The organism is Nitrosomonas communis, assembly GCF_900114745.1.
Lineage (GTDB): Bacteria > Pseudomonadota > Gammaproteobacteria > Burkholderiales > Nitrosomonadaceae > Nitrosomonas > Nitrosomonas communis_A.
The window spans coordinates 1-52,240 of the sequence record NZ_FOUB01000026.1; the positions used below are offsets into that span (position 1 = coordinate 1).

At 43.7% G+C, this 52,240-nt stretch carries 49 protein-coding genes, 3 tRNA genes, 2 pseudogenes and 2 riboswitches; of the genes and pseudogenes, 23 read left to right on the forward strand and 31 right to left on the reverse strand.

The genetic code is table 11. The annotated features are described in order from the left end of the window. The 3 genes and pseudogenes from BM122_RS10720 to BM122_RS10730 form a co-directional block, all read right to left on the reverse strand. Positions 1 to 260, reverse strand: a pseudogene (locus BM122_RS10720) (substrate-binding domain-containing protein); the annotation flags it as partial. A gap of 43 nt (positions 261 to 303) precedes the next feature. Then, positions 304 to 1,887, reverse strand: coding sequence for an alginate export family protein (locus BM122_RS10725; protein ID WP_074905557.1), 1,584 nt, complete (start codon positions 1,885 to 1,887; stop codon positions 304 to 306). Between the two features lie 130 nt (positions 1,888 to 2,017). Continuing rightward, the gene (locus BM122_RS10730) at positions 2,018 to 2,269 is read right to left on the reverse strand and encodes a YezD family protein (protein WP_256212002.1); all 252 of its coding nucleotides are present in this window, start codon (positions 2,267 to 2,269) and stop codon (positions 2,018 to 2,020) included. A 406-nt stretch (positions 2,270 to 2,675) separates the two neighbouring features. Between BM122_RS10730 and BM122_RS10735 the strand changes: the two genes are divergently transcribed. Further along, positions 2,676 to 4,046, forward strand: coding sequence for a toll/interleukin-1 receptor domain-containing protein (locus BM122_RS10735; protein WP_074905558.1), 1,371 nt, complete (start codon positions 2,676 to 2,678; stop codon positions 4,044 to 4,046). 3 nt (positions 4,047 to 4,049) lie between these two features. After that, the gene (locus BM122_RS10740; RefSeq protein ID WP_083398449.1) at positions 4,050 to 7,577 is read left to right on the forward strand and encodes an nSTAND1 domain-containing NTPase; all 3,528 of its coding nucleotides are present in this window, start codon (positions 4,050 to 4,052) and stop codon (positions 7,575 to 7,577) included. 379 nt (positions 7,578 to 7,956) lie between these two features. Here BM122_RS10740 and BM122_RS10745 read toward each other — a convergent pair whose 3' ends face one another. The 4 genes from BM122_RS10745 to BM122_RS10760 form a co-directional block, all read right to left on the reverse strand. Continuing rightward, a complete protein-coding gene (locus tag BM122_RS10745) occupies positions 7,957 to 8,469 on the reverse strand; it encodes an aspartate carbamoyltransferase (protein WP_074905560.1) in 513 nt (170 codons plus the stop codon). A 43-nt stretch (positions 8,470 to 8,512) separates the two neighbouring features. Beyond that, positions 8,513 to 8,980: a hypothetical protein gene (locus BM122_RS10750; RefSeq protein WP_256212003.1), complete on the reverse strand. Its 468-nt coding sequence runs from the start codon at positions 8,978 to 8,980 to the stop codon at positions 8,513 to 8,515. A 14-nt stretch (positions 8,981 to 8,994) separates the two neighbouring features. Further along, a complete protein-coding gene (locus tag BM122_RS10755; RefSeq protein ID WP_256212004.1) occupies positions 8,995 to 9,462 on the reverse strand; it encodes a hypothetical protein in 468 nt (155 codons plus the stop codon). A gap of 498 nt (positions 9,463 to 9,960) precedes the next feature. Further along, positions 9,961 to 10,821 (reverse strand): DUF4231 domain-containing protein, encoded by an 861-nt coding sequence (locus BM122_RS10760; protein ID WP_074905561.1) that lies wholly within the window; start codon positions 10,819 to 10,821, stop codon positions 9,961 to 9,963. A 621-nt stretch (positions 10,822 to 11,442) separates the two neighbouring features. Between BM122_RS10760 and BM122_RS10765 the strand changes: the two genes are divergently transcribed. The 4 genes from BM122_RS10765 to BM122_RS10780 all read left to right on the forward strand — a co-directional run bounded on the left by BM122_RS10765 (position 11,443) and on the right by BM122_RS10780 (position 16,064). After that, positions 11,443 to 12,132, forward strand: a complete 690-nt coding sequence (locus tag BM122_RS10765) for a hypothetical protein (protein ID WP_074905562.1) — start codon at positions 11,443 to 11,445, stop codon at positions 12,130 to 12,132. Next, on the forward strand, positions 12,129 to 12,863 hold the full coding sequence (locus BM122_RS10770) for a pYEATS domain-containing protein (RefSeq protein ID WP_074905563.1): 735 nt from the start codon (positions 12,129 to 12,131) through the stop codon (positions 12,861 to 12,863). The genes BM122_RS10765 and BM122_RS10770 overlap by 4 nt, the downstream gene beginning before the upstream one ends. A 304-nt stretch (positions 12,864 to 13,167) precedes the next feature. Then, entirely contained in the window at positions 13,168 to 14,586 is a 1,419-nt protein-coding gene (locus tag BM122_RS10775) for a TRAFs-binding domain-containing protein (RefSeq protein ID WP_074905564.1), read from the forward strand. A 542-nt stretch (positions 14,587 to 15,128) separates the two neighbouring features. Then, positions 15,129 to 16,064, forward strand: coding sequence for a zinc metalloprotease HtpX (locus tag BM122_RS10780; protein ID WP_074905565.1), 936 nt, complete (start codon positions 15,129 to 15,131; stop codon positions 16,062 to 16,064). Between the two features lie 12 nt (positions 16,065 to 16,076). Here BM122_RS10780 and BM122_RS10785 read toward each other — a convergent pair whose 3' ends face one another. Beyond that, entirely contained in the window at positions 16,077 to 17,228 is a 1,152-nt protein-coding gene (locus BM122_RS10785) for a S1C family serine protease (RefSeq protein WP_074905566.1), read from the reverse strand. Positions 17,229 to 17,492: 264 nt separating this feature from the next. On the opposite strand from BM122_RS10785, the gene BM122_RS10790 reads away from it, so the two are divergent. Beyond that, complete coding sequence (locus BM122_RS10790) at positions 17,493 to 17,936, forward strand: DUF2147 domain-containing protein (RefSeq protein ID WP_083398450.1); 444 nt, start codon at positions 17,493 to 17,495, stop codon at positions 17,934 to 17,936. A gap of 195 nt (positions 17,937 to 18,131) precedes the next feature. On the opposite strand, the gene BM122_RS10795 is transcribed toward BM122_RS10790, so the two are convergent. From BM122_RS10795 to BM122_RS10825, 7 genes are all read right to left on the reverse strand, one after another. Further along, positions 18,132 to 18,455 (reverse strand): ATP synthase subunit I, encoded by a 324-nt coding sequence (locus BM122_RS10795; RefSeq protein WP_074905568.1) that lies wholly within the window; start codon positions 18,453 to 18,455, stop codon positions 18,132 to 18,134. Between the two features lie 181 nt (positions 18,456 to 18,636). After that, positions 18,637 to 20,568, reverse strand: a complete 1,932-nt coding sequence (locus BM122_RS10800; RefSeq protein ID WP_256212005.1) for a GGDEF domain-containing response regulator — start codon at positions 20,566 to 20,568, stop codon at positions 18,637 to 18,639. Between the two features lie 566 nt (positions 20,569 to 21,134). Beyond that, positions 21,135 to 21,728 carry a transcription elongation factor GreB gene (greB, locus tag BM122_RS10805; RefSeq protein WP_074905569.1) on the reverse strand — a complete coding sequence of 198 codons (594 nt, stop codon included), beginning with the start codon at positions 21,726 to 21,728 and terminating at the stop codon, positions 21,135 to 21,137. A gap of 25 nt (positions 21,729 to 21,753) precedes the next feature. After that, positions 21,754 to 23,052, reverse strand: coding sequence for a histidinol dehydrogenase (gene hisD / locus BM122_RS10810; RefSeq protein WP_177198103.1), 1,299 nt, complete (start codon positions 23,050 to 23,052; stop codon positions 21,754 to 21,756). A gap of 65 nt (positions 23,053 to 23,117) precedes the next feature. Continuing rightward, positions 23,118 to 23,765, reverse strand: a complete 648-nt coding sequence (hisG, locus tag BM122_RS10815) for an ATP phosphoribosyltransferase (RefSeq protein WP_074905570.1) — start codon at positions 23,763 to 23,765, stop codon at positions 23,118 to 23,120. Between the two features lie 12 nt (positions 23,766 to 23,777). Continuing rightward, positions 23,778 to 24,416, reverse strand: a complete 639-nt coding sequence (locus BM122_RS10820; protein ID WP_074905571.1) for a superoxide dismutase — start codon at positions 24,414 to 24,416, stop codon at positions 23,778 to 23,780. An 88-nt stretch (positions 24,417 to 24,504) separates the two neighbouring features. After that, positions 24,505 to 24,939, reverse strand: coding sequence for an ExbD/TolR family protein (locus BM122_RS10825; RefSeq protein ID WP_074905572.1), 435 nt, complete (start codon positions 24,937 to 24,939; stop codon positions 24,505 to 24,507). A gap of 151 nt (positions 24,940 to 25,090) precedes the next feature. Here BM122_RS10825 and purE point away from each other — a divergent pair, with 151 nt between their 5' ends. From purE to BM122_RS10840, 3 genes are read left to right on the forward strand one after another with little or no spacing between them, the layout of a single operon-like run. Next, positions 25,091 to 25,582, forward strand: a complete 492-nt coding sequence (gene purE / locus BM122_RS10830; RefSeq protein ID WP_074905573.1) for a 5-(carboxyamino)imidazole ribonucleotide mutase — start codon at positions 25,091 to 25,093, stop codon at positions 25,580 to 25,582. Next, positions 25,579 to 26,715 carry a 5-(carboxyamino)imidazole ribonucleotide synthase gene (locus BM122_RS10835; RefSeq protein ID WP_074905574.1) on the forward strand — a complete coding sequence of 379 codons (1,137 nt, stop codon included), beginning with the start codon at positions 25,579 to 25,581 and terminating at the stop codon, positions 26,713 to 26,715. Before purE ends, BM122_RS10835 begins: the two co-directional genes overlap by 4 nt. Positions 26,716 to 26,751: 36 nt before the next feature. After that, entirely contained in the window at positions 26,752 to 27,642 is an 891-nt protein-coding gene (locus BM122_RS10840) for a phosphoribosylaminoimidazolesuccinocarboxamide synthase (RefSeq protein WP_074905575.1), read from the forward strand. Positions 27,643 to 27,645: 3 nt separating this feature from the next. Here the strand turns inward: BM122_RS10840 and BM122_RS10845 are convergent, their stop codons facing one another. Continuing rightward, positions 27,646 to 28,452 carry a sulfite exporter TauE/SafE family protein gene (locus BM122_RS10845; protein ID WP_074905576.1) on the reverse strand — a complete coding sequence of 269 codons (807 nt, stop codon included), beginning with the start codon at positions 28,450 to 28,452 and terminating at the stop codon, positions 27,646 to 27,648. A 76-nt stretch (positions 28,453 to 28,528) separates the two neighbouring features. Next, the gene (locus BM122_RS10850; protein ID WP_074905577.1) at positions 28,529 to 28,984 is read right to left on the reverse strand and encodes an EVE domain-containing protein; all 456 of its coding nucleotides are present in this window, start codon (positions 28,982 to 28,984) and stop codon (positions 28,529 to 28,531) included. A 259-nt stretch (positions 28,985 to 29,243) separates the two neighbouring features. On the opposite strand from BM122_RS10850, the gene BM122_RS23290 reads away from it, so the two are divergent. Both BM122_RS23290 and BM122_RS26045 read left to right on the forward strand, forming a co-directional pair. Continuing rightward, positions 29,244 to 29,405, forward strand: coding sequence for a hypothetical protein (locus BM122_RS23290; RefSeq protein WP_177198104.1), 162 nt, complete (start codon positions 29,244 to 29,246; stop codon positions 29,403 to 29,405). Beyond that, positions 29,402 to 29,521 (forward strand): LuxR C-terminal-related transcriptional regulator, encoded by a 120-nt coding sequence (locus BM122_RS26045; protein ID WP_177198105.1) that lies wholly within the window; start codon positions 29,402 to 29,404, stop codon positions 29,519 to 29,521. Before BM122_RS23290 ends, BM122_RS26045 begins: the two co-directional genes overlap by 4 nt. A 190-nt stretch (positions 29,522 to 29,711) precedes the next feature. Here the strand turns inward: BM122_RS26045 and BM122_RS10860 are convergent, their stop codons facing one another. From BM122_RS10860 to BM122_RS10870, 3 genes and pseudogenes are all read right to left on the reverse strand, one after another. After that, entirely contained in the window at positions 29,712 to 30,032 is a 321-nt protein-coding gene (locus tag BM122_RS10860) for a hypothetical protein (protein ID WP_177198106.1), read from the reverse strand. A gap of 24 nt (positions 30,033 to 30,056) precedes the next feature. Further along, entirely contained in the window at positions 30,057 to 30,719 is a 663-nt protein-coding gene (locus BM122_RS10865) for a hypothetical protein (RefSeq protein ID WP_143083405.1), read from the reverse strand. Positions 30,720 to 31,244: 525 nt separating this feature from the next. Further along, positions 31,245 to 31,868: pseudogene (locus BM122_RS10870) on the reverse strand (thiopurine S-methyltransferase); the annotation flags it as partial. A gap of 583 nt (positions 31,869 to 32,451) precedes the next feature. Between BM122_RS10870 and cls the strand changes: the two are divergent. Together cls and BM122_RS10880 are read left to right on the forward strand one after the other, a co-directional pair. Further along, positions 32,452 to 33,846: a cardiolipin synthase gene (gene cls / locus BM122_RS10875; RefSeq protein WP_074905580.1), complete on the forward strand. Its 1,395-nt coding sequence runs from the start codon at positions 32,452 to 32,454 to the stop codon at positions 33,844 to 33,846. A gap of 444 nt (positions 33,847 to 34,290) precedes the next feature. After that, entirely contained in the window at positions 34,291 to 34,740 is a 450-nt protein-coding gene (locus BM122_RS10880; RefSeq protein WP_074905581.1) for a DUF4124 domain-containing protein, read from the forward strand. Positions 34,741 to 35,197: 457 nt separating this feature from the next. On the opposite strand, the gene BM122_RS10885 is transcribed toward BM122_RS10880, so the two are convergent. After that, a complete protein-coding gene (locus BM122_RS10885; RefSeq protein WP_074905582.1) occupies positions 35,198 to 35,593 on the reverse strand; it encodes a hypothetical protein in 396 nt (131 codons plus the stop codon). A 484-nt stretch (positions 35,594 to 36,077) separates the two neighbouring features. On the opposite strand from BM122_RS10885, the gene BM122_RS10890 reads away from it, so the two are divergent. Both BM122_RS10890 and lpdA read left to right on the forward strand, forming a co-directional pair. Continuing rightward, positions 36,078 to 37,343: a glutamate-5-semialdehyde dehydrogenase gene (locus tag BM122_RS10890; RefSeq protein WP_074905583.1), complete on the forward strand. Its 1,266-nt coding sequence runs from the start codon at positions 36,078 to 36,080 to the stop codon at positions 37,341 to 37,343. 48 nt (positions 37,344 to 37,391) lie between these two features. Further along, positions 37,392 to 39,113 carry a dihydrolipoyl dehydrogenase gene (gene lpdA, locus BM122_RS10895; RefSeq protein WP_074905584.1) on the forward strand — a complete coding sequence of 574 codons (1,722 nt, stop codon included), beginning with the start codon at positions 37,392 to 37,394 and terminating at the stop codon, positions 39,111 to 39,113. Between the two features lie 5 nt (positions 39,114 to 39,118). Here the strand turns inward: lpdA and BM122_RS10900 are convergent, their stop codons facing one another. Then, complete coding sequence (locus BM122_RS10900; RefSeq protein ID WP_074905585.1) at positions 39,119 to 40,075, reverse strand: LysR family transcriptional regulator; 957 nt, start codon at positions 40,073 to 40,075, stop codon at positions 39,119 to 39,121. A 345-nt stretch (positions 40,076 to 40,420) separates the two neighbouring features. Between BM122_RS10900 and BM122_RS10905 the strand changes: the two genes are divergently transcribed. Beyond that, the gene (locus BM122_RS10905; RefSeq protein ID WP_074905586.1) at positions 40,421 to 40,840 is read left to right on the forward strand and encodes a hypothetical protein; all 420 of its coding nucleotides are present in this window, start codon (positions 40,421 to 40,423) and stop codon (positions 40,838 to 40,840) included. 79 nt (positions 40,841 to 40,919) lie between these two features. Here BM122_RS10905 and BM122_RS10910 read toward each other — a convergent pair whose 3' ends face one another. After that, on the reverse strand, positions 40,920 to 41,435 hold the full coding sequence (locus BM122_RS10910) for a hypothetical protein (RefSeq protein WP_256212006.1): 516 nt from the start codon (positions 41,433 to 41,435) through the stop codon (positions 40,920 to 40,922). Between the two features lie 32 nt (positions 41,436 to 41,467). Continuing rightward, positions 41,468 to 41,911, reverse strand: coding sequence for a ferric iron uptake transcriptional regulator (fur, locus tag BM122_RS10915; RefSeq protein WP_074905587.1), 444 nt, complete (start codon positions 41,909 to 41,911; stop codon positions 41,468 to 41,470). 79 nt (positions 41,912 to 41,990) lie between these two features. On the opposite strand from fur, the gene BM122_RS10920 reads away from it, so the two are divergent. The 3 genes from BM122_RS10920 to BM122_RS10930 all read left to right on the forward strand — a co-directional run bounded on the left by BM122_RS10920 (position 41,991) and on the right by BM122_RS10930 (position 44,212). Next, a complete protein-coding gene (locus tag BM122_RS10920; RefSeq protein WP_074905588.1) occupies positions 41,991 to 42,413 on the forward strand; it encodes an outer membrane protein assembly factor BamE in 423 nt (140 codons plus the stop codon). Positions 42,414 to 42,545: 132 nt separating this feature from the next. Next, positions 42,546 to 43,352: a 4-hydroxy-tetrahydrodipicolinate reductase gene (dapB, locus tag BM122_RS10925; RefSeq protein ID WP_074905589.1), complete on the forward strand. Its 807-nt coding sequence runs from the start codon at positions 42,546 to 42,548 to the stop codon at positions 43,350 to 43,352. Positions 43,353 to 43,384: 32 nt separating this feature from the next. Next, on the forward strand, positions 43,385 to 44,212 hold the full coding sequence (locus tag BM122_RS10930; protein WP_074905590.1) for a symmetrical bis(5'-nucleosyl)-tetraphosphatase: 828 nt from the start codon (positions 43,385 to 43,387) through the stop codon (positions 44,210 to 44,212). Here the strand turns inward: BM122_RS10930 and BM122_RS10935 are convergent. The 6 genes from BM122_RS10935 to gcvT form a co-directional block, all read right to left on the reverse strand. Further along, positions 44,139 to 44,936 (reverse strand): lysophospholipid acyltransferase family protein, encoded by a 798-nt coding sequence (locus tag BM122_RS10935; RefSeq protein WP_074905591.1) that lies wholly within the window; start codon positions 44,934 to 44,936, stop codon positions 44,139 to 44,141. The genes BM122_RS10930 and BM122_RS10935 overlap by 74 nt on opposite strands. A gap of 243 nt (positions 44,937 to 45,179) precedes the next feature. Next, positions 45,180 to 46,115: a carbohydrate kinase family protein gene (locus BM122_RS10940; protein ID WP_074905592.1), complete on the reverse strand. Its 936-nt coding sequence runs from the start codon at positions 46,113 to 46,115 to the stop codon at positions 45,180 to 45,182. Positions 46,116 to 46,239: 124 nt separating this feature from the next. Next, on the reverse strand, positions 46,240 to 47,685 hold the full coding sequence (gcvPB, locus tag BM122_RS10945) for an aminomethyl-transferring glycine dehydrogenase subunit GcvPB (RefSeq protein ID WP_074905593.1): 1,446 nt from the start codon (positions 47,683 to 47,685) through the stop codon (positions 46,240 to 46,242). 64 nt (positions 47,686 to 47,749) lie between these two features. After that, the gene (gcvPA, locus tag BM122_RS10950) at positions 47,750 to 49,111 is read right to left on the reverse strand and encodes an aminomethyl-transferring glycine dehydrogenase subunit GcvPA (RefSeq protein WP_074905594.1); all 1,362 of its coding nucleotides are present in this window, start codon (positions 49,109 to 49,111) and stop codon (positions 47,750 to 47,752) included. Between the two features lie 58 nt (positions 49,112 to 49,169). Beyond that, a complete protein-coding gene (gene gcvH, locus BM122_RS10955) occupies positions 49,170 to 49,559 on the reverse strand; it encodes a glycine cleavage system protein GcvH (RefSeq protein WP_074905595.1) in 390 nt (129 codons plus the stop codon). Between the two features lie 40 nt (positions 49,560 to 49,599). Further along, complete coding sequence (gcvT, locus tag BM122_RS10960) at positions 49,600 to 50,691, reverse strand: glycine cleavage system aminomethyltransferase GcvT (RefSeq protein WP_074905596.1); 1,092 nt, start codon at positions 50,689 to 50,691, stop codon at positions 49,600 to 49,602. A 41-nt stretch (positions 50,692 to 50,732) separates the two neighbouring features. Next, a riboswitch (glycine riboswitch) is annotated at positions 50,733 to 50,836 on the reverse strand. A gap of 12 nt (positions 50,837 to 50,848) precedes the next feature. Then, positions 50,849 to 50,946: riboswitch (glycine riboswitch) on the reverse strand. Between the two features lie 472 nt (positions 50,947 to 51,418). Between gcvT and BM122_RS10970 the strand changes: the two genes are divergently transcribed. The 3 genes from BM122_RS10970 to BM122_RS10980 all read left to right on the forward strand — a co-directional run bounded on the left by BM122_RS10970 (position 51,419) and on the right by BM122_RS10980 (position 51,751). Further along, positions 51,419 to 51,495, forward strand: a tRNA-Pro gene (locus BM122_RS10970). Positions 51,496 to 51,533: 38 nt separating this feature from the next. Continuing rightward, a tRNA-Arg gene (locus BM122_RS10975) sits at positions 51,534 to 51,610 on the forward strand. 66 nt (positions 51,611 to 51,676) lie between these two features. Next, positions 51,677 to 51,751: transfer RNA gene (locus tag BM122_RS10980), tRNA-His, on the forward strand. Between the two features lie 261 nt (positions 51,752 to 52,012). Here BM122_RS10980 and BM122_RS10985 read toward each other — a convergent pair. After that, positions 52,013 to 52,240 (reverse strand): transposase (locus BM122_RS10985; protein ID WP_143083406.1); only part of this gene is annotated, 228 nt, incomplete at its 5' end.

The following is a 52,240-nucleotide window of genomic DNA, read 5'->3' on the forward strand; positions in this document are numbered from 1 at the left end:
GCGAGCGTGACCACATCAGCATCCAACCCATCAATGACAGAGCGTGCTTGTTTGCCGGATCCTCCATGTGATTGCTTGATAGTCACCTTCTCGCCGCTCTGTGCCTGCCAGTATTTACTGAAGGCGGGATTGAATTCCTGATACAGCTCGCGTGTCGGATCGTAGGAAACATTCAGTAGCGCTTTGTCTGCAAATGCGCTACTGCCAATTAGTAAGCTTGCTGCAAACAGGGTGATCTTTAACCATTTAGTTGCTTTCATGTTTTTTCCTTTAATGTATAAAGTTTGAGTTATTTGAACATGTTTATTTAAATGCTCGGATGGAGACTTCCACGTAGAAAAAATTTGAGCTGTTTCTGGATTCTCCTAAAGCTGCCATTTGCCGGTTTTTGGTAAATTCCCCATTCATAAAATGCGAATATCCGATAGTAGTATCGACCAGCGGTGTTAATTTGTAATTGACGCGTGCATTGATCGATTGTCCAATAAAGTCTCCGCTTTGGCCGGTTGCATCGCGATTGAATGGGTTAGGGGTTGAAATGTTTAACAGATTATTAAATCGATCAGTGTCACTGGCTAGCCAGAACCAGCTATAACCGCCGTCGATGGACACATCCTTATGGGGTGAAAACTCAAATACCACTTTGGGCGCTTTAATGTTTTCCATGACGATGTAGTCATCAGGTGACCAGGGACGGGCAAATCCAAAGAAGCGTTCAAAACGATTGTCGACATTGTCATTAGGATCACGGTCACCGCTGACAAAACCATAAAAGGCGCTGAGCCTGGGTTTCCAGTCATGCTTGAAGGTGTAGCCAAACTCAAGCAGATAAGACCAGGCTGATTTTTTCAAGCCATTATCGCGGCCAAACTGATAGATGGTATGCAGATCAAAATCGATGTTGGTCTTTGGCAGCACTCCATAAGCACGGATGGCGGGTGAATAGATATCGCGCTCTGGTTGACGTCCCTCTCTGTGATCCTGCTTGAGGCCCATGAAATAAGGTTGGATTGTGATGACTTCAGACCACTTGCGCCAATGTCCAATTGCACCGTAAAACCATTGGCTTTTATTGCGTCCATCAAAATCATCAATGTCACGAATGACTGGCTGCACGCCCCAGGCATCGAATTCCCAATCATTGGCTTCTTGCCCGAAGGTCACGCGAAAACCTTCAAAATTATTGGTGGTATTGCGCCATTGGTTGTTACCGAGCAAACGCCGGTCTACGGCCTCCCAAGCCATGCGGCCGCCACGAATTCGGATTGGGCGGTTATTTCCCAGATCATCTTTTCCCAGCGCATCCTTAAAATACAGTTCACCATAGGTTTGAATCAACTCATATGGATTCCAGTCACGGTTATCTCGGGGAAACTCGCTGTTATAACCTCGCGAATCTTGAAATTCGACTGCCATACGAAACGGATCGAGAATATTTTTAATTCCCACGTACGCGCGGGTACGCAGCAGGAAGGGATAATCGGTTAAAAGATTGTTGCGCCGGATATCGCCATCACGCAACTCAAACCGTGTACGATGATCTACCCCAAAATCCAGCCAGTGGAGATCCTTGAATAGGGGATATTCAGTCTTGGCCATATTACGCACATAGCGAGGGGGATCAGATTCAGGTGTCGTAGCATAGCTGCGCGCACGCTGAAAATAGGTGGTCTTTTGGGATGTTTCTGGTTTTGCGGTTGCAGGTTGTTCCTTAGGTTTGATCGCCCACTTATAGGTATCACCTCCAGTTGCTTGTGCTACTTGCAACATGGGTTGCTGTACTACTTGAGAATTTTCAAGCAATACAGCGCTTCCATTTGCTTGAATCGAGGCAAGAGGCAAAGTGTTTGCTGTAAAAAGCAAAATGATTCGCCAGGAATATTTCATTCATCTCTCCCCAATGTCTTTCCGGTCATCCGGTCAAGCCATTGCTGTTTATTTTTTTCTTTCTCCAGTCTTCTGGTCGAGGCGATGTTAAGTTTCTGAGCAAACATAATTAAATAAAATGGGTAATGCGTTATTTGATTTTTTGAATAGCGTCAGCGTGACGGACGCGAATTTTCTCACGACACTCGATTTGCATGACCTGACCATCGTGAATGATGATCTCAACTGAGCCAAATTGAATACGGGCAATAGCTCGCAGGATCTCCTGCTTGATATCTTGGGGGATCGATTGGCTGCTTTGTGGTGCCGTGTTATGTATCATTGCGTTGAGAGAGTGTATTGGTTCTATGGCTACGCACTTTACCAGCCATTCTTTATGCATAGAAATAATATTATTTCATTTGTTTATCATTTTTTTGTATATGTCGACCGCAAAAACTGATGGGCTGCTAAGCATGCAGAAAAAGGAGGCATAAAATCATTACAAGTGAGTTGTAAAATTCTTGCTTGGGAAGATCAATGAACCATTGAGAAATACCGCGTTTTTGCCGGTTTGGTCGGGTGGCAGCTATGAGATTGTTAATGAGTTGCTCGCTTTCGTTTTTATAAATTCAAGACCATGCCGAGTGGTACGGCACATTAGCGCTACTGATTAAATAAACGGAAGAAGTGAGGTGTTTATACTCGTGGTATTGAAAGGTTGATTGGGCAGTATGGTAGACTTTAGCCTAATTGCTGATCTCATAACATCCACTCCAATTGTCATATAGAAAAACGGTAAACACGCAATGAACGAAAGAAGCTGGGACCGTTTGCTTAAATCGATCGAAGACGGATTAGTGGTACCCGTGCTCGGTGCTCAAACCCTGGTTGCGCAAGGCAGCAACGATTCCTTTCAGGCGCAGGTGGCGCATCAACTTTTGGAATTTTATAACAGCGATCCGGGGAGTAATTCGTTGCCGTCATTTCGCGAATTGAATGAGGTGGTCACGCGTCTTAAGCGCGATCATCCCATTCAGGACCTGTATGGCGATATTCACGATGCCATCGAGAAACTGGCACCAAAAAGTGAAGCAGCCATTCCGGAGCCGGTCAGACAGATTGCCGCGATTACCCATTTCCGGCTGTTTGTGACCCTTACTCCGGACGATCTGCTCGCCCGTAGCCTGAGGACACGATGTGCAGTCAATGAGATCGTTCATTCTCCCTATTTGCCCACGAGCGAAGGTACAGACTTGCCCACTGACTGGCTATCTCGCCAGGGAGAGGTGTATTTGCTCTATTTGTTCGGAAAATCAAGACCTGCGCCCATGTTCGCCATTCACGATGAAGACATTCTGGAATATGTGCATAACATCATTGCACGCGGCAGTCATGTCCCGATCAAGTTTTTTGCCGAATTGCAGCAACGTAATTTGCTGCTGATTGGTTGCAATTTTCCTGGCTGGCTGAACCGATTCTTTCTGCGTCTTACTAACCTGCGACGATTGTCGGATACGCAAAGAAAACGCGAATGGATGATTGAAGCATTAAAGCCGGAAGAGGAGCTAATTTATTTTCTAAAAAGCTATAGTGAGGGGACAGAAGTTCTGTCTGATATTTCACCGACAGCATTTATCGCCGAATTGCATCAGCGCTGGCTGGCGCGTTATGGCGAGACAGCGGCGTTAGCGCCTACGCAAGCCGAGGTTGTTCCTCACAATACGCTGTTTTTCATCAGCTATTGCCGTGCGCCAGATTATCCTGCAGCCGTTAAGCTGGTTGAATCGTTGAAGTCGCTGGGTGTGGCAGATAATGAAATCTGGTTCGATAAATCCGTGATCGAACCAGGGCAAGAGTTTCGGGAATGTATTCTGAACGGCATTCGCACGTGCCGCTATTTCGTGCCAGTAATCTCCAGTTCGGCTGATCAACTGGACGAAAAATTCTTTCGGCGTGAATGGAATGAAGCGCTAGACCGGAGCAAATCGATTCAAGGAAGAACTTTTGTCGTTCCTATCATTGTCGATCAAACCTACGATCCGGAACAATATCAGCGTGTGCCGCGCCAATGGAAGGATTCCTTGCATTTTGGTTATGCGCCAGCCGGTCTTCCAGATGAACAGACGAATGCGTTATTGAAGAAACTCATCCGGGCTGAGCGACAGCGTAGCGTTTAAGCGATGAATACGCCACACACACCTTCGCCATCTAACGTTCCTAAATCTGCTTCTAACAGCGGTGATTCAAAGACAGGTATTATGCTTACCACGCAATCGCCGTGGCCAGGGTTGGCAGCTTACAGTGAAAACGCGAGCAGTTTCTTTTTTGGCCGTAAAGAGGAGGCAGCCGAATTATTGCGCATGATTCGATTGGCACCGTTAACCGTTCTTTATGGCAAATCCGGCCTGGGTAAGACATCCTTATTACAGGCAGGGTTATATCCATTATTGCGGGCTGATCATTACTTTCCTGTTCATCTGCGGCTCGATTTTGCGCCATCGGCGTTATTATCTCCACTCGAACAAACGATGCACAAATTGCAGGACGCGCTGACCGAAGTAGGCGCAGAATATCCAGCGCCGGCAAAGGATGAAAGCTTATGGCAGTATCTGCATCGTCGTGATCTCGAAATCTGGAGCCGAGACAATTATCTACTGATCCCGGTACTGGTGTTTGATCAGTTCGAAGAAATTTTTTCTCAAGGAGAGAAAACGCCTGATCAGATTGAGCATACTCTGAATGCATTGGCCGATTTGATTGAAAACCGGATTCCGAGTGAGCTCACCATTGGGGATGCCGGTCGACGTGCTTTGTCTGAGTTGACATTGCAGGCACAACGCTATCGTATCGTATTGTCCTTTCGTGAAGATTTTCTTCCGGAAATTGAAGGATGGCAGGGGCGAGTCCCCTCTTTATTGCGCAACCGCTTGCGGTTACTGCCCATGTTCCGTGAGCGGGCCATCGATGCGGTCATGGCTGCGGGCGCGGCTGTGCTGGCACCGGGTGTGGCTGAACCGCTGGTTGATTTTGTTGGAAATCTTGATTCCACCACAAGCGGCTTGCTGCCAGTGATCGAGCCGGTATTGTTGAGTTTGTGCTGTTATCAACTTAATCAGCGTCGCTCACCAGAGGGGAAGATTGATATCGCACTATTGCGCGAGGCTGGCCAGGATATTCTTCAGGATTTTTACAACCAGGCACTGGCGGGTATGCCAGCCGCTGTTTCAGAATTCATCGAAACCCATTTGATTCAAGGTAATCGCTATCGCAGCAGCTATCCCGTTGAGCAAGCGTTGCAGGATGGATTTCTGACAAGGGAGCAACTTTCGCTGCTGGCAAATAAACACCGGCTGCTACGTATTGATCAACAATCTGGCATCAATCGAGTCGAGTTGATTCACGACCGGCTGGTCAGTGTGGTGAGTCAAGCTCGTGACGAACGCCTACGACAGGCGGAACTCCAGCGGCTTCGGGCTGAGGAGGATGCGCAGCGGCGTCGGATGGCGCTCGAAACTGCACTGGAAAAACAGGCTGCAGCAGAAGCGCTGGCAGCAGAACGGCTCAGGGCCACAGAAAGGGCGCTAGCAGACGCTGCACGATTACGCAAGCAGGCGCGACAACTGCAAGGCGCTCTATTTACGGTCATTATTTTGGCCGGAGTGGCAGGCTACGGGCTGTATCATGCCAATTTTGAAAAAAAAGAGAGAAAGCTGGCACAACGCGAAGCAGTCAGCTTGCGTTTGGTGTCTGAAAGCCTGGATATCTCCAACGGCACTCGCCCAGGCGGGGATGAGCGTGCCCTGCTGCAGTTGCTTGCGGCAAAACAAATCGCCTCGGGCAACAAAAAAGTGGATGCGGCACTCATCACGACATTGAACAGAAAATCCAATACCCGGAAGATCTGGAATACAGGCACTTCGGTTAGTGCGATTGCATTCAGTCCAGATGGAATGCGTTTGCTTTCTGCTGGCGATAATGGGGTATTAAGAGGGTGGGATGTTCAGACGGGTCAATTACTTGATGAACCGATGGCTATCAGTGAGAAAGGTGTGATCAGTATCGCCTTTTCCCCTGATGGCAAACGGCTGGCAACAGGTAATACTGATGGAACGCTGCGTTTATGGGATATTGAAACCGGGCAACCCATCGGTAATAAGTTGGATGGGTTGCCAAGCAATGAACCCATCTACAGTATCGCTTTTTCCCTTGATGGTAACCAGTTGATCACGTTAAGTAAGAGCATGTTCCGGCTGTGGAATCTTCAGACTGGCGAATCAATGAGTGAATCGTTGCTTGGGCATGATGATGCCATGCGCAGCGCTGCCTTTTTTCCTGACGGTAGTCTGGTGGTGTGGGGTGGCGACGATAAAACGCTGCGGCTATGGGATGTTCAGACGAAAAAGCTGATACAGGTATTAAGTGGGCATATTGGCGCCATTACCAGTGTTGCTTTTTCACCTGATGGCGCACGATTGGTTTCGGGCAGCGAAGATAAGACCTTGCGACTGTGGAATACCCGTACCGGCCAACTTATTGGTGAGCCCATGCGTGGACACGAAAGTACGGTAGTCAGCGTTGCGTTCTCCCCCGACGGAAAACGAATTGCATCGGTCAGTCGCGATGCAACGCTGCGGCTATGGGACGCAAGCAATATTCAATTGATCGATGTGCCGTTGCAGGGGCACGAAGATATGGTAACGAGTGTGGCTTTTAGCCCGGATGGCAACCGTATTCTCTCGGCGAGTGACGATAAAACATTGCGTTTGTGGGATGCCAGCACGGGCCAGCCGATTGGCGAACCGATGAAAGGACATGAAGGAACGCTTAATGGCGCCGTGTTCACGCCCGATGGCGCACGCATTGTTTCGGCTGCCAGCGATAAAACGCTGCGGCTGTGGGATGCAGTTAACGGAAAGCAAATGGGTCATCCATGGTATGGTCATGAAGACGGCGTTGAAACTGTCGCAATCAGTCCTGATGGCATGCGAGTTGCGTCAGGAGGGAAAGACAATACGGTGCGCGTCTGGAATGCGCAGACTGGCCAACAAATCGGGCAACCGATGCGAGGACATGAGGAAATGGTCAGAAGTGTCGCTTTCAGCCCCGATGGTACATTCATAGTTTCTGCCAGCTATGATCATACTTTGCAGCGATGGGACGTGAACAGCCATCAACCCGTCGGTGATCCTATGCGCGAACACAAAGGACCCGTGGTTAATGCCGCCTATAGTCCGGATGGGCAGTATATTGTCTCTGGCAGTAAAGACAAAACAGTGCGACTATGGGATGCCTATACCGGTCAGCCTGTCGGCGAGCCGTTACTAGGGCATGAAGCACGTGTTAATAGCGTCGCCTTCAGCCCTGATAGCCGCCGTATTATTTCAGGCGGCCACGATATGATGCTCCGCTTATGGGATGTCAACAATGGCCTGCCCATGGGCGATCCGATGCCCGGACACTTGGGGTGGGTATCAAGCGCCGTGTTCAGCCCTGACGGGATGCGCATCGCCTCAGGCAGCGCTGATAAGACGGTACGTCTGTGGCCAGCCACGGTAACCTGGAGCGAAATACTCTGCAATAAACTGACACGCAATATGAGCCAAACGGAATGGCATGAGTGGATATCGCCCGAGATCAAATATCGGAAGCAATGCCCTGACTTACCAGTTCCTGAAGATAAAATTTCATCAGATGGAACATCTCAATAGAGAAGATCATATTTAACGTGAGTTCGGGATAAGAAAAGCAGCAAAAGGAATTTGAATTCCTTATGATAAAGAGGAGTTTTGGAAAAGAGTTTCATCACTATTCGTGAGAAGAAATCCTCGCTTAATATCAGACATCCTCAAACTTTTCCAGTTATGGTGGCATTATTCTTATATCGAACTCACGTGAACGTTAAAGAACTGGATTTATGCTGATCGACGAGGCGAACTCACAACTGTCGATAAAAAGTAAAAGCCAGTAACTGAACTTGAACTTGATTTTGATCTGTATCGTCGAAATGGAGTCGTAACGCTAAGCATTGCGCCAACCCCGCCACCTTCATCTTACTTAACTTGTTTCTTTAATTATCTAAAATAACTTCTAATGATGAGTATATTGATGATTTTCTCCCGAAATTGCATGGCGTGCATGCTCGCTTAGCTGAGCATCAAACCATTGATGAATCGCATCGATCAACTTGGGTGAGTTGGAAGAATAGTCAATTTGTGCGCCATTTGGAAGCTCAGAATACTCAATCTCGATTTCCCCAGGTTTAGCTTTTTTTAATTCAACAAGGCCTGGCATGCTCTCGCCGTGAATCTGCTCCGGATTTGAAAAATCTCTTCGCTTAAATTCAGCAGAAATTTTCGACAAATGGGATTGTATTAACCTTATTTGCTCGGTATCAGATTTGTCTTTAACCACAACTTGTTGCAATCCTCCATTCTCCGTCTTAGTAAAAATATGTAAAGTTTTCTCTAGATCAAATGGCATGACATGCGCACCACGTTCTGCAACTTCATCAAGTCGTTTTTCTTCCGCTGCTTCTGCGGCACAAACAGGTGCTGCAATAAATGATGATAGTAAGAAAGTTGCAATAAACAATTTATTCATTTAATTTTTCCTTTACTGAGTTTTATTATTGGGACAAGACCAATTATCTTTCGTAGGGATTTTCTATATTTCCGCACCCAATTCCAGACACAGGTTTTTGCGTAATAATGTCTATAATCCACAAATCACAATAAGTGATAGTTCCAAACGGTTTCGCATCGGTAGAAAATTTGATTTGGTATTTGCCGCCAGCGACAGCTTCCATTTGCAAATCTACTTGTGTGTGGAATGACCCACTCTGAAAGGCGACTGCAATGGTATGTGGTCCAGGCTCTATTGGTAGAGCTGTATGCCATCCGTGCGGCCCAGACATCACACGTTTGCCGTCAACAGTTAAAACATAAACCGTTGTGGGTTCCTCATATATTCCTTCCTCTCGAGAGCCAACCAGTGTCGCCAGCGAGCCTTCCTGATCAACCGGAGCAACGTATTGAAGCTCGGGTGGAATCGGACGCGGAGGTGTGGCGCAACCACTTAAAAATACTATTGTAATGAGCAAGAGTCTGAGCATAATATTTAATCGAATTAATCTATAGTAGGGAAGTACCGAATGCTATTTACGATATTTCCGCGCTCAATTCCAGTTACAGGTTTTTGTGTAGCAATATCTATGATCCAGAAATCACAATAGGAACCCGTCCGAAAGAAAAATGCATCGGTAGAAAACTGGATTTGATATTGACCGCCAGCGACCACCTTTAATTTTAAATCGGCTTGTGAAGTGAGAGGAGAACGCTGAAAAGCAGCTGTGATGGCACGTAGACCCGGCCGTAATGCAAGAGGTGTGCTCCAGCCATGTCGACCTGATATCACACGCTTGCCACCGACAGCTAAAACAAATGCCGTCAAGTCGTCAATTAGCAAGCGTTTTTCATTGAAACCCACCAGTGTGGCAAGTGAGTTTTCTTGATCAGTCGGAGCAACGTATTGAAGTTCAGGCGGAATGTAATGGTGTGTGGCGCAACCACCAAGAAGTACAATTGTGATCAGCAAAAGCCTGAGTCTCATATTTTAGCTTTCAAGTTAATGCTTGATTAACTCGCCGTAGTGGATCGCGTTTACTTACAACATAGTACATATATAGCGTAACCAGTTAAGAATGATTCAGAATGTATAGGATTTGAAAAGAGCATCTCAACGGTTTGGTTTTGTTGTTTACGCAGTACTTTGGCGTATGCCCTTTTGTGCTAGATGAGACAATGAGAATACTCTTTGAATCATTTCTAGCTGGTTTTGCTATAATTTATGAAGACATACCTCATTCTAGATATTTAGAACTAAGGTTTCGCTCATGGTTCTCATGTTGCATTTGGTTAAGGAACTTAAGGAATTGAGGTTTCTTTTACAGCTTTCTTTATATCGAACCCACGTTATTTACTCCTTGAGTATTACACTCATCTCGTATCTCGTTGAGATAGATTGTCAATTATGAGTGGTCAAATATGGACTCTATATTTGACAACATATCTCACCCATCACTATTTTCAGAACCTAAGGTTCTATCCATAAACCCATCCAGGCACCGTTTTCTGCGGCCAGCACTGTTTCGCATTCTTTTACCCAATCGGTTGGTGTAGCTTTATCAATCTGTATTTTTAGCTTAATGTTTTCAAGCCGATTGGCTGTTGCACGGTAGATCGGGATCAGCTTGTCAAAGCGGGTTGCTTCGAGATGCGATACCACGACGCCACCTAGCGTGGTTAGCACAGCGGTAATGGCTGCCAGATCAATATTGAGAAGAGGGGATGCGGCGAGTGCAGCAATGATGGCAGCGAGAAGCGAAAGCATCCATTCCAGCGTATGTAATCGTTGGGAGTAGGTGTCATATCGCGTCGATCGATCGCGGTAATACTTGATTTGCTTATCTATCCGCAATTCCATATATTCATTTAGGCTCAGGTCTTGCCTGGGGCAATTTCCCAAACCCTTGGCCATTCGCTCAAAAAGAAGCAGATCATTTACCTTATTTTCAATCTCGCCTTTCTGATTCAGCAGAATTTTGTCGCGTGTTTGAGGATCATGGTATGAGCCAGTCTGGGTCGCGTAGAGAAAAGCCTCTCTTTTTAATGCTTCCGACGCGATGCGTGCACGCAAGTGGCGGTCGAGGACATCTTTGTTCAGCCATCTTGCAGTGATAAACGTAACAAACGCAAGACTGACCGCACTGAGTACAGCAAGGTAATTGGCAATGTTGGGGTTAATTTGCTGGACTGCGAATGCGGCAAATAAAGCGCCCAGGAATGAAGCGGTAAAAGTTGAATAACGTGCGCGATCTGTAGCTGATTTTAGGGCATTCGCTGTTTCTGACCAGACCGCCTGGCGGTCAGCAACGGATTCTAGGATGGACATCATGACACCTCTCTTTCTTCCGAATGGTTGCAGATAGGCACTTATCCTTATCGTAGCTAAGTAATTTTTAGCTATTCAATTGTAATACTACAACTCATTGGAAAGCTGTTTTAAAATTGGGTTTCTTACAAGGTGAAAAAATATTTAGCTGTTAAAAGTACTTGCAGGTGGGGAGTATGCTTAGTAGAGTGTACTAGAAAGTTGTGAATAATTCTAATAGACCTTCCCTTTTCATCAATTCTTATCATTAGAGCTAGGCTATGTTTGAGAAAAATATCGAGCGATTGTGAAACCAGTTTCTTACTTTCATCAAAGATGAACATGTCATCCCGATTATTGATCCGGAATTGCTCAAGGTCGATATCGATGGTGAAACGTGTTTTGTTTTTCCATTTCTAAATTAAAAATGACGCGAAGGCGAGCCGCACACAGTATAAATAATACGGCAAGGTGAAGCCGACAAAGTCAGTTTTGATTTAGAAATGGAATTACCCTTATGTTGCGAAATAACTGGTAGAAAGGCTTGAAGTCAGCTTTGAATCCGAGGATAGCTTGAACACAGCCGCTGGTTGGCACCTTTTTCAAATCTGCTATGGCAAATAGGAAAAACGACAAGGAGGCTGAATGAACATATTTCTCGCATTTGCATTCAGGGACGTGGACAAGCCTTTGGTCAGTTATATAGATCGGCTGCTTGCGAGTCAATTCGTGCAAAGCAAAACAGGGGAAAACCTTGGCGGTGAGATGCTGACACCTGTAGTGCAAAAACGCATTGAAGATAGTGATGCACTAATAGCGCTGCTTACAAAACGTGATCAACTTGTTTCGGGTGGCTGGACTACCCATACATGGGTCAAAGACGAGTTAGCATGGGCACGTGGAAAAGGTAAACCGGCTATCGCGCTAATTGAGGAAGGTGTGGCCATAGACGGCATGTTCCAGCCTCATGAATATATTCCCTTGCAGCGGGAAAATCCGCTGGAGGCCATTTTGAGACTCGCAGAGACAGTGGCAGGCTGGCAGCAGGATGCTCGTCGATCGATCAAGGTACAGCTCGCCCCTGAAGATATTGCAGCAAAGCTGGGAGAGGGTGAGATTCCATGCCGGCATCGGCTCTGGCAAAAAGGTAAATTTACTGATTGGAAAGAAGTCATTCCGGTACCCGAAACTGGCGGCACATTTATATATATTGACGGGGTGAGGGAAGATCAGCTTATCCAGATACGTGTGGAAGAACCAGGCAAAATCTGGCAATCACCAGCCACTTCACAGTGGATGATGATTCAACTCAAGGCGGGAGGTACTAATAAATGAGTATTCGTATCGAACAAAGCTCGACTTATGCAGGTGAAAGGCGGTGGAATTGGTCGGTATGGATCACCGGTTCCACGGCAGATCTGGACCAGATAGACCACGTAACGTATACCTTACATCCAACATTTCCTAACCCGGTCAGAGAAATTCATACAAGGAAAGGGGGATTTCGATTAGAGTCCAATGGTTGGGGTGAATTTACCATTTATATTGATATTGCATACAAGGATGGTAAGCATCAACAACTCAGCCATGATCTGCGACTGACGTCAGAGATTGATTCTGAAGATAACACGGAGCAAAAAGGTGCAGAGTTAACTTCCTACATGGGCAAAGTCGATGTAACTGTAAAACATCTTCCTCCAAAAATGATATTCATTTCAGGAGGAGCTGCTGATGCCGAAGTATTAGGACGTCTACGTGAATCCTTGAAGAAGCTGAATCTGTGTATAAAGGATGCGACGGATGTTCCTGCCGGTATCCCATTGCAGACTTACATCGACAGCCTTATTGCCAAAGCAGATGTCGTCATCTTCCTGATATCTGGGCGCCCCAGTCTATGGCTTAGTCAGGAAATTGAATCTGCTAAACACAGTAACAAACCTTTGATACCGATCCTTGTCGGGCAAGATAGCCACCTGCCGGCCAGTTTGAATGAATATCAATATTTCCGCATAGATAACCTAAACAATATCAGTGACTTAGCTCATAAATTATTGAAGTATCTCTAGTTTATGTTGCTAGGTTTTTACTGCAGAAGGGTATGTGCTTTGATGGGGTTGCAACACTAATTTGAGGTATTTGCTAGTTCTAAACTCAATAAGTTCAGTTCTTTGGGGTTCTGGAATAAATAATTCCATTTCTAAATCAAAACTGACATTGTCGGCTTCACCTTGCCGTATGATGGATACTGTCTGCGGCTAGCCTTCGCGTCATTTTTGATTTGGCAATGGAATAGGGTTTCGGATATTTTTTACCTGATGGTATATTCATTAACATTATGCTGAATCAGTTGCTTATCTAAAAGGTGTCGTCATGAATCCTTATTGCTTTGTTATCACTTCGTTCGGTAAGAAAGAAAACCTCAATGACTTGAAGTTGAAACAGTTGGCGGGGCAGAATGATCCTGTGCAAAAGATTGATTTCGATAAAATCTACGATGATCTGATCAAACCTGCCATTATTAAAGCGAACCTGGAGCCCTTAATAGAAAGAGAAGAAAAGGGCTTCGGGTCTATTCACAAGACGATGTACGAAAAAATCATTTTGTGTGAATTCTGCATCGCTGATCTGACTAATTTGAATCCGAATGCCTTTTATGAGCTCGGTATGCGTTATGCGGTTAAACCGTTTACCACGATTCCGATTATCGCTTCTTCTCATTTTCCGCTGCCTTTCGACATTGGCTCTAACCGTACCTTTCCGTACCAGGTGGACAAGGATTTTAATCTGTCTGATAAAGAAAATGACATAAACAAGCTGGCGGATATCCTGCAGCATGCCAAGAAAAGCAGATCAACCGACAGTCCGCTATATGACATGATCAATGGCATTGCTTTCCAAAATGCAGTGGCCCATGAAAAGACGGATATCTTCAGGGATAGAGTCAAATACGATGAAGAGATTAAAAAGGAATTAGCCTATGCCCGTAATTTAAAGAATAGTGATCCGGGCAAGATTAAATCGTTACGAATTGAGGCTATTAATCGGGTGGCTGATAAATATAAGCCGCTTGAAAACATGGAAACAGCCGTATTGATCGATATCATGATTTCCTATCGGAACATCGAGGCATTCAATGAAATGCATGACTTTATTAAGCAATTGCCCCGTTATGTGTTTGAAACCGTGATGGTGCAGGAGCAATATGCTTTTGTTCTCAACCGGAACGGTGGCAAAGCCAAACCGGTTGATGAAGTGATGATACAGGAAGCTGAATCGGTTCTAAGAAAGCTGGAACAGGAAGAGAAGGCGAGCAGTGAATCCTATGGCATTTGGGGAAGAATCCACAAAGATAAATTTGAAAGGGCCTACAAAGCCGGCAATATCAATGAAGCTAAATTCCATTTGAAGAATGCCTTAAAGTATTATGAAAAGGGATTTGAATCTGATCCGCGTGATGCCTATCCAGGAGTCAATTATGTCACTTGCCTGGAACTGCTGGGAGAAAGGGAAAAAGCGCTGCGTTTAGCGCCTGCGGTAGAGTATGCTGTATGTGCCAAGATGAAACGAAAAACACCTGATTACTGGGACTATGCCACCTTGCTCGAATTGGCGGTGATCGAAAATAGATATTCCGAGGCTGAGGAATTTTTTTATGAGGCCAAACCTATGGCAATCGAAAGCTGGATGTTTGGCACAACAAGGGACAATCTGAATAAAATCCTCAATTTCAGAAAAGAGCGGAATGAAGATACGGTCGAGCTAGAAAAAGTGATCAGTTTATTTGGTTAGAGTACACTTGTGGAAATTGACTTTGATTTCTGAAAACATGGCACATTGGCTGCCCATATAGCATCGCTGCTCTTGCAACATCTTATTCCATTGCTAAATCAAAACCGACTTTGTCGGCTTCACCTTGCCGTATTATTTATACTATCTGCAGCTCGCCTTCGCGTCATTTTTGATTTGAAAATGGAATTAGTGAGTTTCCGTATTCCATATTATTTCCTTTAATTAAGCTGAACAAGCCTATTTCAGCTTTTTTCTTTTTGTTGTGGAATACATGAAAAGTACTGCAATTTCATAAATCAGTAATATTGATTACTTTGAGGCATAAAACCAATCTATTTTCAGCCGCCATGAATTGCCCTAAGAAGATATTAGAGAATCTGGGGAAATCTGCTATAACTAACGTTACCAACTGGCAGGATTACGTATTGGTCGATGGTAATATTTTGTTAGTAATGAATAATGAACCTTGCAGACATATCACGACTCGTACTATTCAAGATAATGGAAAAACCCTGAACAGGAAATGTCGATTGAGATAAATCATGTTAAGTATTCGTGCACATTCTTGGATTAACCGCTTACAAACTTTCCTGCTGATTTGTTTGCTGCTAGGTATTTTTATTCTTGCTGGCTGGTTATTATTTGGCGAAGATGGTTTGTGGTTAATTGCTTTGATCAGTGTGGTCATTGTGCTGATAGAACCTACATTAGGTTCGCGATTGACACTGGCGCTCTACCGCGCCCGTCCCATTGCACGCCATGAAGCGCCAGAATTATGGCAAATAATGACGTTTCTCGCAGCACGTGCTGAATTGAACAATGTGCCAACGCTATACTATGTAGCAAGCCCCATGGTCAATGCATTCACTGTCGGTAGCCGGGAGCAGGCTGCTATCGCGCTTACTGATGGTTTGTTGCGTTATTTGTCGACACGTGAGCTTGCTGCTGTGCTGGCTCATGAAACTGCTCACGTCGCAAATGGTGATCTTTTAGTGATGGGGTTAGCAGATTATATTAGTCGTTTGACAAGCATGCTGGCACTGGTTGGCCAGATACTATTATTTTTGGCGCTACCTTCTATTCTGCTTGGTTACGCGACCATCAACTGGGCTGTGCTGCTTCTGCTGCTTTTCTCCCCTCATCTGGTTTTACTGTTGCAACTGGGGCTTTCGCGTGTGCGGGAATTTAACGCTGATCTAAAGGCGAGCGAACTTACCAAAGATCCCGAAGCACTAGCATTGGCGCTTGCCAAGATCGAACGAGTCAGCCAGTCTTGGCGTGCCGTATTGATTCCTGGCTGGGGCAATCCTCAACCTTCCTGGCTCAGAACACATCCTGCGACGGAAGAACGTATTAATCGTTTACTATCACTTCGCGCTACTTCCAATATTCAGTGGCCTGCTCAGCCCATTTCCTATACATCGCATGAGCCGGTGCGTTCTTCGCCGCGCTGGTATTTTGGTGGTTTCTGGCGCTAGCCTGTGCAAAATTTACACGCCTGGCTGGAGAATGACGTCGATCTCTTTTGTCTGCCCATCGTGCATGATGGTCAGCTGCACTATATCGCCCACGTTGAAATCATCTATCATTGCTAGCAGCTTAGAAACAGAATCTACCTGCTTACCTTGAATGGCTACGATCACATCCTTTGGAATGATGCCGCCATCTGGCGTTAAGGTTGCGCCTTTCAAGCCCGCTTTATCAGCCGCTGAATCAGGTTTTACACGGAACACGACTACCCCCTCAATATCCAGCATGGCTGTAATGCGAGCGTTGAGGCGTTCATCGACTTCAATGCCCAGAGTCGGGCGTATATATTTACCCTTGGCAATGATTTGGGGTACCACGCGCATCACAGTGTCGACCGGTACGGCGAAGCCGATACCAACAGATGCTCCACTTGGACTATATATTGCTGTGTTAATGCCAATCAGGCGCCCCGCGGAATCCAGCAGAGGTCCGCCCGAATTACCAGGGTTGATAGCTGCATCGGTCTGAATTAAATGTTGAATGGAAGTAGTACCGCTTTCGCTAGGGAGCGAGCGGTCCAGTGCAGAGATAATACCAGTGGTCAGTGTCCAGTCGAGCCCAAAAGGATTGCCAATGGCAAAGACTTTTTGTCCCACTTTTAAATCATGACTCGTGCCAATTGGAACAGGAGGAGGGCGTTTAAAACCTATACCGATTCTTAAGACAGCTATATCATGTGCTGGACTCACACCTACTAGCGCAGCTTTATAATCACGCCCATCAGCCAGCTTAATCGTTGCTTCACTGGCTCCCTCGATCACATGGAAATTAGTAACGACATGACCAGCATCATCCCACATAAAGCCCGAGCCTGTGCCTCTAGGAATGGCAAAAACATTGCGTGTCCAGATATCTTGAACTAGCCTGGATGTTGAGATAAATACCACCGAGTCACGAGATTTTTCGAAAAGCTCAATAGTCGCACGTTCGTCTGTGGCAAGATCGCCGCGCGCAGTCACCGTGCGGACACTACTATATTCAGGTGTGAAAAGTGACTCGATCATGGGTAACGACCACCATAGCAGCATCAAGGTAATAATAGCCAGCGTCAACGCTGTCAGTCGGCGCACAAAGGGATCATAACCTGGAGGGCGAGGGGGGGTGGGGAGCATAATGATTTCTCTTTGTAATGAAAATTGTTTATGACTGAGATAAGATCTAGGACACTACATTCTAGTAAGAAAGCTTACAGCTGAACAGTGAAAATAGTCCTGCAAAAATTCAAAAAACTATGGTTAAACGATTAACTATAAGTCTATGACATGGCTTTCCATTTTTTGGTATATTGAGCGAATGAAGAACTGGTTCCTATCTGGCGATGTCTGATTTTGCTAGGTAGTTTTACTTTTTAAAATAGACTTTATAGACAGTACGCCATGCCATATTCGATTATAATCTCATTATTTGTCATCTTGACATTCCCAGCAGTACTTTATGCTGACAGCAATAAGGAGGTGACGGGTTTGTGGTTAAGCAAAAAAAAGGACGTTGCCGTGCGATTGGAGTATTGCAATAATGAGAGCTTGTGCGGTCACATTGCCTGGCTTAGCCCTAAAGAAAGCGCAGAAAATCCGGCACTATGTGGCACTAAAGTATTGTGGAATATGCGATCAAAGAAGGGTGATCCTACTGAATGGGTAGGAGGTACCCTTTACAAAGCGGATGAAGATAAATATTACAGTGCTAATTTACGTCTGGCAGATGAAAATACCATAAATCTACGTGCTTATATTGGTATTCCGATGATTGGCAAGACCAAAAGACTGACCCGCACAACAGAAAGTATGCATCCACCTTGTCATTTATCGGCTAAAGATTAAGATTATTATTCAATTCCTATCAGGCAGTAGAGTTGATTAGACGTTGCAAATTTATTTCATTCCCACATCAAACTTGACGCGAAGGTGAGCTGCAGACAGTACAAATAATACAGTAAGGGAAAGCTACAAAGTCAGTTTGATTTAAAAATGGAATGACACGTATCAAGGCGGCTTTCTCAAGGAGTTTTTCGAGTATTAGCTTTTTTCCGCAGTTTCACTTCTTTCCCTATTGAAAATTAGATTGTTCAATTGTGATAAACGCCGAGTTATCAACCACCGTGCTAGGGCAAAGCCGACAACCGAAGCCAACAGATGACGCCACTCGCCAAATTGCATGATGGCAAATAGTATCACCGTTACTAGCACTAGGCGAAGTCCCGTGTTTGCTACTATCCACAGAACAGGATAAGAGTGACGTGATAATGTTTGTAGAGAATGCCTCAGCGCTAGCAAGGATGATAATCCAAGTGTTACGCCTGCAGCAAATGCAATCATTAATGTCAGAATCAGATTTATCATGCCGTATTGGCTTATGAAAATATGCCAATATAATTGAGGGGAACAGGGATACAACGGATGAGCACTCTAATTCAATTTCCAAATAAAAACTGACGCTAAGGCGAACCGCAGACAGTATAAATAATACGGCAAGGTGAAGCCGACAAAATCAGTTTTGATTTGGAAATAAAGTAAAAATCCTTCAGCAAAAATTAGAGCTAATCAGTTTATTTTCAATGGCTAAGTAAACTCTGTCTCTTCCGGCATTTTTAGCAGCATACAGGGCTCTATCTGCTGCTTTTACCAGCTGTTCGTCACTTTTCATCGCTGCATCTTTTAAGGCAATGCCGATACTGATGGAAATCTGAATACGGGTTTCATCAATATTGATCTCTTGCATTTTCACATGCTGACGTAGTCTTTCTGCAAGAGGAAAAGCAGATTTCGCATCGGTGCAGCCATTCGGACAAATCATCAAAAACTCTTCTCCCCCTATACGGCAAAAAATTTCTCCCTTACGGGTAATGTTTCGGATGGAAGTAGCCACTTCTTTGAGTACCTTATCACCGATGGCATGACCATAGGTATCATTGATTTTTTTGAAATGATCAATGTCGATTAGCATGACTGCGATGGATTGACCAGAACGGTTAGCGCTATTCCAGGCTCCAGTTAATGCTTTCATGCCAGCACGACGATTAGGTATGCCTGTAAGCATGTCGGTTAATGCATCATGTTTGAGCTTATGGTTAGTGACAGCTAATTCAGCGGCAAAACGTTTGAGATGAAGCTGGTCACGTTCCCAAGCTTCTTGTAGTCTTCTATAATGCCAGGCAGCATGTAATCTGGCACGAAAGGCTGGCACATTGACCGGTTTTGTCACATAATCATTAACTCCTGCTTCAAAAGCCTCTACAATTTTCTTATCATCTTCGTAGCCCGTAAGCATGATGATGTAGATATTTTGACCCCAAGCTGTTGCGCGTAAGGCTCGAGTTAGTGCCAGACCGTCCATGACTGGCATAGCCCAGTCTGTTACGATAACATGGGGCATTATATCCATAGCAAGAGATAATGCCTGTTTGCCATTAGTGGCTGAGAATACGGTGTAACCGAGCGTGTCGGACAACACCTCTTCAGCACTTTCAAGGCCGAATGGATCATCCTCAACTAAAAGTACCCTCCAAGGAGTGTCGCTCGTTGTCATTTCCAGGCAGGGTAGAGAAGTGCTGACCATATTATGAAAAGATGGAAGATTTACGGTTTTTATCTGAAGTATTCTTCCACAAGCGTGCCATTCCTGAGTAATTTGGTCTATAAGATTGCCAAATGATTCTGTGTCAAGACCAATTTTTCCACCGAGTAACATAAGCTCAGAAATTCGTACAGCACGTTCTGATTCCGAAGCTAGCCCAAAATCAGCGATTTGTTTAGCCAAATGTATCAGGTTCACGAGTTGAAACGGATAAGAACCTTCAGAAAAACCCGACTCTGCGGGTACTTCATGATAATAAATCGCTTCTACTAAAATCTTAGGAAGGCCAAAATCAATCAACATGGTTGCGGTTAACTCGTTGTGATCCGTCTGCAAATACTGCTGCTCAAGTGTAGCGATAGAAATACTCGAGTTTTGTTTTTGCTTGATTAATGCAGCATATTCATTTGGATAAATGGTAGCCAATGCTATACACCCGATACGTGCCATTAAACCACAAGCAAATAGCTCATCTTGTGCGCAAATTAGAGTTGTCTTACCTAACTCCTGCATAGCAAGTGCCATCAGCAACGAATGTGACCAAAATTCTTGATAATCAAACCCATTAGTGGAACCACTTCGAAATTGATCTATCAGTGAAAATCCTATTGTCAATTGCTTGATAACGGGTATACCAACAAGAGAAACAGCCTCTGATAAGGAAGTCACCACATGGGTAGCCTGATTTGATACATTAACTAAATGAATAAGGTAGCTGCAGAGCACTGAATCAGTTTGAATGAGCCTGGCAATTTCATTGTTTGTCGCATCTTTTTGCTGGCAAGCTTCTAATACTGCCTGTGCGGTTCCCTTGGAACTGAGAAGTGATGAGCTAAATTTTAACTGATCGCTATCAGCTATTCTCATAGCGTGATTCATTTAATTCCTTATATAACTGTTACGGTGAAATCAAGATTTTTTGGCCGAGTGGTGATTGCTCGAATAGTAGTAACATGAGCTTAATCATCAAGCAAATTATCTGTAACCTCTTGATGAATCTTGATATTACTAAGGAAGATATTGTAAATATTTCATGGAATTATGATATATATCAAAATAACCTCATGCAATTTGGTTAGTAATATGACTGTAATATATTTAATTATACAAATCATTATCTAATTTAAGTATACAAAGATAAATAATTCTCAAATCGATGATTCGATGGCTAATTAGACTTCATTTAATTATTTTGATGATAAATTTAAATAAGCCAAATTAAGCCAGTCTCAATTTTATAATGAATTTCAATAAATTATGATTCAATTGGCATGTAATTCCATTTCCAAATCAAAAATGACGTGAAGGCGAGCCGCAGACAATATAAATAATACGACAAAGTGAAGCCAAAAAAGTTAGTTTTGATTTAGAAATAGAATAATTTTTGAATTAAAACATAAGTAGCACAAGAAGCCCGGGTAGGGAAAACATAGTTCGAAAGATGGTTATTTTGAGGTAACAGGTTTAAAAGGCGGGATAAATATTGGTTGATACTTGACTGACAGGATATCGAGTTTTTCGGTGCCGGCAGGCGTGAGCAGGGTGACAGTATCACCTTCGCGCGCAGAAATCAGTGCGCGTGCTGCAGGAGAAATCCAGCTGATATAGCCGCTCAAGGGATCGATTTCATCTATCCCGACGATAGAAACAGTTTTTTCATGGCCGTTTTGATCAGCGTAACAAACGGTGGCACCAAAAAAGATGCGTGAGGGATCTTCACGTGGTGCTGTCGGATCGATGATTTCAGCTATATCCAGCCGCTTGGATAGAAAGCGTAGCCGCTTGTCTATTTCACGCAGACGCTTCTTGCCGTAGATATAATCGCCATTTTCGGAGCGATCCCCATTGCCAGCGGCCCATGCAACCATTGCAGTCACATCGGGTCGTTCTTTATTGAGCAGCCATAAATATTCTTCTTTCAGGCGAGCATAACCACCTGGAGTAATATAGTTCTTGCTACCCGGGGGAACTGGCGAAAGAAATGCTTCTTCATCAAGCTCGTCAGCTGTATCTGTTTCTTTTACAAATGCTTTGCTCATGTAAGTACTGCTCTGTTTCAACTAGTTATTTACAGCGAAATTCAGCAGACATGGCATGGGCTTGTAGTCCCTCGCCTCTGGCCAGAGTGGAAGCGATCGTACCCAGTGTACAGGCACTTTGCGGCGATACCTGGATCAGGCTGGTGCGTTTCTGAAAGTCGTAAACGCCCAAGGGTGAAGAAAAACGCGCCGTGCCGGAAGTCGGCAATACGTGATTGGGCCCAGCACAATAATCACCTAGTGCTTCGCAAGTATGATGTCCCATAAAAATTGCACCGGCATGTTTCAATTTGTCAACCCACTGCTCTGGATTGGATACGGATAACTCCAGATGTTCCGGGGCAATCCGATTTGCGATGATGCAGGCTTCCTCTAAATTGCGTACCTTGATCAAGGCTCCCCGTGTTTCCAGCGAGGCGCGAATGACCTCTTTTCGAGGCATGGCTTCAAGCTGCCGGGTGATGCTTGCTGCAACCGCATCAAGAAAATCTTGATCGGGACAAAGTAACATGGCTTGTGCCTGTTCATCGTGCTCGGCTTGTGAAAATAAATCCATGGCGATCCAATCTGGATCAATATTGCCATCACAAATCACCAGTATTTCTGAAGGTCCCGCGACCATATCGATACCCACCAAACCGAAAACAAAGCGTTTGGCTGCTGCTACATAAGCATTACCAGGCCCTACGATTTTATCGACTTTAGGTATGACCGACGTGCCATAGGCCAAAGCACCGATTGCCTGAGCGCCTCCTATGGTAAAAACACGATCGACTGCAGCAATGGCTGCGGCAGCAAGCACCAGGTCATTTTTTTCACCATGGGGTGTGGGAACGACCATAATCAGCTCATTAACACCCGCTACCTTGGCCGGAATGGCATTCATCAGCACAGAGGAGGGATAGGAAGCTTTACCACCCGGTACGTACAGCCCTACGCGATCGAGCGCAGTGATTTTTTGCCCCAGCAATGTCCCGTCTGACTCAGTATATTGCCAGGATTGTGATAATTGTCTTTCATGATAGGTACGTATGCGCCGCGCAGCTTGTTCCAGTGCCTCTCTTTCAGCGGTTTGAAGCCGCTGTAAAGATTGTTGCCACACGCTTTTAGGCAATTCAACTTCGCTAATGGAGGAGAGCTCTAAATGATCAAAGCGACGAGTATAATCAAGTAACGCGTCATCTCCACGCTTTTTGATATCGGTCAGGATGTGGTTGACTGTTTTATTAACGGTTTCATCCTGCGTGCTTTCAAAAGCCAATAAAGTATGCAGTGCTTCATCAAATTTGGCATCGGTGGAAGACAATCGGTTGAGTTTAATCATATAACTATGGGCTTCGAAGAATAATGGTAGGGGCAAGGAGGATACAAAAATACCTGCCCCCTGCTTTAAACGGTTTTAATGGCTGTTTTAAATGCTTCAAGCAGCGGTTGAATCGCTTCACGTTTTAGTTTTAGTGCCGCCTGATTAATGATCAATCGTGCTGAAATGGTCATGATCTCTTCCACTGCTTTTAAATGATTGGCTTTCAAGGTATTACCGCTCGACACGAGATCGACAATGGCATCTGCCAGACCAACCAGCGGCGCAAGCTCCATTGAACCATATAATTTGATGAGGTCAACATGCATTCCTTTATCAGCAAAATGATCACGCGCAGTTTTCAAATATTTAGTGGCGACCCGTAAGCGGGCGCCTTGAAAAACTGCTGATTCATAATCGAAATCCTCAGGTACGGCAACCATCATGCGACAACGGGCAATCTGTAAATCGAGCGGTTGATAAAGACCCGCGCCACCATGCTCCAACATGACATCTTTGCCGGCAACACCCAGATCAGCTGCGCCATATTGCACATAAGTCGGTACATCCGAGGCGCGTACCATGATAAGACGCACCTTCGGATTATTGGTTGCAATGATCAGTTTCCGTGAGGTTTCGGGATCGTCTTGTGCGACGATCCCGGCTGCTTTCAGAAAAGGCGCAGTATCCTCGAAAATACGTCCTTTTGAAAGCGCAATGGTAATATTTGCCATAAATCCGGGAAATTAACGCAGGTTTGAAGCAGCGAATTCCCAATTGATGAGTTTATCGAGAATCGTATTGACATAATCAGGCCGTCGATTTTGATAATCGAGATAATAGGCATGCTCCCAAACATCAATAGTCAGCAAAGGTCTGCTATTTTTGGTAAGCGGCGAATCCGCATTGCTCGTTTTGAGAATAGCCATTTTATCTCCTTCCTGCACCAGCCAAGCCCAGCCACTGCCAAATTGCGTAACGGCGGCATTGGCAAATTCCTTTTTACAAGCGTCCACGCTACCAAATGAGGCTTCAATTTTTTGTTTCAAACTCGCAGGAGGCTCGCCACCACCTTTAGGGCTGAGACTATGCCAATAAAACATATGATTCCAGACTTGAGCAGCATTATTGAAAATACCTGCTTTATCTGCCTGACCTGCAGTGGCAGTGATGATATTTTCCAGTGATTGTCCAGCCAATGCAGAATCTGCTACTAGTTTGTTCAAATTATCGACGTACGTTTTGTGATGTTTGCCATAGTGAAAGCTCATGGTATGGGCAGAAATAACCGGTTCCAGTGCATTATCTGCATAGGGTAGGGGAGCGAGTACATAAGTGCTACCGGATTGTGCGGCTTTAGAAAAATTTTCCAGATTAGTGCTCATTTTTCTTCCTTTAAAAATAAAATTGAATAAAGAAGCCATTGGCATATGAATAATAATGAATCAAGAAAAAATATTATCCGAAGTTAAATTACTCGAGGTTATTTTTTGCTTCTGTAGTAAATGTAACCTGATTGTACCCGGCAAGCCGAGCAGCTTCCATGACCGTTATTACCGATTGATGGGTAGCCTTTGCATCTGCAGTGATAATGATAACTGGATTTTTCTCATCCTTGGCGGCAGATTGCAATTCATTGCGTAATCCTTCAGTGTTAGAAAAAGTTATGGGTACCCGATTGATGGTGTAGTTACCTGTTGCGCTTACGGTAACATCAATGGTATGAGGTCGTTCGCTTTGTTTATCAGCTTCCGTAGTGGTTGCTTCTGGCAGCGTAATCTCGAGATCGGCATATTTCGAGTAGGTCGTAGTAATCACCAAAAAAATCAGGATGACCAGCAGAACATCGATCATCGGAACAAGATTGATCTCCGGCTCTTCTTTTTTTTGACCACGCTGAAAATTCATAGAGTTGCTTGCCAATTAATAGGTGCCAATGGGTGAGATTACCACAAGATGTGGAATAAACTGTTAAACATCCGGTTCGAAAATCAAATTCTAGTTTATTATTACCACTTTCGTCATTATTTAAGATTGTTAAACTAGTATTCCGTTCTGAATGGATAATCCATTAGTCAGTATTGTCATGGGCAGTAGCAGTGATTGGAACGTCATGCAACAGGCTGCCCGGATTCTCAAAGATTTTAATATCCCGCACGAAACCTTGATCGTGTCAGCGCATCGCACACCGGACCGCATGTTTGAATTCGCAGCCACAGCAATAAAACGGGGTATCCGATGCATCATTGCAGGGGCAGGGGGGGCGGCGCATTTACCTGGCATGATCGCGGCCAAAACAACCTTGCCGGTACTCGGTGTGCCAGTGACTTCCAAGCACTTGCAGGGTGTGGATTCACTACTTTCCATTGTGCAGATGCCAAAAGGGGTACCCGTTGCCACTTTTGCCATTGGTGAAGCAGGCGCAGCCAATGCCGGGCTTTTTGCTGTTGCATTATTAGCGATAGGAGACAGCGCACTTGCCGAGCGCCTTGAATCATTTCGAGCAGCACAAGCAGATTCAGTGGCTGCCATGACTTTGCCTGAATCATGAGTAGTATTATACCCGGAGCGATGCTTGGTTTGCTGGGCGGTGGCCAGCTTGGACGCATGTTTACCATGGCCGCACAAAGTATGGGCTATCGCGTGACGGTTTTGGATCCTGCTGAGGAGAGTCCTGCTGGCAGCATCGCTGAACGGCATTTATGCGCGGACTATCATGATGCTTCTGCTTTACATGAACTCAGTACTACCTGTGCAGGAATTACCACGGAATTCGAAAATGTTCCTGCTGAAGTACTGCGGTTTCTGGAACAACATTGTGTCGTGAGTCCCCCAGCGAGAAGTGTTTCCATCGCACAAAACCGCCTGCTGGAAAAACAGTTTTTAGCAGCAAATGGTTTTTCGGTTGCGCCCTTTTTGGCCATTCAAAATAATGATGATTTGTCGGCTGCAATCGATGCGCTATTTTTTCCTGGTATCCTTAAAGTCAGCCAGTTCGGTTATGATGGCAAAGGGCAGGTAAGAATCCATACTCCTCATGAATTATCGGATGCTTTCGCTTACTTGCAACAGCAGTCCTGTGTGCTAGAGCAATTGTTACCACTTGCATGTGAGATTTCCGTGATTGTTGCGCGTGACTTTGACGGTGTGATCACCCTGTTTCCAGTAGCTGAGAATCAGCATATGCACGGCATTCTCGATATGAGTATTGTTCCTGCCAGGATACCGGCAGGAATTGTGCAACAAGCCAGAAAAATGGCTACTGACGTGGCGGTCAAACTGGATTACCGCGGGGTGCTCTGCATCGAGTTCTTTGTGCTTACCGATGGACGATTGTTTATCAATGAAATTGCGCCCCGTCCGCATAATAGTGGCCACTATAGCCTGGATGCCTGTATTACTTCACAATTCGAGCAACAAGCTCGGGTATTGTGCCGCTTGCCGCAAGGAAGTACTGCGCTGCATACGCCTGTCGTGATGGTAAATTTACTGGGTGATCTGTGGCAATTAGGAGAACCGGATTGGAATAAGGTATTAAAAAATCCTAATACCAAACTCCATCTATACGGCAAACGTGAGGCGAGGCCGGGCAGAAAAATGGGGCATTTTACGGTGCTCGCTGGTACGGTTGAACAGGCTTTACAGCAAGCAGAAGCAATCAAGATATCATTACAAAATCGTTAATCTATATTCTGAGAATTTTAATTAAAAAATCGATCCATGGCTCATTCCATCGCCTTGCTTGAAACCCACCTGAAAAGCCTCCCTTTACTGCACCGGGGCAAAGTGCGTGATATTTATGCTATCGATGAGAATAATTTATTGATTATCCAGACAGACCGCCTGTCAGCATTCGATGTGGTGTTGCCAACACCGGTCCCTGGTAAAGGTAAAGTGCTGACGCAATTATCCAATTTCTGGTTCAAAAAACTGAATCACATCCTGCCCAATCATTTAACCAGTATTTCACCTGAATCTGTGGTAGCACCTGAAGAGCGCGAGCAGGTGATCGATCGGGCCTTTGTCGTCAAACGATTAAAGCCGTTGCCGATCGAAGCAATCGTGCGGGGTTATATTGTCGGTTCAGGGTGGAAGGATTATCAGCGAACAGGTGCCATCAGTGGCATTATGTTGCCGCAAAATTTGCAGGAAGCAGAAAAACTGCCGACAGGCGCTATTTTTACGCCTTCTACTAAGGCGGTGGCAGGGGCCCATGATGAAAACATTTCATTTGAGCAATGTGAACAGTTAGTGGGGCAAGCGCTTGCTCAAGAAGTGCGCAGCAAAGCAATCGCACTGTATACTGAAGCCGCCGATTATGCCGCTACCCGCGGCGTGATCATCGCTGATACCAAATTCGAATTTGGCCAGGATGGGGCAGGCAATCTCTACCTGATCGATGAGGTGTTGACGCCGGATTCATCACGTTTCTGGCCAGCCGATCAATACCAGCCGGGTAAAAATCCTCCAAGTTATGATAAACAGTTTGTTCGTGATTGGCTAGAACAGATCAAGTGGAATAAACAACCTCCTGCACCACCTATTCCTGATGATATTCTTACCCAAACGATAGAGCGATATGAGGAAGCGCTCTACCGATTAACTAAGTAAAAGCTATAAAGCATAAAATAGATTAAACAGCATTTTAGTCCCCAGAAAATAAAGTAAAGCTACGAATATTTTTCTGAGTGTTGCTGTTTGCATGCGATGTGTCGCTCTGGCGCCAAGTGGAGCGGTCAGCATGCTGGCTACCGCAATCCAGACGAGCGCGGGCAGATAAACATAACCCAGACTGTAAGCGGGCAGTAGCTGCGTTTGTAGCAGACCATTGATGATATAGCCAATCGTGCCTGCCACCGCAATCGGAAAACCTACTGCAGCTGCGGTTCCAATCGCGTATTGCAATTTGACATTGCACATGGAAAGGAAGGGTACTGTCAAGATACCTCCGCCAATCGCGACCAGACTGGATAGCACACCGATCAGACTGCCTGCTGACACCATTCCAAATTTACCTGGCAGGGCATGCCTGGAAGTGGGCGTAATGTTAAGCCACATCTGCGTTGCGGCATAATAAATGAAGATGACGAAGATGATGCCCAATACTTCGGTGGATAGTTGTCCAGCAAATGTAGATCCTGCCAGCGTTCCCAGGATAATGCCCGGCGCCAGATACCTGACAATCCACCAGTTAACTGCGCCATGCGCATGATGCATGCGCAAACTGGCAAGTGAAGTGAAAATGATCGTCGCCATGGTGGTGCCGAGTGCCAGATGCAAAATACGGTCTGACGGAAAATCCTGGGCAGTAAAGATATAAGCAAGCACAGGCACAATGACTAAGCCGCCGCCAATTCCCAGCAAACCAGCGAGAAAGCCAACCCCAGCGCCGAGCAATAAATAAATTAACCACCATTCCATGCTGTTTAGCTAGGGTATCCAGCTTAGGCTTTCAGCAATAAAAATGGCATCGCTACAAGTGATAAAAGCAACTTGCTCATAATATACCCATAATAAATGCCCATTCCGCTGGGTCGACAGGTGTGATGGATAAACGATTGCCTTTTTGCAGGATTCTCATATTGGCGAGTTCGGGGTGGCTGCGTAATTCCTTGAGAGAAAGCAGGCGGGTTTTTTTGACGAGCGTGACTTCAACATTAAACCATCGTGGGCTTTCTGGCGTAGCTTTAGGATCATAGTATTTAATTTTGGGATCGAACTGTGTGACATCGGGATAAGCGAGCTTAGAGATTCTGGTAATGCCAGCAATGCCAGGTTCGGCACAACTGGAGTGATAGAAGAAAGACTGGTCGCCAATTTGCATTTGATTACGCATAAAATTCCGCGCTTGATAATTTCTTATCCCATCCCATGCAATGGTCTGCCCGGGCCTTGCAGCCAGATCATCGATGCTGATTTCTGTTGGCTCAGATTTCATTAGCCAGTAACGCATATATACTCCATTTTATTGGTAATTAGTTCTAATTACACTGATATATCCGGGTTTTTGTCAATACATTGTCTTGATTGTGCTCCATGCTGTCCATTAAATATCCACCCAAGAGAGTCCATGAGAAAGCTATTTTTCGGCAAAACTTCAAGATCTAGAACCTTATCTAGATCTTTTTTAGTACCAATGGTCCATAGACTAGCAGCCTTGTTCTTCTAAATAATGGCATTCATCCAATCTTACTGCGAAAGGAAGAACAGTGATGATTAGCGTAGTTATTGCCACCACAGCATCAAATGACATTATTTGGGAGGGCCTCGAGCAGCTCCTGAATAATGAACCGGATTTTGATGTACCAAGTGTTGATGGTGGATCGATACTCAATGATATGTTAAGTAGTCACTGTCCCCAAAATTGGTATTGAGCGTTGCAACAGTCAAAAATCACTTACATAATATTTTTACTAAGCTGCATATCCATAGCCGAGCTGAGGTGTTGGTGCACTTAAGAAATGAGTCTTGGTTTGCTCAATCTGCCTAACCTTGGGTTCGTGAGAAAATCTGCTGAATTCTATCCAGAGCTCTATTGATCAATGGGTGGATCAAAATGGAAAAAAATACTCTGATCAGCCACTACTTCTTGCGACCACCAAAAGAAGCTTGGATTTACATCGTTATAGTCCGTATTTTGTTGAGGAGATTAACCTGGAGCAGGAGTTTCCTAACAGCTTCTAGGGTATTAATTCTGCAATTTTCTGAACGGTTCCGACAAATTTAACAAGCGCTTCCAACGTTTGTACAATTTTATCCATGTCTTCAATTGTTAGACGTAGTTCTTCATTAACTTCTTTCAGTGAAGTGGTGAGCTGTTTGAACTCTGTCGTGCTGTCATTAATTACATTGCGAACTAATTTGAGCTGATAGGTATCCAGTTGGTCACGAATATCATCTAGACTTTTCCGATTCTTAGTTTCTCGTTTAAAATTGGAACGTAGCACATCTACTTCCGTAATCACATCTCCTATCACTCGAATCAGTTCAGAGCGTGTCATGAGTTTTATATTATTCATAACTGTTTACTCATTTGTTTCTTTGATGGTTTTGATGGCATCGGCGATTACCTTCGCTCGTGTAACGAAAGCATCCGTCGCTTCTATTAATTCAGCTAAATCTTGAGGGTTTTTTGGACTTTTAGCGTAGTCAACCAATTTTTGGTGTGCTTGAGCCATTGCGTCAAGGCCCGGTCCAGCACCAAGTAGTAACGGCAGATTATCCCAAATATCTTCAACTTTTTTGATTTCCGAAGCTGCCTTCTGTAATTTCTTGGGGTTAGGGTTTGGTTTCTCTAGCTCATCATTGTAATCATCCGCTGCTGAAACACGAGCGGCACTCAGGATGCTACGTTGGCGTTCATGGAGTGCCTTCATGTCATTCCGAAGTAGCCTAATTAAGGCAAGGATATTCTTCTCCGATAAGATAATGGCTTTGTTTAGCGCTTCGTTAATCCTGATTTCTAAAGCAAGTTTAGTCACTTCTGCAGCAATGGTGGCAAAGCCTTCGGCTTCATTCTTGAATTCGTCAGAAGGCACTCTACCAAGTGAAGATGAGAGATCCAGAATAGCCTCGTCAAGTGAATTAGCAGCATCTTTGGCTCTAGCTGGTGCATCACTACTAGCGAGAGTGAGCAGCAATTGACCATGTTTGGCTATAGCATCCAATGCAGTCATGCGGGCTGACAAATCGTCCCCTCCCAATATACGTATTTCTTTATTATTGAGAGTTTGGAGACTGATCCTTTCTCTCTTGGTAACAAGCCGGTCTATTACCGCATCGCGTTCTCTCTTATTAGCAGCCCCATATTCAACCCGGGCGCCTTCAATGACAATAGTAGAGGCTTGCTCTGAAATCTAGAAATCGGCTCACGGTATGCTGCAGGGCTAGCGCAGCCGATAAGTAGGAGTGTTGCGAAGCTCAAACATAATAACTTGTGAATATTCTTATTTTTCAATTTATTTACAATGCTATGCATGGTTTGTCACTTATCGTAATGTTTTTATTTGATAGAATAAGGAACGACAAATAGGCAGGCAATAATGTCAATAGCTACAAATTTTTTTCCTTGATAGCAGGATATCAAAACAGGATTTTGAATTGAAGGTACATAATTTTCCATTCGGCCGGGTATGCTTTTCTGGTGACAGGTTTATTTCATTCAAAACAGTTCTGCGCTTAAATCTCAGTAATTTGTGAAAGGCTCTGTTTTCTTAATGTAGGGTCAGTAGAAAGATGCTTTCGTGCAATTGACTCAGTCCACGCTCTCGATAGCGTTGATTCTGTGCGAGTACATTCAATCGAGCCAATAGCCGTACCTCGGCGTATTCTTGGTAAAGTACTTCTACTTCGTCTGAAGAAACAGCAAATGGCGGGACTGACATTTCTGCTTGAGGGTAATCAAAGGTAATGAGTAGAATTTTTGTTGTGGGTGGCAAGATGCTCAGCAGGTGGAATACATAACGTTTACGTATTTCTGGCGGTAGTGCAACCAGTGATGCACGGTCACAAACTGCACTCACCTTCGCCAGATCATTTTTGCTCAAGTCAAAGAAATTACCGCACAGGGTACTGATGAAGTTCGCGTCATAGCGATCGAATTTTCCGCTAATCATGCGATGTGGTGAGAGCCTATTTTCCTCGAAGAACGCTTGCACAGCAATAGCGCTCAATTCAACCCCGAGCACTGAATGTTTTTGTTCGCGCAGCCACAGCATATCACGACTTTTCCCGCATAGTGGTACAAATACCTCACTATCAGGAGCAAGATGTAACTCTTGCCAATATTGACGCAAATATGGATTAATCTCGTTCTGGTGAAAACCAATATCTCCATATTTCCATCGATCTAGTCAATAATCATTTTTCATTTGTTATTTCCTAAGTTTATTCAAGACACAGTGATTGTTTAGGCCGAAAACTAAGGATGCTTCAATTTACCAAAAATTTTCCATTAAAACATTTTTTAATAAAATCAATTAATTATATTAATATTCTTTTTTGAGTATCCTCTTAAGTCTCAAATAATAAGACTCTTAATAGAAAATCTGGATTTATGGATATTCTTCCATTAGCCAGTGACGCATTTACTTTTTCCTTCATTGATCAGAAGTGATCACTCAAGTGAGCAAATACATCACGGAAAAAAATATCACGGGAAAATAGGGATTATCAGCCAGTCGACCTTTGCGATCTTTCTTCTCTAGAATTTCGTAAACTAGCATACCAATTAGCAGCCTTCGCTTTTAAGATTAGTTTGATCTCCGGCAATATTAGAAATAGATAACACGTATCTATAATGTTTTATGAGAACAATGCTTGGGCTTACCTTGCCTAAGTAAAGTATCCGCTGAAAATATTTGCTGAGGTCACTTTTTTAATTCATAGGATTAAGAAAAAAACTGCTTAGAGTGAAAATTAATGTATTTAAAGAAAAGTGAGTATATACATATTGTTAGACTTCTAGCGATTCTTTGTCTGCTCCTTCTTATAGGGTGTAGCTCAATACCCCTCATAGTGCCAGACATGGCAATGCAGCCATCGCATTCTGTGCAGCTTTTTGACGCTCATGGCCCCTTAACTCCAAAGCAGAATAACGAAATTCTTTCCAGACTGAAAAAGAATAGTGTAGATACCCATATCTTCGATAGGCATCTGCCATTCGAATCAAAAATTTCCGGCAGTCACCTTTCGATAGGCAACAAAGTAGAACTGTTGATAGATGGTCCAGAAACTTATAAATCCATGTACACAGCCATGGAGAACGCAAAGGACCATATCAATATGGAGATTTATATTATCAAAGATGATGAAATTGGTCACCTTTTTGCTGAGCTATTAATTAGAAAGCAAAATAGTGGGGTGCAGGTAAACCTCATTTATGATAGTGTGGGATCAATCGATACTCCTCGTGAGTTCTTCAAATCACTGAAAGAAAGTGGTGTTAATGTCCTGGAATTCAATCCTATCAATCCACTCATTGCACCAAAAAATTGGCAGGTTACCCGGCGTGATCATCGAAAACTTTTGATTATCGATGGGCAGATTGCTTTTGTTGGCGGTGTCAATATCAGCACCGAGCACTCGAAGGGGTCATTTGTCAAATCTAAATCAACCAGAAGTGATAATCCGTGGCGAGATACCCATGTGCGAATAGTGGGCCCAGTTGTGAGCGAATTTCAGAAGCTGTTTATGTCCATATGGAATGAGCAAAAAGGTGAGCTATTGGCAGCACGAAATTACTTCCCTGAGCTCGCTAATGAAGGTTCTGAGGTAGTACGCGCAATCGGCAGCTCGCCAGAAAAAGGTTATAGCCAGATCTATGTGACTTTGCTTTCAGCTATTAATAGCGCAGAAACCCAGATCTTTCTGACCAGTGCTTATTTTGTGCCAGATCCGCAATTGCGTACTGCATTAAAAGCAGCGGCTAAGCGCAGAGTAGACGTGAGAATATTATTACCTGGGAAAACAGATTCGGCCCTGGTGTATTATGCGTCGCGTTCATTTTATGATGAGCTATTGAGCGCCGGCGTAAAAATCTATGTGCGGCAAGATGCATTATTACATGCTAAAACTACGCTTATAGACGGTGTATGGTCAACTATAGGCTCAACTAACCTCGATTGGCGTAGTTTTCTTAACAACGAGGAAATCGATGCAATTATCCTGGGACAGGATTTTGGTACACAAATGCAAACATTGTTTGAGAATGATTTGAAATATTCCAAGCTCATTACGTTAGAAGAATGGAGGCAACGTTCAATTAGTACGCGCATCTTGGAAAGTGCAGGGCGTTTGTGGGCGCAATGGTTGTAAGTAGTCAGCTTATTCGTTGATTTAAATAGATTATTGCAATGCAAATATTTTTCTCGAATAAGATATTGTTTTGGTATATGAAGTATTTAATTTTGATAAGTATTAAACTTTGCTTTAATTAGAATGCTAAGGAGAATAACAGTATAAGTGTAATGTGAAGGGTCTTTTCATTGAACTTTGCACAGCACCGACTGCATTTGTTGTTTGCAAATTATTATAAATATGTTTCGGACAGAAATGATCTATAGGATTTTTAGATTAAATAACAATAATTATATTATTTAAAAAACATAATTTTATTCCGGTTTATGTTGAAGATATCCTTTTATTAATTGTAACTCATTTGCTTTCTCTCATTTTCTTTCTCCTTAATGATCGGATCTTTAAATTGCCTCATTAAGTTTAAGTAAAAACGATCGATATTTTTATTTTAGGAGAGAAATCATGCAAAAATTCATTTTTCTAGCTTTGTTACCTTTATTTGCTGGGACCGTATATGGTCAGGTGTATAAATGGGTGGATCAAAATGGAAAAACTCGATACTCTGATCAGCCTCCCCCTCCCGGAACCAGCAAAAATGAAAAACTGATGGATATTCAATTGTCGCCACAATCTGCTGATGAAGGTAAAAGTTTCATTCGAGATTCGGTAGAAAAAGAACCGATATTTAAAGCAAAGCGAGCCGCACATGAGGAAGCAAGAAACAAACAACTGGCTGAAGCGGAAATGAGAAAAGAGAATTGCTTAAGAGCACAAAGCAATTTGGATTTGCTTAAAAATTCGGAACGCTTGTCTATTCCGGATGGGAATGGGGGTGTGATTGATATGGATGATCCGCTTCGCCAGAATTATATGGATGAAGCATTAAAAAATATTGCAATATACTGTCAGTAACAAAATGCGATTAATTTAATGGCCTGTAATCTTTTGGAAGATTGTTAAAAAATAAAAGCATAGCTTGATTTCTTAATTAATGCCTCATCCTACTGAACTTTAGCGGCTGCTCTACACTATGTGACGTTAGAACTAAAGAGCACTTCTAAAAATTCATATTTCGTCACAATATTTCGTTGTTCACAAAAAAATGTTTCCTTACCTATCAGTTATAGGCTGCGACAACATTTTTTGTTCTCGCCTTGTCTTGTCTAGAACTCTGAATTTTTAGAGGTGCCCTAAAGATTGTCATCTGTTCGTGACTTTTTTTCTTGAATTGAGAATAACAAATGATCAGTATTGTGACTATCAATTAAAAGATGTAAAGGAACAGCAACCGTTGTAGAAATCGGTTTTTTTGAAGATGGGAAAGCAAAGTTAACTACCAAGTAAACTAATAAGGTATTTTGTACATATTTCATTTTCTGGTTTCTTTTTTCTCTTTAGTCAGCCAATAAATAAAACCACTTATTCCTCCAATAAGAAAACCTACTGGACCAGTTATAAAAATACCGAGTAAAGGACCTTGGTCAGCTTCTGGCGTTATGATCATCGGACCGAAGAAGCCTGCACAGAAACTGATAGAACCAAGCGCAATGGCACCAAGAAAAATGCTCGAGATGGGTCCTTCTGGGAGGGTGCCAAGTTTTTCCCAGCTATATTTGCCGACACCAAAAGCGCACATAAATGAGAGCAGAACAGGAATCCAGCTGTGTTCTGTGAACGGAAGAAAAGAAGATGAAATCCAATAGATGAAGTAATAGGTGGTGGGTATGATTATCAGCATCGCAAGGATACGAAAAGGAAGCCTCATCCTGATATTACTCCTGGCTTAGCCTTAGTCTTTGCCATATACTGGAATTAAAGTTGCGAAATGACCTCTGGAATTTTTAAATTTATAACAATTCCCTATTTTCATTGCAGAAAAATGTTGGACCGCATCTAATTAAGGTTGTAATTAGATTAATCGATTACGGCGGATTTATCCACATCTGAAAAAACATGTAACATATGAATATGCAATGTAAAATAGTGGGCTGTATTTCTGATCCACTGTGAGGTTGTGAAAAAATCTATTTTAAATCTCAATGGTTATATTGGACGGCGCCCATTATTCGCCTATCTCTTCGATATGTGGCTACACCGCAACTTCGTTTTGGCAAAATTGCTGTTTTTATCGTCGCAGCCTTTTAGGTCAGAATCCACCACTTTTATTTCACTCATTTCGATTCGAAAAGTTATCCGGTTTCTGATAGGTTGACGAAATTTCAGAATACTGCTCAGTTTGGAGTTATTTGATGGATATCACAAATATTAAAGTTTATATGCAAGCGGTTGGGCAGAATGCCCGAGCTGCTTCGCGCTTAATGGCAAAAGCGGATACGGCAAGCAAAAATCAGGCGTTAATTGCGATGGCCGAAGCGATTAGGTGTGATGAGAAAAATTTATTAAATGCAAATACACACGATCTCGAGAATGCGAAAGCTAAAGGATTAGGCTCAGCGATGATCGATCGTTTGGCGCTTTCTTCTAAGAGTATCGCAAGTATGGCAGATGGTTTGTTGCAAATTGCGGCTTTGTCTGATCCTATTGGCGAGATGAGTGATTTGAATTATCGTCCTTCCGGTATTCAAGTGGGCAAAATGCGCGTACCGTTGGGAGTGATCGGCATCATTTATGAAGCACGACCGAATGTAACGGCGGATGCGGCGGGTTTATGCCTGAAAGCAGGCAATGCGGCGATATTGCGCGGCGGATCCGAAGCGATGCACAGCAATCAAGCCATTGCTGCCTGTGTGAAAGAAGGGCTAAGGACAGCCAGACTGCCAGAAACAGCCGTGCAAGTGATTGAAACCAGCGATCGTGCGGCAGTGGGTGAGCTTATTACCATGAAAGAATTTGTTGACATCATTGTGCCACGCGGAGGCAAAGGATTAATCGAACGCATTTCCAATGAGGCATGCATCCCTGTGATCAAGCATCTGGATGGGATCTGTCATGTTTATATCGACGATCAAGCCGATCTGGAAAAGGCCATCCGTATTGCTGATAATGCCAAGACACAGCGCTATGGTACGTGCAATACCATGGAAACCTTGCTCGTGCATGAAGGCATTGCAAAACAAGTCTTGCCTCCTCTTTGCAAAATTTATCTGGATAAAGGTGTCGAGCTACGAGGTAACAAGGCGGCTTGTGCGATTATTCCGCAAATGAAACTGGCCACAGAAGAAGACTGGCGCACTGAATATCTGGCGCCTATCCTGAATATCGGCGTTGTGAGTGATCTGGATCAGGCGATCGAGCACATCACTATCTATGGGTCTCAGCATACCGATGCAATTGTGACAGAAAATTATAGTCATGTACGCCGTTTTCTGCGCGAAGTGGATTCAAGTTCAGTCATGGTCAATACCTCCACACGTTTTGCCGATGGCTTTGAATATGGGTTAGGTGCAGAAATTGGCATTTCCACCGATAAAATTCATGCGCGCGGTCCGGTAGGATTGGAAGGGCTGACGAGTCAGAAATTTATCGTGCTAGGCGATGGTCAGATACGACAGTGACAAATTGATTGATCACCCTAAAATCTTCTCAATTTAAAAATAAGAAGTATGGCAAATCTAATTAAAGTAGAAGTTCCCGATATAGGCGATTTCAAAGATGTTTCCGTCATTGAAGTGCTGGTAAAACCAGGTGATAAGATTGAAAAAGAAACTTCATTAATTACCCTGGAGACGGAGAAAGCATCGATAGAAGTGCCTTCTCCTGAGGCAGGGGTTGTCAGGGAAATGCTCGTTAAGGTTGGAGATAAGATATCGCAGGGATCACCGATCATTACGTTAGAAGTCCTTGCTCCTGCTCCAGAACCAGAACCAGAACCAGAAGCTACTCCAACTGAGGCCCGGCCAGCAGCGACCACGCGTGGGACTGTACATGCCGAAGTCGTTGTGCTGGGGGCAGGGCCGGGTGGTTACACGGCGGCTTTCCGTGCAGCTGATTTGGGTAAGCAAGTGGTGCTGATAGAGCGTTATCCAACATTAGGAGGAGTATGCCTGAATGTGGGTTGTATTCCTTCTAAAGCGCTGTTGCATGTGGCGAAAGTGATTACTGAGACTAAAGAAATCGAGCAGCAGGGTATCGTTTTTAGTAAACCTCAGGTTACTATCGATAAGTTGCGGACTTGGAAAGAGTCTGTTGTGGGTAAGCTCACTAAAGGGTTGGCAGCACTCGCCAAACAGCGCAAGGTAGAAATTATCCAGGGTGCCGGTAAGTTTGTTTCTCCTAACATGATGGAAGTGGACACCGCTGACGGTATCAAAACGGTTTCATTTGATCATTGTATTATCGCTGCAGGTTCAACTGCTGCGCGTATTCCGGGGGTTCCTTACGATGATACTCGTATGATGGATTCTACTGATGCATTGAGATTACTGGATATTCCTAAAAGAATGCTGGTGATCGGTGGAGGCATTATCGGCCTGGAAATGGCAACCGTGTATGATGCGCTGGGTAGTCAAATAAGCATAGTCGAGCAGATGGATCAACTCATTCCAGGGGCTGATAATGATCTGGTCAAGCCGCTTTACCAGCATTTACTGAAACGTTATGAAGCGATCTATCTCGGCACCAAGGTCAGTAAGATTGAAGCCGAGGAAAAAGGATTGAACGTGGTTTTTGAGGGGGATCATGCCCCTGAGCCTCAATTATATGATCGTATTCTGATTGCAGTGGGGCGTCGTCCTAATGGAAAAATGATTGGTGCGGAACATGCGAATGTGCATGTAAACGAGCGTGGTTTTATTCCAGTGGATATGCAAATGCGCACCAATATCCCGCATATTTTTGCGATTGGTGATATTGCAGGAGAGCCTATGCTGGCGCATAAGGCGACGTATGAAGGTAAACTTGCTGCCGAGGTGATTGCTGGGCATAAAGTAGCCTTTGATGCGCGTACTATTCCTTCAGTAGCTTATACTGATCCAGAAATTGCCTGGATGGGTTTGACTGAGGTTGAAGCCAAAAAACAAGGAATTGAGTATGAAAAAGCAACCTTTCCTTGGGCAGCCAGCGGCCGTGCGATTGCTATGGGGCGTGAGGAAGGTTTCACCAAGTTGTTATTAGATAAAAATTCTCGTCAAATCCTGGGTGCCGGTATTATCGGTGCGCATGCTGGTGAGTTAATTGCAGAAACCGTACTCGCGCTGGAGATGGGCGTCGATGCGCAAGATATCAGCCTGACTATTCATCCTCATCCGACTTTGTCTGAAACGATTTTCTTCTCTGCGGAAATAGCAGAGAATACGATAACCGATTTATATATGCCTAAGCGATAGTTTTATCATTCATGCTTCATTGAGTCTGATGGGTGATTTTTAGGTTCGGGTTGTGCAGATGGACTATCCCAATAAGGTTCTCTACCAATACGAGCTGAAAGAAAATCAATAAATGAGCGAACTTTAGCTGGCAAATAACGATTAGGAAGATAACAAGCATAAACATAGCGCTCTACCGGTATATATTCAGACAATACTGCCTGTAAATGACCATTTTGCAGCTCTTTTCCAATGGTAAAGGTAGGTAACAGCGCAATACCCAGGCCACCGAGCACAGCTTGAGAAAGCGCATCGTCATCGTTGATACGCAGTGTTCCTGAGACAGGTACGGCAATTTCTCCTTCCGGCCCTTTAAAGCGCCAGTAACCTTGCTCACCTGAAAGGGTGTAGTCGAGGCAGTTATGCTTGACCAAGTCACTCGGTGTTAGCGGAACGCCGCGTCTTCGAAAATAGTCCGGTGTGGCAACCAGTTTTCGACGTACAGGCGCTAGCTTACGAGCAACCAAATTAAGATTTGGTTCGCCAGTGACACGAATGATGACATCGTATCCTTCTTCCACGATATCTACTTGACGATCCGTAATGGTCAAATCAATCCGAATTTCAGGATATCGAGCAAGGAAATCAGCCAGGGCGGGTGCAACGTGAAGTGTACCAAATGCCACTGAGGCACAAATTCTAAGCATGCCCCGCGGCTCGGCATGTAAGCTTGTAACCACCTGCTCAGCATGCTCTGCTTCTTCCAGGATGCGTACCGAGTGTTCGGCAAAAGCGCTACCTACTTCGGTCAAGCTAAGATGACGTGTGCTGCGATTCAGCAATCTTGCGCCTAGGTCAACTTCAAGTTTAGCCACAGCTTTACTTACTGCAGAGCGAGAGGTATCCATGCGGCGGGCTGCTTCAGCAAAGCTGCCGGCTTCTACAACACGTGCAAAGGTAGCAATAAGATTAAGATCTTGCATAAATTAATTTCCCATCATAACCAAAAATTAAATTATAAGTTATTTCATTGTTTCCTGACAAACTACAATATATTTCGTTCTAACCTACTTATTTTCTGACTCTTTTATGAATAATATTCATCCTTAAGAAGAAGCTCTAATGTTAGATTATAAAAAGTTTCATTTGTTTATATCGGAACTTAAAGATGAAAATCAAGAGCACCTGATTAATATGATTTTTTTAATAGAAACGGGAAGTAATTATTATTACTATAAAGCAAGCATACTACTGTTGACAGATGAGCACGTATACTAATGCAATTATACTAAGTAGAAAATAAATGAAAATTTACAGGTATAAGTGAAATGAAAATTAAATTATATAATTTCATGATTGCACTACCGCGGATACTTCTGATCGGCACAAAAGCTTTGGTTATCTCCCTCAGCTTTGTGACAGCGGTTGCCGTAGCAGCAGAGAATTCATATAACATTGTCGAAGTTGCCAGAGCCGAGGTGGAGAGTAAAAGCTGTAACTATCTGGGGAAAGTTTGGGGAAGCTCAGATTGGGGTAAATTATCTAAAAATGCGAGAAAGCACAAGGCGGAAGATAGGGCCTTAAGAATGGCTTCTGAACTTAAAGCTAGTCACCTCGTGTGGCGAGAAAATTCAACAGAATCTGATTCTTATCCGCATGCTTCTGGCGATGCTTATGATTGTGTAACTGGGGTAAAATCCAGTAATATCGCTAAAGAAAGAAATAATGCTCAGAAGAAAATAAATTAATAATAATAAAATTATAAAATGTAGTTAGAATTAGGGCGTGACTAAAAGGCTTATTTAACCTACGTCACGCCATTTTATTTTATTGAGTGAGCTGTTGTTGCTTGCTTCGCCTCAAGTCAGTTATTTGTTCCATCAAAATTCTTTTTTCAGTTTCCAGCTCTTGGTATTGGGTATGGAGTCGATCTAGATCAGAGGAGTATTCCCGTATCCGCTTCTGGCGGTCTTGCTTTTTTCGGACCATTTCTTCGTAACTTGGTGGAGAACCACCGATCGTTACTTCTGGTAAAAAATCACTCATTTTGGCTGATCCCAGCTCAGGAGATGCTCCCGTTTGAGGATATGTTCCCATTGGGGGAATGGAAGTTATTTCTTCTTGCTGTTGTAATTCATTACGACGAAGCTCTTGTACCATCTGGAATTGCTGATAGATATTTTGCTGATTCTGATTTATTTGTAATAAGTCAGCTTCTAGTTGGCGAATTTGCTCGTCAATGACGGATTGTGCTTGTGCAGAAAGTGAAATCAACAGCAAGCCAAGAAGAAGGAAAGCAGATGATGTTGTGCTCCATCCATAACCCATTCCGATAAATCGCAATGCTCTGTTCCTAATATTTCGCAGCAGGTGCTTCATAATTTTCGATAAGGACAATTTGTTTTAGTACAATCAGCATAGAGAGACAGTGAATGGTCCTGCAGACTGAATCCACGATCTTTGGCAATTTTTATTTGACGTTTCTCGATTTCTGCATCATAGAATTCTTCTACATGACCACATTGTAAACAAACTAAATGATCATGATGCGAGTCACTACGTAGCTCGAATACGGCTTTGCCACTTTCAAAATGATGTCGTTCAAGTAAACCAGCCTGCTCAAACTGAGTTAACACACGGTAGACTGTCGCAAGACCGATATCTTCTCCTTCATTGAGTAATTCTTTATAGACATCTTCTGCTGATAAGTGGCGAACCGAGCTATTCTCAAATAGGTTGAGTATCTTGAGACGGGGTAGGGTCGTTTTTAAGCCAATTGTTTTGAGGTCAATACCTTTGAGATCTTCATATTTGCTCATGGTTTAATCCATCCGGGAAATTATTTGCTGTATCATATAGTATAGTGCTTAGTTTACTTTAAAAACACTCGTGCTTAGTATGCATCTAAAAATACTCCTGTTATTTGTTGCTTTTTTATTTTTTGGTTGTACTTTTATCCCAGCGCTGCCCTATAAAATCGATATCCAGCAGGGTAATGTAGTTACTCAAGAAATGATAGAGAAATTAAAACCGGGGATGACCCGGTCGCAAGTGCGTTTTGTTTTGGGTACGCCACTTATTACTGATGTGTTTCATAACAATCGCTGGGACTATTTTTATTATTTGGCGCCACGTGGAGCATTGTCTGAGAAGCGAACGCTTACTGTAATTTTTGATGGCGATCGGCTTTCTCATATTGACGGGGATTTTTCACTTTCCCCTTCTTCAGATAGTTTGTTGTCAGCAACTCCTCGTATGGAAGAAGAGCGTCTGCAATACTTGAAGGGAGATCAAGGTGAAAATGATAAAGGTTCTAATTAATAACCTAACAAAACATGCTGTAGTAAGTGGTAAGGAATAATTAACCCTATCATTTGGTCTATGATATCCAATCAGTTCAATCTCGGAATGGGGTAGAATGGCATTAAATAATTAGATAGTTTTTCTGGAAAAATGACAACCCTGAATATTGCTGTGGCTGGAAGTACCGGGCGCATGGGGAGAGTGCTCCTGGAAATGATTGCTGAGTCATCAGATATGCGGTTATCTGCTGCATTGGAACAAAAAGATAATCCATTTTTGAAGAAGGATGCGGGTGAACTGATTGGATCACCTTGTGGTATTCCGATTAAGAGCGATTTTGTGTCAGCGTTACCTGGTAGTGATGTGTTGGTAGATTTTACGCGTCCTGCCGGCACACTTGCACATCTCGCCATCTGCCGTAATGCCGGCATAAAAATGGTCATTGGCACGACTGGGTTTTCGGCAGCTGAGAAAGAAGTACTCAAGGCGGCGTCGAAGGATATTGCTATCGTATTCGCACCCAATATGAGTGTGGGTGTAAATGTCATGTTCAAACTATTAGAAGTGGCTGCAAGCAAGTTACTTAATGAATACGATATAGAAATTGTAGAAGCACATCATCGACACAAAGTAGATGCGCCGTCTGGCACGGCTTTGCGTATGGGCGAAGTTATTGCGCAAACATTGAACAGAGACTTGATGAAAGTCGCTGTTTATGGCCGTGAAGGAGCCACTGGAGAGCGTGCTGCTGAAACGATTGGTTTTGCAACTATTCGTGGCGGCGATATAGTAGGTGACCATACCGCTATTTTTGCAGGTATAGGTGAACGCATTGAGATCACTCACAAGGCTAGTAGTCGCAAAACATTTGCTGTCGGAGCATTACGCGCTGCCAGGTTCCTTGCTACGCAACGTAGTGGCTTGTTTGATATGCAAGATGTGCTAGGTTTGCGGTAAAGAAAATCAAATCATAATTATCTGGTCTCATTATGGCGACTTATGCTATTGGCGATGTGCAAGGTTGCTATGAAGCATTCCAACAGCTTATTGAATTAATTGGATTTAACGCTACAAGAGATAAATTGTGGTTAGTGGGTGATCTCGTCAATCGTGGGCCGGATTCACTCATTTTATTGCGTTCTATCATAAAACTAGGCAACGCAGTCATTCCAGTATTAGGTAATCATGATTTACATTTGCTTCTAGTTGCAGAAGGCTTAAGTAAACAGCATTCAGGTGATACGTTGCAGGCTATTTTGGATGCGCCTGATCGTAATAATTTGCTAAACTGGCTGCGCCATCAAAAATTGCTCTATGTTGAGGATGAATATGCTTTAGTCCATGCTGGTATACTGCCATGCTGGGATATTCCTCAAGCGGCAGAGCTTGCGCATGAAGTAGAAACTGCATTACGTAAAGAAAATTATCATGAATTTTTTTTACATATGTATGGTAATGAACCAAATTTCTGGCATGATAACTTGACTGGTTATGAGCGATTGCGAGTCATCATTAATGCGATGACTCGCCTGCGTGTCTGTACACCGGATGGCAAGATGGATTTCGCCTATAAAGGTCCGCTTCAGTCTATTCCCCAAGGTTACTTACCCTGGTTTGAAGCGCCTAATCGTGCCAGCAAATCGACTACCATCATTTTTGGTCACTGGTCTGCACTCGGTCTACAGATTAAGGAAAACTTGATAGCGTTGGATACAGGTTGTTTTTGGGGAGGAAGGCTTACCGCTATTCGCTTGGAAGACCGGAGAGTTTTTCAGGTACCTTGCGCACCACGGGTAGTTGCAGCATTTCAGCAATAGCATGCTCCGATAAGCGCGCTAATTCTCGCCGATTCTTACCTGTACAGCTGATCGGATCCAAAAAATATAATTCAGCCTTTATGACAGGTTGCTTTAGTATAAGTTTCAGTGACTCTACAATAGTCGAGTCAACATAAGCTATGTTGGCATTATGCGCTCCTGTCATATCGCGATATTTGATCGCAACTGGGTAAAGCATTGCTTGCATGGTTACTGCAGATTGGAGCAAAGAGGCATGAAAGTGCAGAAGGGTTGTTCCATCGCTGGTTTTACCTTCCGGAAAGATCGCAACACTATCTCCGGCACCAAGTGCTTCGCCGATATGTTGGTTAACGCGCCTCGTATCATTACGTTTCTCGCGTTCAATAAAAATGGTACCCGCTCTATGACATAAGATATTAAGTAGGGGCCAGCTGAGAATCTCAGTTTTAGCTACAAACCTGACAGGATACAGCGCCAAAATAATTATAATATCCAGCCAGGAGATATGATTGGCAATTAATATGACACGCTGCTTATCTTCGGGAGGCAAGGCGCCACTGCGGCTTAATTTGATATTTAGAATTTCAAGTAGATTTCTCGCCCATTTCCGCGCGATATATCTCTGTCTGGATCGACTAAAATAGGGATAAGCAATGGACTGGAACAAACCGGAAAAGATGTGCAGCAATAACCTGCTAAACCGGATGATCTGAATTGTTTTAGAAGTTTGGGTGCTATTCATGAGATCATGAAATAGTTAATGTGACCTTGTCGCTAAACAAAGCCTAACTCTCTTCCTAGGATCTGCGACTGTGACTTCTATTAAATTCATAAGATAGCTTATTATTCCATTTCTAAATCAAACCTGATTTTGTCGGCTTCTCCCTGCCGTGTTATTCATACCATCTGCGGCTCACCTTCGCGTCATATTTGATTTTGAAATGGAATTACGTTAGGAATAGAGTAGATAATCTTAATTTTAATCCTAGAAGATCCGATTTCCAAATGCTTCAAAATAAAGCTGATCGATTTCGTCGTGACTAAACCGATGATTTTGACCGCCCCGGTGTGTAATTTTGATGGCACCTAATAATGAAGCAAGCTGGCCGGTTGTTTGCCAGCCCATATCATGGGCGATGCCATAAAGTAATCCAGCTCGATAAGCATCACCACAACCCGTGGGATCGATAATTGCATCGGATTTAACGCAGGGAATTTCAAGCTGGCGACCTTCTGCATAAATCGTAGAACCCTGTGCACCTTTAGTAATGATCAGGGCTTTAACGCTATCGGCAAGCTCACTCAAAGTGTATTTCGTTCGTTCTTGCAGCAGCTGACCTTCATAATCATTGACCGCGATATAATCAGCTTTATTGACAAAATCAATCAATTCATCACCACTGAACATAGGTAATCCTTGACCAGGATCAAATATAAAAGGAATACCGTATTCTTGGAACTCGCGTGCATGAGCAATCATACCATCGCGACCATCAGGCGCAACGATGCCTAGATTGATATTCTTTGCATCTTTTACCGAATTATAGTGCGAAAAATTCATAGCTCCAGGATGAAAGGCCGTAATTTGGTTATCATCTAAGTCAGTCGTAATAAATGCCTGCGCAGTAAATGCATCATTTATCTGACGAATATAGGTTTTTGCCAAATTCAATTTCTCTAACCGATATGCATAAGGTTGGAAATCATTCCCTACTGTTGCCATAATCATTGGGTTTCCACCCAGCATGCTTAAATTATAAGCAATATTGGCGGCACATCCTCCGAACTCACGCCGCAGGTCAGGAACAAGAAAGGCCACATTTAGCACATGAAGCTTGTCAGGTAGAATATGGTGCTTAAAATGATCTTGAAACACCATTATGGTGTCATAAGCTATAGAGCCGCATATAAGTGTATGCATGGGTTATAAGTGTTGGAGCTGGAGAGTATCTAAAGTACATAAGAAAAGCTTTTCCCCGAACAGATCAATATTCAAACAGATCAGTCGGGGAGTCAGCTAATATTTGAAGTACAATCGCAATTGATTATGGCTTCCAGGTTAAATCTAATTCCCGGGCAGCTTTGACGTCATCCAGTTTGCGTAGAGGCATATCATGCGGAGCACTTTTTACCATTTCTGCTTGCTCCTGAATTTCTACCAGAATTTCCTTCATGGCAGCAGCGAATGCATCTAACGTCTCTTTGGACTCTGTTTCGGCAGGTTCAATGAGCAAACACTCGGGAATTAATATTGGAAAATAGGTGGTAGGCGCATGGTAGCCTTTATCCAGGAGTCGTTTAGCTAAATTCATCGCAGTAACACCTGTTTTTTCTTTGATCTCTTTCAGTGTGACGATAAATTCATGGCTTGCGCGTCGTGTCGGGAAGGCAATCTCAAAGCCGACTTTGCTCAATTCTGCCATTAAATAATTGGCGTTGAGCGTGGCGTATTCAGAAACACGGTTCATTCCTTTTGCTCCCAGCAAACGTACATAAACATAAGCCCGCAGCAATACTCCCGCATTCCCCATATGTGCTGATAATCGACCGATTGTGTGTGGTACATCCTTTTCAGTCAACCAGCGATAGACTCCCTTTTCATAAGCAACCATAGGTACAGGTAAATAGGGCAGCAAACGCTCGGCGACACCTACTGGGGCCGCGCCAGGACCGCCGCCGCCATGAGGTGTTGAGAAAGTTTTGTGTAAATTGATATGAATAACATCGAACCCCATATCGCCTGGCTTGACTTTACCGAGTACAGCGTTAAGGTTGGCTCCGTCATAATACAATAACCCACCTGCATCATGAACAATACGGCTCATCTCGGAAACATTTTTCTCAAAAACTCCCAAAGTTGAGGGATTAGTCAGCATCAAACCAGCAGTTTGTGGGCCGACAGCTGCTTTTAATGCAGCCATATCCACATTACCTTCTTTATCTGTGGCTATTTCGACCACTTTGTAGCCACACATAACAGCAGTAGCCGGATTGGTGCCATGCGCAGCATCAGGCACGATGATTTCCGTGCGTTTTTTGTCGCCACGTGCCTCATGGTAGGCGCGTATCATCATGACCCCAATTAACTCACCTTGCGCACCTGCCATAGGTGTCAGGCTAACGCCTGCCATCCCGGTTACATCCTTCAATATTTCCTGCAGTTCATACATGCAAGCAAGAAAGCCTTGTCCTGTGTCTTCGGGCGCCAAAGGATGTCGTGCCAGAAACTGCGGTAACATCGCGAGCGCATTGCAAGCTCGCGGGTTATATTTCATCGTACAGGAACCCAGCGGGTAAAATTCTGTATCGATTGAAAAATTCTTTTGGGAAAGGCGGGTGTAATGACGTACTACATCCATCTCCGAAGCCTCCGGCAGAAGCATAGGCGATTTGCGTAGCAGATTTTGTGGAATATTCTGTTTTTCTGCTTTGATGGTTGAAAATTGCGAGCGATTACGCCGTCCAGGTCGTGAGTGTTCAAATATCAACATATGATTTTTACATAATTGGAGATTAATTCAAAGCAACTGGAGTTGCATGATAATTGGATCCGATTCATCCGTATTTTTTAAGAATCTTCCCGAGCATTTCGCTGTATTTATTCAAATCATCAGCTGTTTTCGTTTCGGTGGCACATACTAGCAAAGCATTATTCAATTCAGGGTAATGCTCTTGCAAGTTTAATCCGCCAAGAATCCGTTGTTCCTTAAGGGCTTGCAGAATTTCATTAACTGGTCCCGGTAGCGTCAGTGTGACCTCATGAAAACAAGATCCGCTATAGACTCGTTTTACCCCGGGTAATTTCTCCAATTGCTCTGTTAGCTGTAACATATTAGCATGTGATTGAGCCGCTACCTGCCGTAATCCTTCAGGCCCTAATAAAGACATATAAATGGTTGCTGCTGTTACCATTAATCCTTGATTAGTACAGATATTCGAGGTGGCTTTGGAGCGACGGATATGTTGTTCGCGTGCTTGTAAAGTCAACACAAAACCTGGTTTATTATCCAAATCAACCGTTCGGCCGATGATGCGCCCTGGCATTTGGCGAACCAAGTCATGCTTGCATGTCATAAACCCGAAATAAGGTCCGCCGCTGGAAAGAGGAATACCCAGAGGTTGACCTTCACCCACTGCAATATCTGCGCCTTGAGCACCCCATTCGCCTGGGGGCACCAGCATCGCAAGCGACATTGGATTCACGACAGCAATGACGGATGAATGTTTTTTGTGCGCCCAGTCTGTCATCGCATCGACTTGCTCAAGAACACCAAAGAAATTAGGTTGGGGAATGACGAGTGCAGCAAAATCTTCTTGGCCAAATGGTTCAAGATGCTCAAGGAGAACCTGTCCTGACTCAGGGCAGAAAGGGATTTCCACCACCTCAATATCCTGGTTTCTGACGATAGCGTGCAATACCTTACGGTAAGCAGGATGAACCGTGCGCGGCACCAGAATTCGACGTGATGTCTTATGTTGGCGAACAGCCATCAAAGCAGCCTCAGCAAGTGCTGTTGCACCGTCATATAGACTTGCGTTTGATACGTCCATACCAGTCAATGAGGCCATCATCGTTTGGTATTCATACAATAATTGGAGCGTACCTTGGCTTGCTTCAGCTTGATAGGGCGTGTAGGAAGAATAGAATTCACCGCGAGTCGTAATTTGCCAGACTGCTGCAGGAATATGGTGTTCATAGGCGCCAGCGCCAATGAAGCTGAGATAAAATCCATCAGCTTGCGCGCGCTCCAGCATGAGTCTTGATATCTCCATCTCAGACATGCCTGGGGGTACACGTGTTAATGCGCCTGTTTTTAGATCAGGAGGAATTTCATCAAATAATTCTTCAATAGAGCTTGCTCCGATACTTGCAAGCATCTCTTTGACATCTTCTTCAGTATGAGGAATGAACGGCATGATTGATAGTATTTAAAAATATTTCATTGCAATGAATCAAAAAGAAAAGAACTGGAAGTTAATGTCCTTCGCTTTCCAATGCTTTTTCATACCCCTGCGCATCAAGTAAACTTGCTAGGTCAGCAGCATTGTCTGGCTTCAATTTAAATAACCATGCTTGATAGGGATCTTGATTGATTTTTTCTGGTGAAGATTCCAATTCAGAGTTCACTGCAACAACTTCACCTGCTACAGGAGAATAAACATCGGCGGCAGCTTTGACAGATTCAACCACGACGCACTCCTCTTTTTGTGCAAGCGTGCGGCCAATTTTTGGTAATTCAACAAATACCATGTCTCCGAGTAATTCTTGAGCGTGCTGGGTGATGCCTACCGTGATTGTGCCATCGCTTTCGGATTTTACCCATTCATGTGATTTTGTATATTTTAGTTGTGTTGGGATACTCATTTTTAACTCCAAAATTAGGAAAATTTTAGTGGTCTCGGGGTCAAACCAAAATTTGACCGTTTCGTACAAATGGATATTTTACGACTTTGGCAGCGAGTTTTTTATCTCGTACCAATACATGAACTTCTTCGCCAATGGCGACTTCTGCTGGCAGGCGTGCCAAAGCGATTGATTGATTAAGCGTGGGTGAAAAACCACCACTGGTAATTTCTCCCTCACCATCAGCTTGATCATGGTGCGTTACCACTTTCTGATGACTACGAAGTACACCTTTATCCAATAATAATAGACCGAATAATTGTCGTTTGGTAGTCGTTTGCAAGAGCGCTTGCTTACCAATAAAATCCCGCTCGCTTTTCAGATCGACTGTCCAGGCTAATCCTGATTCGAGTGGGTTAGTGGCTTCATCCATGTCCTGACCATAAAGATTCATTCCGGCTTCTAAACGCAACGTATCGCGCGCACCCAATCCTGCCGGCGCTACACCCGCTGCGTATAGTTTTTTCCAGAAATCCACAGCGTCACTGGCGGGTAAAATAATCTCAAAACCATCTTCCCCGGTATAGCCCGTGCGTGCAATAAAATATTGCTCGAATGTTGCTGCTTGGAATTGCTTCAGATTTTCCGTGGCTGCCTGGGAACTGGGAATGACTTGCCAGACTTTAACGCGTGCTTTGGGACCTTGTACGGCAATCATTGCCAAGTCACGGCGTGGTTTTATTTCAAGATGAGGTGCGGTTTTATCACGTTGTGAAGTGATCCATGCAACATCTTTATCTGCAGTACCTGCATTGACTACTAATCGAAACCAGGATTCTGATAAAAAATAGATAATAAGATCATCAATGATCCCACCATCAGGATTAAGCATACAGGTATAAAGCGCTTTACCTGATACAGTAAGCTTATCTACATTATTGGCAACCAGTTGTCGCAGAAAATGACGAACATTCTCACCTTGAATATCAACAACCAGCATATGTGACACATCGAACATACCTGCATCCTGCCTAACCTTATGGTGTTCTTCTAGTTGTGATCCATAATGAAGCGGCATATCCCAACCACCAAAATCAACCATTTTTGCGTTCATGTCTCGGTGGGTCTGATTAAGAGGGGTTATTTTTAGCACAGATTTTCTCCCTAAGATAAAAAATGAAGCCTTCTCTTGGACTTCACCCCTCTGTCCTTTTACCTGAGAGTTTTACGGTAGAATTTTGTCCGCGTGCCCCTTCGGTGGCTGAACTCACAGTTCGGCGCTCTCCAGATTGCCTGTCGCAAGCAGTTTTTTAGTCAATGCTGTTTTTCTTAACTATACCTGAGCGATTCCGGGGGGGTTACGCCTTCGGCGGCGCTTAAACAAAGCGCACTCTCCTGCTTGGATATATTAAATGGCAGGTCGCCACTATACCTTAGCTAAGTTAGCGAAACAAGATGGTTATATGGATCATTCTTTTTTCAGGTATCAAGATATCAAAATATTCTTTCCAGTATGCAACAACATCTCTGAATTTTCTCATACAAAGGAGAATCTAAAGGAACAGATAAAGTGCTGTATTAATCAATACATACTGGAAATAAAATACGAAAGGAATTTAGATATTATCTATTATTAGCTATTTACGGCAGATCAATAGTAGTAAATAAAAAAGTTGTTGAATAGAGACAAATTTACTTATTTCAATTAATATTGAATCATTCATATTTATCATGATATCAATTCTGCAAATGAGCTGGAAAAAAGTCTTTGCTTTAGCCTTATTAGCCTGCCATCCTGTAGAAATAAAAATTTGCTGAGCTAGTAAATATAAATTGGAATTTGACGAATACTTTCTAAAAAGGTATATTAGCCGACTTTCCGGGGTGTAGCGTAGCCTGGTAGCGCGCCTGGTTTGGGACCAGGATGTCGGGAGTTCAAATCTCTCCACCCCGACCAGTATATTCTGCTGTGTTGGATTAAACCCGGCTTGAGTAGTGCCCGTAGCTCAACCGGATAGAGCACCAGCCTTCTAAGCTGGGGGTTACAGGTTCGATTCCTGTCGGGCACGCCAAGACTATATCTTTAAATTACAAAAAGTCATTGGTAAAGTGATTAGCATACCGATTTAGAGTAGATGGTGGCTGTAGCTCAGTGGTAGAGTCCCGGATTGTGATTCCGGTTGTCGTGGGTTCAATCCCCATCAGCCACCCCATTAAAATCAAGTAGTTACATCTGTCATTTCACTTTTTAGCCCCACAACAAGCTAACACTTTCAAAACAAGGCTCTAATCTTCCCAGGAGTAAAACCGCGCCACCGCTCAGGCACAAAAAACATATTGTTGTTTAAATAGTGGCCTCGCAATCTTTGCCTAACAAGGCGCTTGTAATCCTACTTTTATTCTTCTCAGATTATTCAGCTTATATTCATATATTCTTCAGTATAAATTTATTGCCATTAGGGTCTGTTGACATTTCACATAGGTAGCCACAGATATCCACACGCTATGGCTACCATACTCTCGTAATTTCGCTTCAGTTTGTCGTATCGCGTTGCTATTGCCCGATACTGTTTTAGCCTGGCAAAAGCATTCTCCACCCAATGCCGATATTTATATAAACCCCAATCCATATCTGCATTACCCTTCAACGAGTTGCGCTTTCTCGGTATCACAGCCTGAACCCCCTTCTTCGTTATCTGTTC

What these genes read in the sequence shown, in the direction of transcription:
- BM122_RS10725 (WP_074905557.1), bottom strand. Translation starts at nt 1,887, where the DNA reads ATGAAATATTCCTGGCGAATCATTTTGCTTTTTACAGCAAACACTTTG.
- BM122_RS10730 (WP_256212002.1), bottom strand. Translation starts at nt 2,269, where the DNA reads ATGCATAAAGAATGGCTGGTAAAGTGCGTAGCCATAGAACCAATACAC.
- BM122_RS10735 (WP_074905558.1), top strand. Translation starts at nt 2,676, where the DNA reads ATGAACGAAAGAAGCTGGGACCGTTTGCTTAAATCGATCGAAGACGGA.
- BM122_RS10740 (WP_083398449.1), top strand. Translation starts at nt 4,050, where the DNA reads ATGAATACGCCACACACACCTTCGCCATCTAACGTTCCTAAATCTGCT.
- BM122_RS10745 (WP_074905560.1), bottom strand. Translation starts at nt 8,469, where the DNA reads ATGAATAAATTGTTTATTGCAACTTTCTTACTATCATCATTTATTGCA.
- BM122_RS10750 (WP_256212003.1), bottom strand. Translation starts at nt 8,980, where the DNA reads ATGCTCAGACTCTTGCTCATTACAATAGTATTTTTAAGTGGTTGCGCC.
- BM122_RS10760 (WP_074905561.1), bottom strand. Translation starts at nt 10,821, where the DNA reads ATGATGTCCATCCTAGAATCCGTTGCTGACCGCCAGGCGGTCTGGTCA.
- BM122_RS10765 (WP_074905562.1), top strand. Translation starts at nt 11,443, where the DNA reads ATGAACATATTTCTCGCATTTGCATTCAGGGACGTGGACAAGCCTTTG.
- BM122_RS10770 (WP_074905563.1), top strand. Translation starts at nt 12,129, where the DNA reads ATGAGTATTCGTATCGAACAAAGCTCGACTTATGCAGGTGAAAGGCGG.
- BM122_RS10775 (WP_074905564.1), top strand. Translation starts at nt 13,168, where the DNA reads ATGAATCCTTATTGCTTTGTTATCACTTCGTTCGGTAAGAAAGAAAAC.
- BM122_RS10780 (WP_074905565.1), top strand. Translation starts at nt 15,129, where the DNA reads ATGTTAAGTATTCGTGCACATTCTTGGATTAACCGCTTACAAACTTTC.
- BM122_RS10785 (WP_074905566.1), bottom strand. Translation starts at nt 17,228, where the DNA reads ATGCTCCCCACCCCCCCTCGCCCTCCAGGTTATGATCCCTTTGTGCGC.
- BM122_RS10790 (WP_083398450.1), top strand. Translation starts at nt 17,493, where the DNA reads ATGCCATATTCGATTATAATCTCATTATTTGTCATCTTGACATTCCCA.
- BM122_RS10795 (WP_074905568.1), bottom strand. Translation starts at nt 18,455, where the DNA reads ATGATAAATCTGATTCTGACATTAATGATTGCATTTGCTGCAGGCGTA.
- BM122_RS10800 (WP_256212005.1), bottom strand. Translation starts at nt 20,568, where the DNA reads ATGAATCACGCTATGAGAATAGCTGATAGCGATCAGTTAAAATTTAGC.
- greB (WP_074905569.1), bottom strand. Translation starts at nt 21,728, where the DNA reads ATGAGCAAAGCATTTGTAAAAGAAACAGATACAGCTGACGAGCTTGAT.
- hisD (WP_177198103.1), bottom strand. Translation starts at nt 23,052, where the DNA reads ATGATTAAACTCAACCGATTGTCTTCCACCGATGCCAAATTTGATGAA.
- hisG (WP_074905570.1), bottom strand. Translation starts at nt 23,765, where the DNA reads ATGGCAAATATTACCATTGCGCTTTCAAAAGGACGTATTTTCGAGGAT.
- BM122_RS10820 (WP_074905571.1), bottom strand. Translation starts at nt 24,416, where the DNA reads ATGAGCACTAATCTGGAAAATTTTTCTAAAGCCGCACAATCCGGTAGC.
- BM122_RS10825 (WP_074905572.1), bottom strand. Translation starts at nt 24,939, where the DNA reads ATGAATTTTCAGCGTGGTCAAAAAAAAGAAGAGCCGGAGATCAATCTT.
- purE (WP_074905573.1), top strand. Translation starts at nt 25,091, where the DNA reads ATGGATAATCCATTAGTCAGTATTGTCATGGGCAGTAGCAGTGATTGG.
- BM122_RS10835 (WP_074905574.1), top strand. Translation starts at nt 25,579, where the DNA reads ATGAGTAGTATTATACCCGGAGCGATGCTTGGTTTGCTGGGCGGTGGC.
- BM122_RS10840 (WP_074905575.1), top strand. Translation starts at nt 26,752, where the DNA reads ATGGCTCATTCCATCGCCTTGCTTGAAACCCACCTGAAAAGCCTCCCT.
- BM122_RS10845 (WP_074905576.1), bottom strand. Translation starts at nt 28,452, where the DNA reads ATGGAATGGTGGTTAATTTATTTATTGCTCGGCGCTGGGGTTGGCTTT.
- BM122_RS10850 (WP_074905577.1), bottom strand. Translation starts at nt 28,984, where the DNA reads ATGCGTTACTGGCTAATGAAATCTGAGCCAACAGAAATCAGCATCGAT.
- BM122_RS23290 (WP_177198104.1), top strand. Translation starts at nt 29,244, where the DNA reads ATGATTAGCGTAGTTATTGCCACCACAGCATCAAATGACATTATTTGG.
- BM122_RS10860 (WP_177198106.1), bottom strand. Translation starts at nt 30,032, where the DNA reads ATGACACGCTCTGAACTGATTCGAGTGATAGGAGATGTGATTACGGAA.
- cls (WP_074905580.1), top strand. Translation starts at nt 32,452, where the DNA reads ATGTATTTAAAGAAAAGTGAGTATATACATATTGTTAGACTTCTAGCG.
- BM122_RS10880 (WP_074905581.1), top strand. Translation starts at nt 34,291, where the DNA reads ATGCAAAAATTCATTTTTCTAGCTTTGTTACCTTTATTTGCTGGGACC.
- BM122_RS10885 (WP_074905582.1), bottom strand. Translation starts at nt 35,593, where the DNA reads ATGAGGCTTCCTTTTCGTATCCTTGCGATGCTGATAATCATACCCACC.
- BM122_RS10890 (WP_074905583.1), top strand. Translation starts at nt 36,078, where the DNA reads ATGGATATCACAAATATTAAAGTTTATATGCAAGCGGTTGGGCAGAAT.
- lpdA (WP_074905584.1), top strand. Translation starts at nt 37,392, where the DNA reads ATGGCAAATCTAATTAAAGTAGAAGTTCCCGATATAGGCGATTTCAAA.
- BM122_RS10900 (WP_074905585.1), bottom strand. Translation starts at nt 40,075, where the DNA reads ATGCAAGATCTTAATCTTATTGCTACCTTTGCACGTGTTGTAGAAGCC.
- BM122_RS10905 (WP_074905586.1), top strand. Translation starts at nt 40,421, where the DNA reads ATGAAAATTAAATTATATAATTTCATGATTGCACTACCGCGGATACTT.
- fur (WP_074905587.1), bottom strand. Translation starts at nt 41,911, where the DNA reads ATGAGCAAATATGAAGATCTCAAAGGTATTGACCTCAAAACAATTGGC.
- BM122_RS10920 (WP_074905588.1), top strand. Translation starts at nt 41,991, where the DNA reads ATGCATCTAAAAATACTCCTGTTATTTGTTGCTTTTTTATTTTTTGGT.
- dapB (WP_074905589.1), top strand. Translation starts at nt 42,546, where the DNA reads ATGACAACCCTGAATATTGCTGTGGCTGGAAGTACCGGGCGCATGGGG.
- BM122_RS10930 (WP_074905590.1), top strand. Translation starts at nt 43,385, where the DNA reads ATGGCGACTTATGCTATTGGCGATGTGCAAGGTTGCTATGAAGCATTC.
- BM122_RS10935 (WP_074905591.1), bottom strand. Translation starts at nt 44,936, where the DNA reads ATGAATAGCACCCAAACTTCTAAAACAATTCAGATCATCCGGTTTAGC.
- BM122_RS10940 (WP_074905592.1), bottom strand. Translation starts at nt 46,115, where the DNA reads ATGCATACACTTATATGCGGCTCTATAGCTTATGACACCATAATGGTG.
- gcvPB (WP_074905593.1), bottom strand. Translation starts at nt 47,685, where the DNA reads ATGTTGATATTTGAACACTCACGACCTGGACGGCGTAATCGCTCGCAA.
- gcvPA (WP_074905594.1), bottom strand. Translation starts at nt 49,111, where the DNA reads ATGCCGTTCATTCCTCATACTGAAGAAGATGTCAAAGAGATGCTTGCA.
- gcvH (WP_074905595.1), bottom strand. Translation starts at nt 49,559, where the DNA reads ATGAGTATCCCAACACAACTAAAATATACAAAATCACATGAATGGGTA.